This is a genomic window from Micromonospora aurantiaca ATCC 27029 (assembly GCF_000145235.1).
GTDB classification, from domain to species: domain Bacteria; phylum Actinomycetota; class Actinomycetes; order Mycobacteriales; family Micromonosporaceae; genus Micromonospora; species Micromonospora aurantiaca.
Map to the genome: position 1 here is coordinate 5,537,501 of NC_014391.1, position 56,252 is coordinate 5,593,752.

At 72.9% G+C, this 56,252-nt stretch carries 54 protein-coding genes and 2 tRNA genes (2 of these 56 running past the window's edge); 17 read left to right on the forward strand and 39 right to left on the reverse strand.

Annotated features, from left to right (window positions below; all coding sequences use genetic code 11):
* Positions 1-381: the start of an EamA family transporter gene (locus tag MICAU_RS24470; RefSeq protein ID WP_013288031.1), read on the reverse strand. The gene continues 453 nt to the left of window position 1, outside the view; 381 of the gene's 834 nt are visible here — the first part of the coding sequence; the start codon lies at positions 379-381; its stop codon lies off the left edge, out of view.
* A 41-nt stretch (positions 382-422) separates the two neighbouring features.
* On the opposite strand from MICAU_RS24470, the gene MICAU_RS24475 reads away from it, so the two are divergent.
* The gene (locus MICAU_RS24475; protein WP_013288032.1) at positions 423-1,046 is read left to right on the forward strand and encodes a helix-turn-helix domain-containing protein; all 624 of its coding nucleotides are present in this window, start codon (positions 423-425) and stop codon (positions 1,044-1,046) included.
* Between the two features lie 26 nt (positions 1,047-1,072).
* On the opposite strand, the gene clpX is transcribed toward MICAU_RS24475, so the two are convergent.
* The 5 genes from clpX to MICAU_RS24500 form a co-directional block, all read right to left on the reverse strand.
* Entirely contained in the window at positions 1,073-2,365 is a 1,293-nt protein-coding gene (gene clpX, locus MICAU_RS24480; protein ID WP_013288033.1) for an ATP-dependent Clp protease ATP-binding subunit ClpX, read from the reverse strand.
* 227 nt (positions 2,366-2,592) lie between these two features.
* Entirely contained in the window at positions 2,593-3,255 is a 663-nt protein-coding gene (locus tag MICAU_RS24485; protein WP_013288034.1) for an ATP-dependent Clp protease proteolytic subunit, read from the reverse strand.
* 14 nt (positions 3,256-3,269) lie between these two features.
* A complete protein-coding gene (locus tag MICAU_RS24490; RefSeq protein WP_013288035.1) occupies positions 3,270-3,911 on the reverse strand; it encodes an ATP-dependent Clp protease proteolytic subunit in 642 nt (213 codons plus the stop codon).
* A 175-nt stretch (positions 3,912-4,086) separates the two neighbouring features.
* Complete coding sequence (gene tig, locus MICAU_RS24495) at positions 4,087-5,433, reverse strand: trigger factor (protein ID WP_013288036.1); 1,347 nt, start codon at positions 5,431-5,433, stop codon at positions 4,087-4,089.
* A gap of 149 nt (positions 5,434-5,582) precedes the next feature.
* A tRNA-Pro gene (locus tag MICAU_RS24500) sits at positions 5,583-5,656 on the reverse strand.
* 282 nt (positions 5,657-5,938) lie between these two features.
* Between MICAU_RS24500 and MICAU_RS24505 the strand changes: the two genes are divergently transcribed.
* A tRNA-Gly gene (locus MICAU_RS24505) sits at positions 5,939-6,012 on the forward strand.
* A gap of 121 nt (positions 6,013-6,133) precedes the next feature.
* Here MICAU_RS24505 and MICAU_RS24510 read toward each other — a convergent pair.
* The 5 genes from MICAU_RS24510 to MICAU_RS24530 all read right to left on the reverse strand — a co-directional run bounded on the left by MICAU_RS24510 (position 6,134) and on the right by MICAU_RS24530 (position 8,493).
* A complete protein-coding gene (locus MICAU_RS24510) occupies positions 6,134-6,646 on the reverse strand; it encodes an O-acetyl-ADP-ribose deacetylase (RefSeq protein WP_085985947.1) in 513 nt (170 codons plus the stop codon).
* Between the two features lie 204 nt (positions 6,647-6,850).
* Complete coding sequence (locus MICAU_RS24515; protein WP_013288038.1) at positions 6,851-7,276, reverse strand: nucleoside deaminase; 426 nt, start codon at positions 7,274-7,276, stop codon at positions 6,851-6,853.
* A 15-nt stretch (positions 7,277-7,291) separates the two neighbouring features.
* Complete coding sequence (locus tag MICAU_RS33245) at positions 7,292-7,429, reverse strand: hypothetical protein (RefSeq protein ID WP_013288039.1); 138 nt, start codon at positions 7,427-7,429, stop codon at positions 7,292-7,294.
* A gap of 171 nt (positions 7,430-7,600) precedes the next feature.
* Complete coding sequence (locus MICAU_RS32765) at positions 7,601-7,816, reverse strand: hypothetical protein (RefSeq protein ID WP_041799095.1); 216 nt, start codon at positions 7,814-7,816, stop codon at positions 7,601-7,603.
* 29 nt (positions 7,817-7,845) lie between these two features.
* Positions 7,846-8,493 carry an MOSC domain-containing protein gene (locus MICAU_RS24530; RefSeq protein WP_013288040.1) on the reverse strand — a complete coding sequence of 216 codons (648 nt, stop codon included), beginning with the start codon at positions 8,491-8,493 and terminating at the stop codon, positions 7,846-7,848.
* A gap of 130 nt (positions 8,494-8,623) precedes the next feature.
* Between MICAU_RS24530 and MICAU_RS24535 the strand changes: the two genes are divergently transcribed.
* Both MICAU_RS24535 and MICAU_RS24540 read left to right on the forward strand, forming a co-directional pair.
* Entirely contained in the window at positions 8,624-11,560 is a 2,937-nt protein-coding gene (locus MICAU_RS24535; protein ID WP_013288041.1) for an Hsp70 family protein, read from the forward strand.
* Positions 11,561-11,637: 77 nt separating this feature from the next.
* Positions 11,638-13,758, forward strand: coding sequence for a M14 family zinc carboxypeptidase (locus MICAU_RS24540; RefSeq protein ID WP_013288042.1), 2,121 nt, complete (start codon positions 11,638-11,640; stop codon positions 13,756-13,758).
* Between the two features lie 77 nt (positions 13,759-13,835).
* Here the strand turns inward: MICAU_RS24540 and MICAU_RS24545 are convergent, their stop codons facing one another.
* Complete coding sequence (locus tag MICAU_RS24545) at positions 13,836-15,716, reverse strand: propionyl-CoA synthetase (protein ID WP_013288043.1); 1,881 nt, start codon at positions 15,714-15,716, stop codon at positions 13,836-13,838.
* Positions 15,717-16,110: 394 nt separating this feature from the next.
* Here MICAU_RS24545 and MICAU_RS24550 point away from each other — a divergent pair, with 394 nt between their 5' ends.
* Positions 16,111-16,590 (forward strand): hypothetical protein, encoded by a 480-nt coding sequence (locus MICAU_RS24550; RefSeq protein ID WP_013288044.1) that lies wholly within the window; start codon positions 16,111-16,113, stop codon positions 16,588-16,590.
* Between the two features lie 54 nt (positions 16,591-16,644).
* On the opposite strand, the gene MICAU_RS24555 is transcribed toward MICAU_RS24550, so the two are convergent.
* Complete coding sequence (locus MICAU_RS24555; RefSeq protein ID WP_013288045.1) at positions 16,645-17,184, reverse strand: hypothetical protein; 540 nt, start codon at positions 17,182-17,184, stop codon at positions 16,645-16,647.
* 98 nt (positions 17,185-17,282) lie between these two features.
* Here MICAU_RS24555 and MICAU_RS24560 point away from each other — a divergent pair, with 98 nt between their 5' ends.
* On the forward strand, positions 17,283-18,503 hold the full coding sequence (locus MICAU_RS24560; RefSeq protein ID WP_030273319.1) for a GNAT family N-acetyltransferase: 1,221 nt from the start codon (positions 17,283-17,285) through the stop codon (positions 18,501-18,503).
* Positions 18,504-18,893: 390 nt separating this feature from the next.
* Complete coding sequence (locus MICAU_RS24565) at positions 18,894-19,307, forward strand: hypothetical protein (protein WP_013288047.1); 414 nt, start codon at positions 18,894-18,896, stop codon at positions 19,305-19,307.
* A gap of 15 nt (positions 19,308-19,322) precedes the next feature.
* On the opposite strand, the gene MICAU_RS24570 is transcribed toward MICAU_RS24565, so the two are convergent.
* The 4 genes from MICAU_RS24570 to MICAU_RS24585 form a co-directional block, all read right to left on the reverse strand.
* Positions 19,323-19,793, reverse strand: coding sequence for a ribose-5-phosphate isomerase (locus MICAU_RS24570; protein WP_013288048.1), 471 nt, complete (start codon positions 19,791-19,793; stop codon positions 19,323-19,325).
* A 72-nt stretch (positions 19,794-19,865) separates the two neighbouring features.
* Positions 19,866-21,065 (reverse strand): DUF1015 family protein, encoded by a 1,200-nt coding sequence (locus tag MICAU_RS24575; RefSeq protein ID WP_013288049.1) that lies wholly within the window; start codon positions 21,063-21,065, stop codon positions 19,866-19,868.
* Positions 21,066-21,198: 133 nt separating this feature from the next.
* Positions 21,199-21,543, reverse strand: a complete 345-nt coding sequence (locus MICAU_RS24580; protein WP_013288050.1) for a hypothetical protein — start codon at positions 21,541-21,543, stop codon at positions 21,199-21,201.
* Between the two features lie 179 nt (positions 21,544-21,722).
* Entirely contained in the window at positions 21,723-22,346 is a 624-nt protein-coding gene (locus MICAU_RS24585; RefSeq protein WP_013288051.1) for a mycothiol-dependent nitroreductase Rv2466c family protein, read from the reverse strand.
* Positions 22,347-22,573: 227 nt separating this feature from the next.
* On the opposite strand from MICAU_RS24585, the gene pepN reads away from it, so the two are divergent.
* Entirely contained in the window at positions 22,574-25,120 is a 2,547-nt protein-coding gene (gene pepN / locus MICAU_RS24590) for an aminopeptidase N (protein ID WP_030273313.1), read from the forward strand.
* A gap of 139 nt (positions 25,121-25,259) precedes the next feature.
* On the opposite strand, the gene MICAU_RS24595 is transcribed toward pepN, so the two are convergent.
* The 3 genes from MICAU_RS24595 to MICAU_RS24605 are packed head-to-tail and all read right to left on the reverse strand — an operon-like array spanning position 25,260 to position 27,487.
* The gene (locus MICAU_RS24595) at positions 25,260-25,673 is read right to left on the reverse strand and encodes a DUF5130 family protein (RefSeq protein ID WP_013475476.1); all 414 of its coding nucleotides are present in this window, start codon (positions 25,671-25,673) and stop codon (positions 25,260-25,262) included.
* Complete coding sequence (gene ctaJ / locus MICAU_RS24600; protein WP_013288054.1) at positions 25,660-25,968, reverse strand: aa3-type cytochrome oxidase subunit CtaJ; 309 nt, start codon at positions 25,966-25,968, stop codon at positions 25,660-25,662. Before ctaJ ends, MICAU_RS24595 begins: the two co-directional genes overlap by 14 nt.
* A 46-nt stretch (positions 25,969-26,014) precedes the next feature.
* Positions 26,015-27,487: an amidase gene (locus MICAU_RS24605; protein WP_013288055.1), complete on the reverse strand. Its 1,473-nt coding sequence runs from the start codon at positions 27,485-27,487 to the stop codon at positions 26,015-26,017.
* A 209-nt stretch (positions 27,488-27,696) separates the two neighbouring features.
* Here MICAU_RS24605 and MICAU_RS24610 point away from each other — a divergent pair, with 209 nt between their 5' ends.
* Positions 27,697-28,629, forward strand: a complete 933-nt coding sequence (locus MICAU_RS24610; RefSeq protein WP_013288056.1) for a poly(ethylene terephthalate) hydrolase family protein — start codon at positions 27,697-27,699, stop codon at positions 28,627-28,629.
* A gap of 45 nt (positions 28,630-28,674) precedes the next feature.
* Here the strand turns inward: MICAU_RS24610 and MICAU_RS24615 are convergent, their stop codons facing one another.
* From MICAU_RS24615 to MICAU_RS24665, 11 genes are all read right to left on the reverse strand, one after another.
* Entirely contained in the window at positions 28,675-29,670 is a 996-nt protein-coding gene (locus tag MICAU_RS24615; RefSeq protein ID WP_013288057.1) for an amidohydrolase family protein, read from the reverse strand.
* Positions 29,671-29,673: 3 nt separating this feature from the next.
* Entirely contained in the window at positions 29,674-30,198 is a 525-nt protein-coding gene (locus tag MICAU_RS24620) for a 3-hydroxyanthranilate 3,4-dioxygenase (RefSeq protein WP_013288058.1), read from the reverse strand.
* Entirely contained in the window at positions 30,191-30,616 is a 426-nt protein-coding gene (locus tag MICAU_RS24625) for a RidA family protein (RefSeq protein WP_013288059.1), read from the reverse strand. The genes MICAU_RS24620 and MICAU_RS24625 overlap by 8 nt, the downstream gene beginning before the upstream one ends.
* A 119-nt stretch (positions 30,617-30,735) precedes the next feature.
* A complete protein-coding gene (locus MICAU_RS24630) occupies positions 30,736-31,509 on the reverse strand; it encodes a 2-keto-4-pentenoate hydratase (RefSeq protein WP_013288060.1) in 774 nt (257 codons plus the stop codon).
* A complete protein-coding gene (gene dmpG / locus MICAU_RS24635; RefSeq protein ID WP_013288061.1) occupies positions 31,506-32,561 on the reverse strand; it encodes a 4-hydroxy-2-oxovalerate aldolase in 1,056 nt (351 codons plus the stop codon). The genes MICAU_RS24630 and dmpG overlap by 4 nt, the downstream gene beginning before the upstream one ends.
* Entirely contained in the window at positions 32,558-33,493 is a 936-nt protein-coding gene (locus MICAU_RS24640; RefSeq protein WP_013288062.1) for an acetaldehyde dehydrogenase (acetylating), read from the reverse strand. Before MICAU_RS24640 ends, dmpG begins: the two co-directional genes overlap by 4 nt.
* Positions 33,490-34,287, reverse strand: coding sequence for a 2-keto-4-pentenoate hydratase (locus MICAU_RS24645; protein ID WP_013288063.1), 798 nt, complete (start codon positions 34,285-34,287; stop codon positions 33,490-33,492). Before MICAU_RS24645 ends, MICAU_RS24640 begins: the two co-directional genes overlap by 4 nt.
* Before the next feature lie 56 nt (positions 34,288-34,343).
* Entirely contained in the window at positions 34,344-35,825 is a 1,482-nt protein-coding gene (locus tag MICAU_RS24650) for a 2-hydroxymuconic semialdehyde dehydrogenase (protein ID WP_041799333.1), read from the reverse strand.
* A 20-nt stretch (positions 35,826-35,845) separates the two neighbouring features.
* Positions 35,846-37,174: an FAD-dependent oxidoreductase gene (locus MICAU_RS24655; protein WP_013288065.1), complete on the reverse strand. Its 1,329-nt coding sequence runs from the start codon at positions 37,172-37,174 to the stop codon at positions 35,846-35,848.
* Positions 37,171-38,451 (reverse strand): kynureninase, encoded by a 1,281-nt coding sequence (gene kynU / locus MICAU_RS24660; RefSeq protein ID WP_013288066.1) that lies wholly within the window; start codon positions 38,449-38,451, stop codon positions 37,171-37,173. Before kynU ends, MICAU_RS24655 begins: the two co-directional genes overlap by 4 nt.
* A 14-nt stretch (positions 38,452-38,465) precedes the next feature.
* Entirely contained in the window at positions 38,466-39,350 is an 885-nt protein-coding gene (locus tag MICAU_RS24665) for a tryptophan 2,3-dioxygenase (RefSeq protein ID WP_013288067.1), read from the reverse strand.
* A gap of 142 nt (positions 39,351-39,492) precedes the next feature.
* Here MICAU_RS24665 and MICAU_RS24670 point away from each other — a divergent pair, with 142 nt between their 5' ends.
* The 3 genes from MICAU_RS24670 (at position 39,493) to MICAU_RS24680 (ending at position 41,405) form a co-directional block, all read left to right on the forward strand.
* The gene (locus MICAU_RS24670) at positions 39,493-39,933 is read left to right on the forward strand and encodes an Lrp/AsnC family transcriptional regulator (protein WP_013288068.1); all 441 of its coding nucleotides are present in this window, start codon (positions 39,493-39,495) and stop codon (positions 39,931-39,933) included.
* A 78-nt stretch (positions 39,934-40,011) separates the two neighbouring features.
* Positions 40,012-40,521: a hypothetical protein gene (locus MICAU_RS24675; RefSeq protein ID WP_013288069.1), complete on the forward strand. Its 510-nt coding sequence runs from the start codon at positions 40,012-40,014 to the stop codon at positions 40,519-40,521.
* A gap of 14 nt (positions 40,522-40,535) precedes the next feature.
* Positions 40,536-41,405, forward strand: a complete 870-nt coding sequence (locus MICAU_RS24680) for a class F sortase (protein ID WP_013288070.1) — start codon at positions 40,536-40,538, stop codon at positions 41,403-41,405.
* A gap of 9 nt (positions 41,406-41,414) precedes the next feature.
* Here MICAU_RS24680 and MICAU_RS24685 read toward each other — a convergent pair whose 3' ends face one another.
* The gene (locus MICAU_RS24685; RefSeq protein WP_013288071.1) at positions 41,415-41,954 is read right to left on the reverse strand and encodes an HNH endonuclease; all 540 of its coding nucleotides are present in this window, start codon (positions 41,952-41,954) and stop codon (positions 41,415-41,417) included.
* 228 nt (positions 41,955-42,182) lie between these two features.
* Between MICAU_RS24685 and MICAU_RS24690 the strand changes: the two genes are divergently transcribed.
* The 3 genes from MICAU_RS24690 to MICAU_RS24700 all read left to right on the forward strand — a co-directional run bounded on the left by MICAU_RS24690 (position 42,183) and on the right by MICAU_RS24700 (position 45,310).
* The gene (locus MICAU_RS24690) at positions 42,183-43,238 is read left to right on the forward strand and encodes a mechanosensitive ion channel family protein (protein WP_030273292.1); all 1,056 of its coding nucleotides are present in this window, start codon (positions 42,183-42,185) and stop codon (positions 43,236-43,238) included.
* 233 nt (positions 43,239-43,471) lie between these two features.
* A complete protein-coding gene (locus MICAU_RS24695; protein WP_030273289.1) occupies positions 43,472-44,845 on the forward strand; it encodes an MFS transporter in 1,374 nt (457 codons plus the stop codon).
* Positions 44,846-44,923: 78 nt separating this feature from the next.
* The gene (locus tag MICAU_RS24700) at positions 44,924-45,310 is read left to right on the forward strand and encodes a globin (RefSeq protein ID WP_174361815.1); all 387 of its coding nucleotides are present in this window, start codon (positions 44,924-44,926) and stop codon (positions 45,308-45,310) included.
* Between the two features lie 7 nt (positions 45,311-45,317).
* Here the strand turns inward: MICAU_RS24700 and MICAU_RS24705 are convergent, their stop codons facing one another.
* The 4 genes from MICAU_RS24705 to ettA form a co-directional block, all read right to left on the reverse strand.
* Positions 45,318-45,902: a type III secretion system chaperone family protein gene (locus MICAU_RS24705; protein ID WP_013288075.1), complete on the reverse strand. Its 585-nt coding sequence runs from the start codon at positions 45,900-45,902 to the stop codon at positions 45,318-45,320.
* A 131-nt stretch (positions 45,903-46,033) separates the two neighbouring features.
* Complete coding sequence (locus MICAU_RS24710; RefSeq protein ID WP_013288076.1) at positions 46,034-46,696, reverse strand: DUF8185 domain-containing protein; 663 nt, start codon at positions 46,694-46,696, stop codon at positions 46,034-46,036.
* Positions 46,693-47,136, reverse strand: coding sequence for an acyl-CoA thioesterase (locus MICAU_RS24715; protein WP_013288077.1), 444 nt, complete (start codon positions 47,134-47,136; stop codon positions 46,693-46,695). Before MICAU_RS24715 ends, MICAU_RS24710 begins: the two co-directional genes overlap by 4 nt.
* A 13-nt stretch (positions 47,137-47,149) precedes the next feature.
* Positions 47,150-48,826, reverse strand: coding sequence for an energy-dependent translational throttle protein EttA (gene ettA, locus MICAU_RS24720; RefSeq protein ID WP_013288078.1), 1,677 nt, complete (start codon positions 48,824-48,826; stop codon positions 47,150-47,152).
* A 379-nt stretch (positions 48,827-49,205) separates the two neighbouring features.
* Here ettA and MICAU_RS24725 point away from each other — a divergent pair, with 379 nt between their 5' ends.
* A complete protein-coding gene (locus MICAU_RS24725; RefSeq protein ID WP_013288079.1) occupies positions 49,206-50,606 on the forward strand; it encodes an alpha,alpha-trehalose-phosphate synthase (UDP-forming) in 1,401 nt (466 codons plus the stop codon).
* Positions 50,603-53,203, forward strand: coding sequence for a trehalose-phosphatase (otsB, locus tag MICAU_RS24730; protein ID WP_013288080.1), 2,601 nt, complete (start codon positions 50,603-50,605; stop codon positions 53,201-53,203). The genes MICAU_RS24725 and otsB overlap by 4 nt, the downstream gene beginning before the upstream one ends.
* A gap of 148 nt (positions 53,204-53,351) precedes the next feature.
* Here otsB and cobA read toward each other — a convergent pair whose 3' ends face one another.
* The 3 genes in view from cobA to cobC are tightly spaced (each overlapping or abutting the next) and all read right to left on the reverse strand, a layout consistent with a single transcriptional unit that may run on beyond the window.
* Positions 53,352-54,602, reverse strand: a complete 1,251-nt coding sequence (gene cobA / locus MICAU_RS24735; protein WP_013288081.1) for a uroporphyrinogen-III C-methyltransferase — start codon at positions 54,600-54,602, stop codon at positions 53,352-53,354.
* Positions 54,599-55,672, reverse strand: a complete 1,074-nt coding sequence (gene cobT, locus MICAU_RS24740) for a nicotinate-nucleotide--dimethylbenzimidazole phosphoribosyltransferase (RefSeq protein ID WP_013288082.1) — start codon at positions 55,670-55,672, stop codon at positions 54,599-54,601. Before cobT ends, cobA begins: the two co-directional genes overlap by 4 nt.
* Positions 55,672-56,252, reverse strand: the 3' portion of a protein-coding gene (gene cobC, locus MICAU_RS24745; RefSeq protein WP_013288083.1) for an Rv2231c family histidinol phosphate aminotransferase CobC. The gene runs 502 nt beyond the window's last position; only the last 581 of its 1,083 coding nucleotides appear in the window; the start codon falls outside the window, past its right edge; the stop codon is at positions 55,672-55,674. The genes cobT and cobC overlap by 1 nt, the downstream gene beginning before the upstream one ends.

Below are 56,252 nucleotides of genomic sequence, written 5' to 3' on the forward strand. Positions count from 1 at the left end.
GGCGACCACGGCGAGCCCGGCGCCGCCGAGCGCAACAGCACCCGGCGAGTGCGCGAGGACCAGGCCGGCGACGATCGGCACGATCGCCGCGGTGATCGCGGTGACGGGCGCGACGACAGCCATCACGCCGGTGGCGAGCGAGCGGTAGAGCAGCATGACGCCGCCCGCGCCCGCCACGCCGGCGAGCAGTCCCCACCCCAGGTCGAGCGGGCTCGGCGTGCCGGGCACCACGAGGACGAGGACGAGCAGCAGCGGAACGCTGAGGATCTGCGACACGACAGTCACGGCGATCGGGTCGGCGCGCCGGGACGCCTTGCCGCCGGCGAAGTCGGCCGTGCCGAAGGCCAGCGCGGACACGGCGGCGAGGACAATGGGGAGCATCCCGCAGTCGTACCACAATAGTGACCGTGAAGGACAGTGTGATGACCGATACCGGTGGACGGGTCGGCGCGGTGACCTCAGCGGTCGCCCGCCAGGTACGTGACCTGCGAGCAGCACGCGGCTGGTCGTTCGAGGAACTGGCCGGCCGGTCCGGAGTCAGCAAGGGCATGCTGGTGCAGATCGAGGGGGCGCGCACCAACCCGAGCATCGGCACGCTCTGCCGGGTCGCCGACGCGTTCGGCGTCAGCATCGCCCGGCTGCTGGAGCCGGCCGAACAGAGCACGGTGCGGGTCAGCGCGGCCGACGAGGCGCCGGTGCTGTGGCGCGGCCCCAACGGCGGCCTGGCGCGTCTGCTCAGCGGCCTCGGCGAACCCGACCTGGTCGAGCTGTGGGACTGGCGGATGGAACCCGGGGAGGCGTTGCGGTCCCCCGACCACGCCCACGGCACCCGGGAGATCCTGCACGTGCTCGACGGCGTCGCCACTGTCACAGTGGACGGCGTCGACCACGACGTACGCGCCGGCGAGACGGTCGAGTTCCACGCCGACCGGGAGCACGGCTATCGCACGGCCGGTGACGGGCCGGTGCGCCTGATGATGGTGGTGGTCACCCCGTCGGGCGAGTGGGACCGGCGGACCCGCTCACGCGGACCGCGCCCGAGCTGACCCGGGCGCGGTCGCGAACGGCGGTATCAGGCCGACTTCTCCTCGCGGTCCCGCCGGCGTCGGCCGGTGAACTCGCGGGGCACGATCGTCGGGTTGACGTTCTCCAGGACGACCTCGCGGGTGATCAGCACCCGGGCGGCGTCGGGGTTGCTCGGCACCTCGTACATCACGGAGAGGAGCACCTCTTCCATGATCGCCCGCAGGCCGCGGGCGCCGGTGCCGCGGAGCATGGCCTGGTCGGCGATGGCCTCCAGCGCGGGCTGCTCGAACTCCAGCTCGACGCCGTCCAGCTCGAACAGGCGCTGGTACTGCCGGACCAGCGCGTTGCGCGGCTCGGTCAGGATCCGCACCAGGGCGCTGCGGTCGAGGCTGCGCACGTTGGTGATCACCGGAAGCCGGCCGATGAACTCGGGGATGAGCCCGAACTTCAGCATGTCCTCCGGCATGACCTGGCTGAAGATGTCGTCGGTCGACCGCTCGGACACCGACCGGAGCCGGGCGCCGAAGCCGGTGCCGCCGGAGCCGGTGCGGGCCTCGATGATCTGGTCGAGCCCGGCGAACGCGCCACCGCAGATGAACAGCACGTTCGTGGTGTCGATCTGGATGAACTCCTGGTGCGGGTGCTTGCGCCCGCCCTGCGGCGGCACGTTGGCGACGGTGCCTTCGAGCATCTTCAGCAGCGCCTGCTGCACGCCCTCGCCGGAGACGTCACGGGTGATCGACGGGTTCTCCGACTTGCGGGCGATCTTGTCGACCTCGTCGATGTAGATGATGCCCGTCTCGGCGCGCTTGATGTCGTAGTCGGCGGCCTGGATCAGCTTCAGCAGGATGTTCTCGACGTCCTCACCGACGTAGCCCGCCTCGGTGAGCGCGGTGGCGTCGGCGATGGCGAACGGGACGTTGAGCATCCGCGCGAGCGTCTGCGCCAGGTGCGTCTTGCCGCAACCCGTCGGGCCGAGCAGCAGGATGTTGGACTTGGCCAGCTCGACGCCGTCGGTGCCGGAGCCCGGCGCGCCTGCGGCCTCGGCCTGGATCCGCTTGTAGTGGTTGTAGACCGCGACGGCGAGCGCCTTCTTGGCCTGCTCCTGACCGACGACGTAGTTGTCGAGGAACTGGCAGATCTCCATCGGCTTGGGAAGCTCTTCCCACTTCACCTCGCCGGACTCGGCCAGCTCCTCTTCGATGATCTCGTTGCAGAGGTCGATGCACTCGTCGCAGATGTAGACACCAGGGCCTGCGATGAGCTTCTTGACCTGCTTCTGCGACTTGCCGCAGAACGAGCATTTCAGTAGGTCGCCGCCGTCACCGATCCGTGCCACCTACGTTCTCCCTGCACTCGTCGGCCGGAACGCCGGCCCTGACCTGCGAGCGCCGGAGCGCCCGTCCGTCCTGTCGTCCCACCATGCTGTCGGCTCCACCTGATCCGACCGGCGGAGCGGTACAGACCCGACGTTACCCGGTGGCCGGGTTTTCTCCGACCCCCAAAACGGGTGTGTCAGAGGTCGACCGGGAACGATACCCCGACCGACCTCCGACCACACGTTGCTCAGCCCGCGGCGTGCGACGCCAGCAGACCCTTCTTGCGGCTGGTCAGGATCGTGTCGACCAGCCCGTACTCCTTGGACTCCTCGGCCGTCATGATCTTGTCACGGTCGATGTCCTTGCGAACCTGCTCGATCGGGCGGTTGCAGTGCCGGGAGAGCATGTCCTCCAGCTGCGTCCGCATCCGCAGGATCTCCCGCGCCTGGATCTCGATGTCCGAGCCCTGGCCGTAGCCGCCCTCGGTGGCCGGCTGGTGGATGATGATCCGGGAGTTGGGCAGCGCCATCCGCTTACCCGGCGTGCCCGCGGAGAGCAGCACCGCCGCCGCGCTCGCCGCCTGCCCGAGGCAGACGGTCTGGATGTCCGGGCGGACGTACTGCATGGTGTCGTAGATCGCCGTCATGGCGGTGAAGGAGCCACCGGGCGAGTTGATGTACATGATGATGTCGCGGTCCGGGTCGGTGCCCTCCAGCGTCAGCAGCTGGGCCATCACGTCGTTGGCCGACGCGTCGTCCACCTGCACGCCGAGGAAGATGATCCGGTCCTCGAAGAGCTTGTTGTACGGGTTGGACTCCTTCATCCCGTACGACGTGCGCTCGACGAACGACGGCAGAACGTAGCGGTTGTGCACGGCCGCGAACTGGGGCGGCAGGCTCAGGTCGGTCATCGTCAGCTCCTCGGTCAGCTCAGGGTCCCGGCGCCATCCGGAACCTGCGCGGCCCCGATGATCACCTTGTCGATGAAGCCGTAGTCCATGGCCTCCTGGGCGGTGAACCAGCGGTCACGGTCCGAGTCCGCCTCGATCTGCGCCTGGGACTGGCCGGTGTGGAACGCGACCCGCTCCTGGAACATCCGCTTGGTGTAGAGCATCTGCTCGGCCTGGATCGCGATGTCCGACGCGGTGCCGCCGAGGCCACCCGAGGGCTGGTGCATCATGATCCGCGCGTGCGGCAGGGCGTAGCGCTTGCCCTTGGTGCCCGCGCAGAGCAGCAGCTGGCCCATGGAGGCGGCCATGCCCATCGCCACGGTCGAGACGTCGTTGTCGATGTACTGCATGGTGTCGTAGATCGCCATGCCGGAGTAGACCGAGCCACCCGGCGAGTTGATCCAGAGGAAGATGTCGCGGTCCGGGTCCTCCGCCGCGAGCAGCAGGAGCTGCGCGCAGATGCGGTTGGCCACCTGGTCGTTCACCTCACTGCCCAGGAAGATGATCCGTTCCTTGAGCAACCGGTTGTAGACCGAGTCGTCGAGGTTGCCAATGGAGTCGCCACCGCGGGCCTCGTTCACCCGGAGCGACTTCTTGGGGATGTGCATGTCGGTCATGGCAGCCCTTCGCTCTCCGTACCGTCCTACCCGACACTAACCGCTCAGCCGGGAGGCGTACTCCCGGTCGGGGCACTGTTCGCTCTCAGCGCAGTCACCCGCACGGCGTACCCCGGAAAGGGTTTCGGCCGCCTCCCGGCGCGCAGCGCGGGACGGCGGCCGACACCCCCGATGGTCAGTGCTGGTGGTCGTGCTCGGCCTCGTTCTGGGCCCGCAGCGCGTCGAGGGAGACCTCGTTGCCCGCCGAGTCCTTGATCTTGATCTTCTCCATCACCGCGGCGAGCGCCTTGCCCCGGCGGACGTCGCCGAAGACGGCCGCGGCGGCGCCGGAGCGGACCAGCTGGTCGTAGTACTGCTGCGGGGCCATGCCGGCACGCTGCGCCCGGTGCACGATCTCGTGACCGAACTCGTCGTCGGAGACCTGCACGTCCTCGGCGTCGGCCAGGGTGTCCAGCAGGAGCTGGATCTTGACGCCGTCGGTCGCCGCCTCGGTCAGCTCGGTGTCGATCTGCTCCTCGGTCTTCTCCTCCGCCGCGAGGTATTCCTCCAGGGAGGCGCCGATGCGCTCGAGCTGGTCGACCATCGCGGCCTTGCGGCTCTCGACCTCCTCCTTGACGACGCCCTCGGGCGCCGGCACCTCGGCGGCGGCCACCATCTGCTCCAGGGCCTTGTCACGGGCGGCGTAGATCTGCTCGACCTGCTTGCCCCGGGTGACCCGCTCCCGCAGGTCGGCGCGCAGCTCGTCGATGGTGTCGAACTCGCTGGCCATCTGCGCGAAGTCGTCGTTGAGCTCGGGGAGCTCCTTCTCCTTGACCGTGCGGACGGTCACCGCCACGTCGGCGTCACGGCCGGCGTAGTCGCCGCCGACGAGCTGCGTGGTGAAGGTGGTGCTGTCGCCGGCGGCCAGACCGACCAGCGCCTCGTCCAGACCCGGCAGGAGCTGCTTGCTGCCCACCTCGTGCGAGATGTTGCTCGCCGAACCGCCCGGGACCTCCTCGCCGTCAACAGTGGCGTTCAGGTCGATCTGCACGAAGTCGCCCTCCTGGGCGGCCCGCTCGACGGTCTTCAGCGTGGCGAACCGCTCGCGCAGGCTGTTGATCTGCTCGTCGATCTCGCTGTCGGCGATCTGGATCTCGTCGACGGTCACCTCGATGGTGGCCGGGTCCGGCAGGGTGATCTCCGGCCGGACGTCCACCTCGGCGGTGAAATTGAGCGAGTCGCCGTCGTTGAACTCCGTGATGTCGACCTCGGGACGGCCGAGCGTCTTCAGGTCGTGCTCCCGGACCGCGGCGAGGATGTTCTGCGGGATGGCCTCCTGGATCGCCTCGTTGAGGACGGTCCCCCGGCCCACCCGCTGGTCGATCACCGCGCTGGGGACCTTGCCCCGGCGGAAGCCGGGAACCTGGACCTGCTGGCCGATCTCCCGGTACGCCTTCTTGAGGCTCGGCTCGAGCTCGACGAACGGCACCTCGATGGCGAGCCGCACGCGCGTCGGGCTCAGAGTCTCGACGGTGCTCTTCACAGGCGTACTCCTTGACGGATCTGGGTGTTGAGTCTGGGGCGTGATTGCGCGCATCGAGTGTAGGCGAGCCGGCCGACGGCATCGGCAGGGCCCGGGTACCGCGCGGAAAAAACCGGCGGTTCCCGGGACGATCCGGTCGCGAACGACAGTCGGGGTGGCGGGATTTGAACCCACGGCCCCTCGCTCCCAAAGCGAGTGCGCTACCAAGCTGCGCCACACCCCGGTGGCGACGAAGAGTGTATGCCGTCCGGCCCCTCGCGCGGGTGACCGGGGCACGGCGCGCGGTGTGGCGGGTGGCGTCGGGTGGCGTCGGGTGGCGTCGGGTGGCGTCGGGTGGCGTCGGGCGCCAGTTCGGGGAAGTGGCTGGGTCCGGGGGCGCAGGAAGGCGCCACCTCGCCGAAATTGTGTGGATCTTGACGGTCGGCGGCGTGCGCGGGGTACGCGCTGCACGGCGGCGGGGGTGATTCGGTACGCTGTCGGCGCGCCCTGCTGTGGTGGGGCGCTCGCGGGCGTAGCTCAATGGCAGAGCTTCAGTCTTCCAAACTGACGGTGCGGGTTCGATTCCCGTCGCCCGCTCCACGGCCTCCGGCCCCGGTCAGAGGACGCATCCCCCGAGCCTGGGCCGGTCGGCGACTCCCCCGCTCGGGCCAGCCGTGGCCATCACCTGCTCCGGCCGCCTGCGAGGATCCGCCTCACGAACTCAACGGCCGGGCCCCTGGAGCGCCGAAGCCAGCAGTTCGTACGTGGCCTGGTCGAAGGCGACCAGGCGGACGTGCTCGACGTTCGTCGGTGTCGCTCTGATGGTCGAGATCGCGATCTTCGCTGCCTGGTCGGTCGGGAACCCGTACACACCAGTAGCGATGGCGGGGAAGGCGACGCGGCGAGCGGCGATCTCATCGGCAACCTCAAGGCTGCGCCGGTAGCACGACGCCAGGACATCGGCCTCACCGTAGCCGCCGCCTTCCCACACCGGGCCGACGGTGTGAATGACATGGCGTACCGGTGGGTCAAGATCGAACGCCGGCGTGGCGACCGCGTCGCCCGGATCGCACGGTGCCAGGGCAGCACCCGCCTGGGCCAGCCGCGGTCCGGCTGCACGATGAATCGCCCCGTCCACACCGCCGCCACCCAACAGCGACTCATTCGCCGCGGTGACGACGGCATCGACGTCCTCTCGGGTGATGTCACCGAGGACAACTTCGATCACAGGCACGGATCGATGATGCCACCAGAGCACCTCGCTGGCAGATGACCCCCGCCGCTCTCATCGACCGAGGAACCCCACGACGGCGTCGCGCAGATGCCGGTCCGGCTCGCGAGGTTCAAGGTCCGGGCCGGAGAATGTAGCGACGCCGGAGGCCCACCGCACCGCTCGACCCGGTGCTCCGCCGTGGCGCGTCCACCGTCGCCCGGGTGCCTAGTAGTGGTCCTCGATCGGCCGGCGTGCCTCGTCGAACAGCGCCGGCCCGTCGTACCGCACCGGGCGCGGCGCGGGCGTCGCAGGCTTGACCTGCTCGAACTGCTCGGTGGACAGCGCGTACACGACCCGGCCGAGGCCTGATGCGTTGATCGCGACTGTGCACATCGGGCAGGGCTGGCAACTGGTGAACATGGTGGTGGCGACGGCCGCCTCGGGGGCGAGCTGCCGGGCGGCCCAGCGGGCCAGCTTCAGCTCCGGGTGGGCGGTGACGTCCTTGTCGGAGACCACAGTGTTGTGGTCCTCGATCAGGACGGTGCCGTCCGCGCCGACGAGCAGCGACGCGAACGGCCGCTCGCCGGACGCGCCGGCCCGGTCGGCGAGTTCCACGGCGCGGCGCAGGAACGCCTCGTCGTCGGGTGTCATCAGCCCTCCACGTGTTCAGTCTGCGGCGATCTGCTCGACGGATCGGGCGGCCACGGCGAGCAGGGCCGGGTCGCCGCTGCGGGCGTACGCGTCGCTCAGGGTGTCGATGAATTTGATCGCGTGCGCGTCCCCGGTGTCCAGCGCCCGCGCCATGACCTCGTCGAGTTCCGGCCCGGCGGCCGGCGGGAGGGCACGGGCCCCGGCCGGGGCGTAGGCGGCGGTGACGGCGGCGGTCGCCGCCCAGGCTCGGCTGCCACAGCGCCGGCGGCAGGGCCGGCAGCGTACGCAGGACGGCGTTCGGCGCGGTGGCGGCGTGCACGAGCATCACGGGACCGGCGTACCCGTGTGTGCCGTGCCGGACCACGGCGGCGTCGACGACAGCGGCGAGCCGGGCAGGCACGTCGTGCCACGGGTCGCCGGCCAGCTCGCGGTCGAAGAGGTCGAGCCAGTCACCGGCACGTGGTTGGACAGCCACCCGTCGCGCTCGGGACCGGTGTGGCGTACGCGCTCGTACGCCTCGTCGAGTACGGAGTTCAGCACACCGGGAAGCGTCCGGCCTGAAGTGTGGTTCAGGTCAAGCGGCGGCGGATCCGCGCCATGTCCTCCTCGGGGAGCGCGTCGGCGACCAGCAGCCGGGGCAGCAGCTCCGTCTCCAGCGTCGTGGCCCGGAACACCAACGCCACAGTCACGTCGTGGTCCGGCCGGTGCACGACCTCGACCGGGTCTCCGGCGCCGACGCTGCCCGGCGTGACCACCCGCAGGTACGCCCCGGGCCGTACCTCCTCGGTGAACCGCTTGATCCAGCCGCGTTCGCCCAGCCACCCCTGGAACGTGCCGCAGGGGATGCGCGGGCAGGAGACCTCCAGCACCAGGTCCGGCCCGATCCGCCACCGCTCGCCGATCAGCGCGCCGTTGACGTCCAGCCCGGTGGTGGTCAGGTTCTCGCCGAAGCTGCCGTCGGCGAGCGGACGGCCCAGCTCGGCCTCCCAGTGGTCCAGGTCCTCCCGGGCGTACGCGTAGACCGCCTGGTCGGTGCCGCCGTGGTGGGCCACGTCGTAGACCCGGTCACCGGCGAGCCCGACATCGCCGTTGCCCTTGGGGCCGGGCGCGGTGACGGCGACCCGGCCGTCCACGGGCCGCTTGTCGATGCCGGTGGCGCCGATCCCCTTCCACGGGTTCGGTTGCGGTCGGCCCACGTTGACGGAGATCACCCTCATGACGGCGACGGTATGCGGCCGGGCGCCGGACCGGCCAGTCCATTCCCCCGGGCCGGGTGCGCGGCGAGGCGGCGCGGCCTGCGTACGATGCGGGCCGGACATCCTCGTCGGGTGGTGGAGGTAGCCGCGGATGGCAGGCCAGCAGGACGGTTTCGCCCTCGGCGTGGACCTCGGCACCTCGAACACGGTGGCGGTGCTGCGCTGGCCGGACGGGCGGACCCGGCCGGTGCTCGTCGACGGCCACCCGATCCTGCCGTCCGGCGTGTACGCCGACGCGGACGGTCACCTGCACGTCGGGCGGGACGCGCAGCGCCTCGCCCAGGCCGACCCGGCCGGCTACGAGCCGAACCCGAAGCGCCGGGTCGACGAGGAGACGGTGGAGCTGGGCGGGCGGGCGTACCGGCCGGCGGAGCTGCTGGCCGCGACGCTGCGCGCGGTTGCGGACGCAGCGGTGGCGGCGGTCGGGATGCTGCCCCCGGCGGTGGTCACCCACCCGGCGGCCTGGACGCCGGCCCGCCGTCAGGTGCTGCACGACGCGCTGGAACTCGCCGGCTGGCCGGCGGCGGCCGAGCACACGCTGGCCGGGCCGATCGCGCCCGGCACCCGTCTGCTGCGTGAGCCGGTGGCCGCGGCGCGCTACTTCACGCAGGTGCTGCGCCGGCCGGTGCCGGTGGGCGGTGCGGTGGCGGTGTTCGACTTCGGCGGCGGCACGCTCGACGTGGCGGTGCTGCGCAACGAGGGCGCCGATCCGTGGGGAGACTCCGGCTTCCAGCTGGTCGCCACCGGCGGGATCCCCGACCTCGGCGGTCTCGACCTGGACGCGGCCCTGCTCGGGCGGCTCGGCGAGCTGGTCGGCCCGGCCCATCCGGGCGAGTGGGCCCGGCTGACCGACGCGACGACCACCGCCGAGCGGCGGGACCGCCAGCAGTTGTGGGACAACGTGCGCGGCGCGAAGGAGATGCTGTCCCGGGCCATGGTGGCGCCGGTCGCCGTACCGGGGGTCGAGGCGGCGGTGCCGCTGTCCCGGGAGGACTTCGAACGCCTGGCCGCGCCGCTGCTGGCCCGGGCCGTGACGGAGACTCGCGAGGTGACCGCCGCCGCCGGGCTGCGTCCGGAGCAGCTATCCGGTCTGTTCCTGGTCGGCGGGTCGACCCGGGTGCCGCTGGTGGCCCGGCTGCTGCACGCCGAGCTGGGCATCGCGCCGACGGTGCTGGAGCAGCCGGAGATGCCTGTCGCCGAGGGCGCGCTCACCGACCTGCCGCTGCCCCGGCGGTCCGGCCGTCCCGGCGTGCCGGTCCAGGCCGCGCCGGCACCACCCGCGCCGGCCCAGCCCGAATCGACACGGCCCGCGCCGCCCGCGGGCGGGACCGACGCCGGCACGGCGAGCGCCGCCACGGTCCCGGCCGGTGCGACGAGGCCGAACCCGACCGCGCCGCTCGGCGGTCCGGACGCGGCGTCCGCCGGACCGCACGGCACGCTGGTCGCCGACGGCCCCGTCCCGCAGACGGCCGCCACGAGGTACGACGGCACACCGGGCCCGGTTCCGCCACAGCCCACGAGGTACGACGGCATGCCGGCCGCCCACGGTCCGGTTCCGCCGCACCCGGCCGCGGGCTACGGCGTACCCGGACCGTCCGCTCCCCCGCCCGGCGGCTGGCAGCCCGGCGTACCCGGAGCGCCCTTCTCCCCCGCGCCGGGCGGTGTCCGGCCCGGCGGCGGCCGGCCACGGCGCGGCCGGTGGATCGCGCTCGGCGCCGGCCTCGTGGTCGTCGCCGTGGCGGCGTCGGTGCTGCTCTGGGTGTTCCGGGACCGGCACCCGGCGCTGGACTTCCACACCGCGGAGCTGGTGAAGACTGTGTCCGCCGGTGACGCGCGGCCGGACCAGATGTTCACCGCGACGCTCGGGGAACGCGCCTACCTGGCCCGTTCGCTGCCCGACGACCACCTCCACGTGACTGCCGTCGAGGCGGCCACCGGCAAGACGGTCTGGGAGAGGCGGACCGACGCGACAGCGCAGCGGTGGGCGGGGATCCGGGCGCTGCCCGACGGGCTGCTCGTCCTCGGCGATGCCACCGGAAGTGACACCCCCCGCGTGCTCGCGGTGCTCGACGAGGACTCCGGCGACCAGCGCTGGCGGACCGACGTCGGTCGCGACGACACCCTGTACCTCGGGCCCGACACGATCGTCCGGCTGGACCGCGCCGGTGAACGCCTGGTCGGGCTGCGGCTGGACGACGGCCGGCAGCGGTGGGAGCGGCCCAACCCGCGCACCGAGTACGGCGACGCGCGCACGAAGGTGGTACCGGTCGGCACCGGCGCGGCGCTGGACGGGCCCGGCAACGCCGAGGGCTCGCCGCTCGCCCCGTGGGCGGGGAAGGCGGACCGGCTCGTGCAGGTCGGCGCGGACCGGTCGCTCCGGGTCGTCGACATGCGCAGCGGGAAGATCCTCAAGGACCGGGGCAACGTCGCCGGGCTCGACGATCCGGTGGCCGCCCGCGACGACCGGCTGTACGTGGCGGAGAACGAGCGCGGCCTGCGGCTGCTCGCCTACGACCTGGGCGGTCTCGGCACGCCGGGCGTGCTGTACGAGGCGCCGGAACAGGGCGGCCGGGTGAAGGATCTCGTCACCTGCGGGGAGCGCCGCGTGTGCCTGCTGGAGACGCCCGGCAGCGGCGCCGACGACACCCGGGTGGTGGCGGCGACCGAGGGTGAGGGCACCCGGCAGTGGCCGGCGCCGCGCGCCGAGTCGCTGGTGCCGGTCGGTGAGCACGTGCTGGCCGGGCGGGACTCGCCGGACGCGGTGACGCTGTTCGCGCCGGACGGCACGGCGGTGCTGCGTGACCGGGACGGGACGGCGGTCCGGTTGGACGCCGGCAACCTGCTGATCTTCTCCGAGGCGCCGAGCGCGTACGAGGACGACCGGGTCCTCGCCGGGACGGCGGTGGACGGCAAGCCGGTCGAGATGGGGCAGCTCAAGCAGATCCGCAGCGAGTCCTGCTCGTGGAACACCGAGATGCTCGTGTGCGGCGCGGAGAAGGAGTTCCGGTTGTACCGGTTCGCCGGCTGACCGGAACTGAGCTTGACAGCGATCGATGCCTCGGCTGGTGTGAACGGCAGAGAGATCGACGTTCGTCAGGAGGCCCCGTGATCGTCCGACGACGGTGGACCGCACTCGCCACCACCAGCATCCTGATCGCCGCGGCGCTGGCCCATCCCGGGCCGGGCGCCGCCGCACCGCCCTCCCCCGCGATCACGCTCGCCCCCACCGAGACCGCGCTGGTCCGCGTGCGGCTCGCCGACCGGGCGCAGCTCGACCGCCTGGTGGCCGGCGGCGCCGACCTGGCCAACCGTCCCCGCTCGCGCGACGGCGAGTGGACCGCCGACCTGGTCCTCACCGGACGGCAGCTCGCCGACCTCACCCGGCAGGGGGCCACGGCCGTGCAGGTGGTGCAGCGCGCCGACGACGGGGCCCGGCACCTGGCCGAGAGCCGCCGCGCCGCGCGGGAGCGCACCCGCGCCGGGCTGCATACGAGCGGCGCCGCCGCTGTCGACACGCTCCAGTTCCTCCAGGCGTACTGGTGGACCACCGGCGGCCGGACGTTCCTCCAGGCCCAGGTCGCCACCACCGCCACCGACGACCCGGACGTGGAGATCACTGTGAGCTGGCGGACGGCCGACGGTGCCACCGGCTCGTTCCCGCTGTACCGCTTCGAGGACTCGGGCGAGTACCAGTACCACTACGCGCTGCCGCAGCCGGTGCCGAGCCGTCCGGTGCAGCTCACTGCCACCTCCACGCTGGGCGGCACGAGCCGGCCGGTGACGCCGTCGCTCTGGCCGAACGCGACCCCGCCGCCGCAGCCGACCGGCTATCAGAAGGACTTCATCGACGCCTACCTGACGCCCGTCGACATCAAGGCGCGCATCGCCCGGCTCGGCCGCCAGTACCGCGACCTGGTCGACGTGATCGACCTGCCGAACAAGACCCAGGGATACCGCCGGACCGCCGCCGCCTACCTGGGCGACCCGGCGGCCGCCGCCGTGGTGGTGGAGTCGATCCGCTTCGGCGACCAGGGCATGAACGGCGTGCAGGTACGCACCGTCGACCCGGGCCGGCCGAACCGGCCGCTGAACATGCGCTACCGGGACCGGGTGCTGACCATCTCGCTGGCCACCGACGGCGCGGGCAAGGTCACGAGCACCACCGACGACGTCGCCGCCCTGATCAACGCCCCGCGGGGCGCCCGCTTCCGGGCCACTGTGGAGGACGGCTCGGCGGGGCTGCCGATGCCGGTCACCGGGCCGGTACGCCTCGACGACGGCTTGCAGGGCACCGAGGTGCCGTCCCGGCCCTGGACGGTGCAGGCGCTGCGCATCGGCAAGCACCGCGACGGCTCCCGGATCGGCGTGCTGGCGTACTCGCAGGAGCACGCCCGCGAGTGGGCGACCCCGCTCGTCACGCTGGAGTTCGCCGAGCGGCTGCTGGCGAACGCGCGTACCGACGCGGCGACCCGCAAGCTGCTGGAGCAGGTGGACGTGTTCGTCATCCCGACTGTGAACCCGGACGGCGCGAACTACTCGTTCCACGACTACAACTTCCAGCGCAAGAACCTGGTCAACCACTGCACCGGCGCCTCCCGTGACCCGAAGAACCGCACCATGTGGGGCGTCGACGTCAACCGCAACTACACGGTCGGATCCCTGTTCGACGGGTACGTGGGCGCCAGCGCCAACTGCCTGTCCGGCAACTACGCGGGCACGGCGGAGCTGTCCGAGCCGGAGAGCCGCAACGTGATCGACCTGGCCAAGGCCCACCCGAACATCAAGTTCGCGATGAACGTGCACTCGTACGGCGGCTACTTCATGTGGCCGCCCGGGGCGTACAAGGCCGACGGGCGGGTGACGCTGCCGCGCCCGTCGATCGACGAGTCGACGCTGTTCCTGGGCAGCGCCCGGCGCATCGTGGGCGCGATCGCGGCCGAGCGCGGCACCGTCACCTGGCCGTCGCAGACCGGCCCGGTCGCCGACGTGCTCTACTCGGCGGCCGGCAACTCGGCCGACCAGCTCTACTACGAGCTGGGCATCTTCGCCTGGGACTTCGAGGTCGGGAACGACAGGTGGAACGAGACCACCGGTCAGTGGGACGGCGTCGGCTTCCAGCCGCCGTTCGACGAGGCGCACGCCGAGGCGCAGGAGTACGCCGGCGGCCTGGTGGAACTGGTCCGCGTCGCCCGCGACTACGCCGCCGACAACCCGGTCCGGCGCTGACCGCAAGCGGTCCCCGGCCGGTGGAGTCCGGCCGGGGACCGCTTCAGCTCGTCCGGGGCGGGTCGGCCCTGCCTGGCTCAGTCCGCGGTGCCGAGGTCGCGGAACACGGCGAGCGCGCCCGGGTCGTCGATGGTCGCCGGGACCGGTTCGTCGCGCCCCTCCACCAGGCCCCGCATGGTGCGGCGCAGGATCTTCCCGGAGCGGGTCTTCGGCAGCGCCGGGACCACTGTCACCCGGCGGAACGCAGCCACCGGGCCGATCCGCTGCCGGACCAGCGCGACCAACTCGGCGGCGAGCGCGTCCGGGTCCACGTCGGCGCCGGCCTTGAGCACCACGTACCCGCTGGGCACCTGCCCCTTCAGCGCGTCGGCGACGCCGATCACCGCGCACTCGGCCACCGCCGGGTGCGTCGCCAGAACCTCCTCCATCGCGCCTGTGGACAGGCGGTGCCCGGCCACGTTGATGACGTCGTCGGTGCGGCCCATCACGTACAGGTAGCCGTCCTCGTCGAACCGGCCGCCGTCGCCGGTCAGGTAGTGACCCGGGAACGTGGACAGGTAGGAGCGGACGAACCGCTCGTCGTCACCCCAGAGCGTGGGCAGACAGCCGGGCGGCAGCGGCAGCCGGATCACGATCGAGCCGTCCGTGCCGGGCGGCACGTCCCGGCCCGCACCATCGACCACGCGCACGTCGTAGCCGGGCACCGGCACCGACGGCGACCCCGGCTTGATCGGCAGCGGCTCCAGGCCGCGCGGGTTGGCCGCCACCGGCCAGCCGGTCTCCGTCTGCCACCAGTTGTCGACCACCGGTACGCCGAGCCGCTCCCCCGCCCAGGCCCAGGTGTCCGGGTCCAGCCGCTCACCGGCGAGGAAGAGGGTACGCAGCGCACTCAGGTCGTACCGGGAGATGTGGCTGCCGTCCGGGTCCTGCCGGCGGATCGCCCGGATCGCGGTGGGCGCGGTGAACAGGGCGGCCACCCGGTGCTCGGCGGCGACCCGCCAGAACGCCCCGGCGTCGGGAGTGCCGACCGGCTTGCCCTCGTAGAGCACGGTGGTCGCGCCGGTGAGCAGCGGCGCGTACACGATGTAGGAGTGGCCGACCACCCAGCCCACGTCCGAGGCGGCCCAGAAGACCTCGCCCGGCTCGATGCCGTAGACGTTGCGCATCGACCACCGCAGCGCCACCGCGTGCCCGCCGTTGTCCCGCACCACGCCCTTGGGACGGCCCGTGGTGCCGGAGGTGTAGAGGACGTAGAGCGGGTCGGTGGCGGCCACCGGCTCGCACGGCGCCGGTTCCGCGTCCGCCATCACCTCGGCCCAGGTCAGGTCGCGGCCGGGCACCAGCGGGGCCGGCTCCTGCGGGCGCTGCACCACCACGCAGCGCTCCGGCGCGTGCGCGGCCTCGTCGAGCGCGGCGGCGAGGATCGGGTGGTACGGCACCACCCGGTCGGCCTCGATGCCGCAGGAGGTCGCCACCACCACCTTCGGCCGCGCGTCGTCGATCCGGACGGCCAGCTCGTGCGCGGCGAAGCCGCCGAAGACCACCGAGTGCACCGCGCCGATCCGGGCGCAGGCCAGCATGGCGATCACCGCCTCCGGGACCATCGCCAGGTAGAGCAGCACCCGGTCGCCCCGGCCGACGCCGAGACGGCGCAGCGCACCGGCGAACCGGGCCGTCTCGGCGAGCAGTTCGGCGTAGGTGAGGGTACGTACCGTGCCGGTCACCGGGCTGTCGTGGATCACCGCGGGCTGGTCGCCACGCCCGGCGGCGACGTGCCGGTCCAGCGCGTTGTGGCAGGTGTTCAGCACCCCGTCGGGGAACCAGCGGTACAGCGGCGCCGCCGAGTCGTCGAGGATGCGCTCCGGCGGGATGACCCAGTCGATGTCGGCCGCCGCGTCCCGCCAGAAGCCGGCCGGGTCGGCGATGCTCCGCTCGTACGCTGATCGATACGCGCCCATGCCGTCATGCTGCGCCGCCGCGCCACGCCGGCACGACGGCCGGACGGGTCCGGTGCGCCGGAAGCACGCCCCGGCTCGCTGAACGGCCGCTCACGGCGGTGGGCGGTACCCGTCGCCTGTCGTTCCGGCGGCCCGGGCGTCGAGGACCCGGCGGCCCGGGTCGCGTCGCCGAAGGCCGACGAGCAGCGGCGACGGCTCAGCCCAACGGGCGACGGATGAAGCCCGCGGGGCGGGGTAAGGCAGCACGGTCCTGGTGGAGCGACGACCGGTGTCGCGGCGTACCGCGGCCGGGCACGCGGGCGGGCGGCGCGAATGCCGCCCGCCCGCGCATCCCGGGGCCGACCCGGGCAAACCGAGTTTGATCAATGACGGGCATCGACTAGCGTGCCCAGACGTGAAAACGAACCGGATCTTCCCGATCCTCCTGACCTGTGCCGTGCTGGGCCTCGCCGCGTGCGGCGACGAGAAGCCCTCGACCACGGCCGGGCCGGCAGCCACCTCGGCCTCCGCCGCACCCTCCTCGGCGGCCCCCTCGCCGTCGGCGGCCGCGATGAGCGACAAGGAACTCTGCACCGCCGCAGAGAAGATCAACAAGGACATGCGGGCGAAGCTCATGACCGTGGTGCAGGCGGGCGGCGACCTGACGAAGAAGACCGGCGCGATCCTGACCGAACTCGGTGACCGGGTGACCGAGCTCGCCGCGACCGCCGGCGACGGCAAGGCGGCCACCGCCCTGAAGGAGTTCGGCGCGGAGGCCGGCAAGGCGGGCGCGGCCGCCGACCCGGGCACCGCCGCCGACAACCCCGCCATGGAGAAGGCCAGCAAGGACATCAACGCCGCCTGCCAGACGGCCGGCGCGCCGACCACCTTCTGACACCGACGCCCCGGGTCGTCCGTCCGGCGCGTACCGGACGGACGACCTGTCGGCTCAGTTGCCGGTCACCCAGTTCCAGGCGGAGACCACCCACTCGGTCTGCTGGAGATACGCCACACCGACGCCGACCAGGAACAACGCGGTGACCAGGTGGGCGCCCCGGGCGCTGCGGCGCACCCGGCCGAACTGCCGCTCCAGGATCAGCCGGCCGAGCAGCCGGGCCAGCGCGAACAGGCCGACCGCGGTGAGCAGGCTGAGCACGAACGTCAGCAGCGGGGCGACCAGGTTGCCCCGGCCGGAGATCGCCCAGATGCCCCAGCACACGAACGCGAACAGCGCGCCCGCAGCGCTCAGCTCCCCGCCCTTGCGCGCCTGGGCCAGGTGCCAGCTCATCGGCCGGCGGGGCGCCGGCTCCGCCGCCCAGTCGCCGTGCTCGACGGTGGGGAACTGCTCGGTACGGGGCGTACGCGACGGGCGCGGCTGACCGACCGCCGCCACCCCGCGCTGGAACGCGTCCCGCTGCGGGGGCACCACCCCCGGCTGGGGCGGCACCTCCACGGTGCGCTCGGCCCACGGCTGTGTCTGGTCCGCCATCTTCGTCCTCCCCCTCGACCGATTCCGGCCTCGGTTCCGAGGGTAGCCAGCCCGCAAATAGGGTGCCGACCCCCATCGCGGTGCGATACACACGTGCCGTGACTGACGTGGTGGTATCCCGGGCCGAGGACTTCGACGACATCGCGGCGCTGCTGGCGCTGGCCTTCCACGGCGATCTCGACCCCGAGGTGCAGGCGCTCGAACGCCCGATCTTCGAGCCGGACCGGTCGCTGCTGGTCCGCGACGGCGGCACGGCGGTGGCGCACGCCGCCGCGTTCAGCCGCGACCTCGCGGTGCCCGGCGCGGACCTGCCGGCCGCGCACGTGACGATGGTCGCGGTCGCGCCGACGCACCGGCGGCGCGGCCTGCTCACCACACTGATGCGGCGCCAGCTGCGGGACGTCCGCGACGCCGGCCGCGAGCCGATCGCGGTGCTCTGGGCCAGCGAGGGCCGCATCTACCCCCGCTTCGGCTACGGGTCCGCGGCCCCGCGCTACGTGCTGTCGGTGGACACCACCGGCCTGCGGTTGCCCGCACCGGCGCCCGCCGAGGGCAGGCTGCGACTGGACCGTCCGGACGCGCACCGCGACGAGCTGGCCCGGCTGTACGAGCGGGTCCGCACCGAGCGTCCCGGCTGGTCCCGGCGCGACGACCGCTGGTGGTCGTACGTCCTGGCGGACCTCAAGGCGCACCGGGGCGGCGCCACCGAGCGCCGGGTGCTGCTGCACGAGGGCGCCGAGGGCCTCGACGGGTACGCGCTCTACCGGACGAAGGACAGCTCGTCGGCCACCGGGCCGCAGGCCGAGGTGCAGGTCGGCGAGGTGGTGGCGGCGACGCCCGAGGCGTACACGGCGCTGTGGCGGCTGCTGCTCTCGGTCGACCTGACCCGCCGGCTGTCGTTCCCGATCGCGGCCCTGGACGAGCCGTTGCTGCGGCTGGTGGACGAGCCCCGCCAGCTCTCCCCGCAGCTCGCCGACGCGCTCTGGGTACGGGTGGTGGACGTGCCGGCCGCGCTCGCCGCCCGGCGCTACGCCACGGACGTCGACGTGGTGATCGAGGTCACCGACGAGCTGCTGAAGGAGAACACCGGCCGCTGGCGGCTGGTCGGCGGACGCGACGGCGCGCAGTGCACGCCCACCACCGCCCCGGCCCGACTGGCGTGTGACGTACGCGCTCTCGGCGAGCTGTACCTCGGCGGCGCGAACCCGTACGCGCTGGCCGCCGCCGGCCGCGTCCGGGAGCTGATCCCGCACACGCTGGCCGCGCTGACACCCGCCTTCACCTGGCACCGCACCCCCTCCCCCATGGAGGTCTTCTAGCCCTCACCCCCGCCCCCCGCCCCACTCCGCGCGGCCCGACCCCGGCCCGGCCCGACCCCGGCCCGGCCCGGCCCGGCGATCATGAAGCTAGCGGCGCAAACCGTCCGGTTTGTCCCGGCTAACTTCATGATCGTGCGGCGGGCGGGAGCAGGGAGCGCTGGCAGCAGCGGGCCCCGCACACCCGTCGGGGAAACCGTTTGTGATCGTCGGCGCCCGCCTCGTCGACCTTGGAGTTGTGGCACCTCGCATACCTCGCTCACGGGGCACTCCGGGCACCACAACTCCATGATCGGCGGAGGCTGGCTGGATCGGGCACGCCGGGGAGCGTGTGCGGGGAAGCGCGGGGTACGAGCGGCGCGCGGGTGGCCATGGGGACGGTACGGTCGGGGGATGGGTGAGGCGGAGCGACGGCGACGGCGGCTGCGGCATCACGGCGAGGCCGCCCCGCCGACGGAGACCGCCGGAACCGGTGCCGGTACCGGTGCCGACGGCACGGGCACCGGCGGCACCACTGCCAGTACGACACCGGTACACGACGACGTGGCACCGCGTCCCGTGCGCGGCGGCCGACCGGGCGAGCCGGAGCCCCGGGGACGCCGCGCCGCCGCGCCCGCCGAGGAGGGCGAGCGCGGGCTGCGCGGGCTGGTCGGCTCCGGTTCGTCGCAGGTGAGCGTGACCGCCGCGCTGCGGGCACGGGACGCCGCCCGCCCCACCGAGGACGACCTCGCCGAGGCCGAACAGCGCGTGGTGCTCATCCGCCGCAACTGGGTGCCGCGCGAGGAACTGCCCCGCAACGGGCGGTGAGCCGGAGGCGTCCGCTCAGGCGGGCAGCTCGGGCAGGCGGCGGCTCTGCTCGTAGGCGGCCACCTGCTCGATGCGCCGGCTGTGCCGGGGGTTGCCGGAGAACGGCGTGGTGAGGAACGCCTCGACGAGCGCTGTGGCCTCGTCCAGCGTGTGCTGCCGGGCGCCGATGGCGACGACGTTCGCGTCGTTGTGCTCGCGGGCCAGCTGGGCGGTGTCGACGTTCCAGGCGAGCGCCGCCCGGACGCCCGCGACCTTGTTCGAGGCGATCTGCTCGCCGTTGCCGGAGCCACCGATCACCACGCCGAGGCTGCCCGGGTCGCCGACCACCCGGTCACCGGTGTGCAGGCAGAACGCCGGGTAGTCGTCGTCCGGGTCGAAGACGTGCGGTCCCACGTCGACCACCTCGTAGCCCTGCTTGGCCAGGTGGTTGGCGAGGTGCACCTTCAACTCGAAACCAGCGTGGTCGGATCCCAGGTAGACGCGCATACCGCGCAGTCTGACAGGCCCGCCTCCGGGCCGGCGCGCGGGCGGCGACCCGGAGGCGGATTCGTCACACGGTCAGTGCGGCAGCTCGGCCACGACCAGGCCGGCCCGCGCCTTCGGGGTGAACCAGGTGCTCTTGCGCGGCATCTTCTCCCGGGCCAGGTTCACCGCGACGAAGTCGTCGACAGTCACCGGCGCGACGAGCACCGCCAGCTCGGCCCGGCCGGCGTCGACCTCACCGACGAGCCAGCTCGCCGGGTAGTCGCCGCCCACGTACGTGATCCGCTTGTCGCCCGGGTCGAGGCCCAGCGCGTCGCGCAGCAGCAGGCGCTCGACGAGCGCGTGGTCGAGGTTCTCCAGCCGGGCGGCGCCGACGTGCGGCAGCGTCACCGCGTACCCCCGGCCGCCGAGGTAGAGGTGCACGACGCCGCCGGTGGCCGGCACGTCGACCGGCCCGTCCACCGGGGTGACCTCCGCGCCCGCCGCGCGCAGCCGGTCGAGCAGCTCGTCCGGCGTGGTGGTCAGCTCGCTGACCAGCCGGTTGTAGGGCTGGATGGCGACCGACGCGGGCGTGGTGATCACCGACAGGAAGCGCGGGAAACCGCCGGTCTGCGCGGCCAGGCTGCGGTGGTTGCCGTCCGCGACCACCAACTCCCCGCCGCCGGCCAGCGCGGTCAGCTCGTCCTGCGCCGGACCCGGGCCGAGCAGCCAGATCGCGTGCGTCCGGCCGGACTGGTCGACGTCCGTCGCGGCGGGCGCGCCGGCCGCGTCGGTCGCCGCCGCGAGCGCGGCGTGCAGCTCGTCGCCCCTACCGGTCTGGAGCAGGAGTACGGGCGAGAGCAGGTGACTGAGCGCCTCGGCCAGCGCGACGCGCTCGCGCACCTTGGCGATGAACACGTCCTCGTTGCGGATCACCAGGCCAGGCTCGTCGGCGCGGGTGGAGATCTGGTCGGTGTCGACCATGGCCCACAGCCCGTACGCGCTCTCCTCGCCCGGCGCGCTGATCCGGTAGAGCACCACCACCTGCTCGGCGGGCGTATAGCTGCCGTCCGCCTTCGCCTCGGCCAGGCGCGCCACCGCGTCCGGCAGCGCGTCGAGGAAGGACTTCCCGAGGCTGCCGGGCGCCCGGTGGGGCATCTCGATGCCCAGGGCGCTGTGCGGATTCGCCTCGACGATGGAGGTGATCTCCGCGTCGTCGGCGAACTCGTCGTAGTTCTGCGCGCCGGTGCCGCCAGTGGTGATCCAGGCCCGGGTGATCGGATGCACGACCGTCATGTCCGCTGACGCTACCCGGGCCCCGATCGGCGCCGCCGCCGGACTCACCCGCTTACCACCAGGTGAAAGGAAGGGCCCCCTCTTAACGCCTCCGGTAGAGGAAGGGCCCCTTCTTAACGCCGGGAAGGGCAGCTCAGGCGGTGGAGTTGCGGTGCCGGCCCGGCGTCGGGCGGCGGGTCGCCGGGGCGGGGCGGGAGCCGGCGTTGAGGCGTACCGTCGTCGCCCCCGCGGCGGCCGGGTGGGCGGCGGCGCCGGGCCGCGACGGCGCGCGGCCGGGGCGGCCGGTCTCGCCCGGCGGTGTCATCCGCGAGGTGGCCACCACCCGGGCCACGCCGACCACGATCGGCGGGGCCAGCAGGTCGGCCACCTCGGCCGGGCCGGCCGGCCAGTGGCTCTCGGTCACCGACCAGTACGTCGCACCGGAGTCCTCGGTCGCCTGCCGCGGCGCGTCGTCGGACATGTGGCGGTGCTTGGCCATGGGAACGCCTCCAGGAGCTGCCGTGTTGCGGCCCCGCGGGCCGTCGGCTGGGACACCCGGTGAAACGAGCCCCGCACCGGCCCGGTGACGGGCGGGTGCGGGGCTCGGGGCGTGCTGCCGGTGTTAAGAAGGGGCCCTTCCTCTACCGGAGGCGTTAAGAAGGGGCCCTTCCTTACCCCTCAGTCGAAGATGGGGCCCTGCTCCCGGGTGCGCTTCAGCTCGTAGAAGCCGGGGGTGCCGGCGACGAGCAGCACGCCGTCCCAGAGGCGGCCGGCCGCCTCGCCCTTCGGCGCCGGGGTGATCACCGGGCCGAAGAAGGCGACCTGCCCGCCGTCCGGACCCGGGGCGTGGATCACCGGGGTGCCCACGTCGGTGCCGACCGGCCGCATGCCCGCCTCGTGGCTGGCCCGCAGCGCCTCGTCGTACTGGGTGGACTCGGCCGCGTCGGCGAGCGCCGGGTCCAGGCCCACCTCGGTGAGCGCGCCCACCAGCATGTCCCGGCCCAGGCCCTCCTTGCCGAGGTGGATCCGGTTGCCCATCGCGGTGTAGAGCTTCGCCAGCGCCTCGGCGCCGTGCGCCTGCTCGACGGCGATGCACACCCGCACCGGGCCCCAGCCGTCGCGCATCAGGTCCCGGTACTCCTCCGGCAGCTCCCGGCCGTCGTTGAGCACGGACAGGCTCATCACGTGGAACCGGATGTCCACATCCCGGACCTGCTCGACCTCCAGCAGCCAACGGGAGGTGATCCACGCCCACGGGCACAGCGGGTCGAACCACATGTCCGCGGTGACACGTTCGGTCACGGTGTTTTCCCTTCACGGCATCGTCGCGCCGGGGACCCGGCGCGGTCACCTCCGATCCTCACCCCGTACCCCGTCGACCGGTACCGGAATGAGAGCGTGACCTCGACCACCGGGAGCGGTCCGTGCATGGAAGACTCGGTTCTCGACGGGCCGTCACGAGCGGCCGGGCAGAACCGGCGCCGCGGGGCGCGGCGAGACGAGTGGGATGGAGACGAACAGTGCCGGGAGTGCGCAACCTGACCCAGGTCGAGGCGACGGAGCGGGCCCGCCTGCTCGAGGTGACCGGGTACGACATCAGCCTTGACCTGTCGACCGCGGTGCAGCCCACCGGTCGCACGTTCCGCTCGGTGACCGAGGTCCGGTTCCGCTGCGCCGAACCGGGGGCGACCACGTTCATCGAGACAGCCGCCGAATCGGTGCGGTCGGCCACACTCAACGGCGAGCCGGTGGACCTGTCCGGCTGGTCCGCCGAGAAGGGACTCACGCTCAGCGGCCTGGCCGCCGAGAACGTGCTGGTGGTCGACGCCGACTTCGGCTACTCCAACAGCGGGCAGGGTCTGCACCGGACCGTCGACCCGGTGGACGGCGAGACCTACCTCTACAGCCAGTTCGAGACCGCCGACGCGCAGAAGGTCTACGCCTGCTTCGACCAGCCCGACCTGAAGAGCGTCTACACCTGGCACGCCACCGTCCCGGACCACTGGCGGGTCGTGTCGAACATGCCGGTGGCCCGCGAGGAGGCCGCCGGTGAGGGCCTGAAGACGGTGCACTTCACCGTGTCGGAGCGGATGAGCACCTACATCACCGCGCTCTGCGCCGGGCCGTACCACGAGGTGCGGCGCACCCACGACGGCATCGACATGGGCTACTTCTGCCGGGCCAGCATGGCCCCGCACATGGACGCCGATGACCTGCACCTGATCACCACGCAGGGCTTCGACTTCTTCCAGGAGAAGTTCGGGGTGCGCTACCCGCTGCCCAAGTACGACCAGCTCTGGGTGCCGGACTTCAACGCCGGCGCGATGGAGAACTTCGGCTGCGTCACGCACGCCGAGTCGCACTACATCTTCCGCTCGCAGGTCACCGACTTCGAGTACGAGCAGCGCGCCAACACGATCCTGCACGAGCTGGCGCACATGTGGTTCGGTGACCTGGTCACCATGCGCTGGTGGAACGACCTGTGGCTCAACGAGTCGTTCGCCGAGTGGGCCAGCCACTGGTGCAACACGCACGCCACCCGCTTCACCGACGCCTGGACCACGTTCCTGTCGATCCGCAAGAACTGGGGTTACCGGCAGGACCAGCTCTCCTCCACCCACCCGGTCTACTGCGAGATGCCGGACCTGGAAGCCGTCGAGGTCAACTTCGACGGCATCACGTACGCCAAGGGCGCGAGCGTGCTCAAGCAGCTCGTCGCGTACGTGGGCGAGGAGCCGTTCCTGGCCGGCCTGCGCGCCTACTTCGGCAAGTACGCCTGGGGCAACGCCACCTTCGACGACCTGCTGTCCGAACTGGAGGCGGCCTCCGGCCGGGAGCTGCGCAAGTTCGCCGCCCAGTGGCTGGAGACCGCGCAGGTCAACACGTTGCGCCCGGAGGTGACCATCGGCGCCGACGGCACGTACGAGCGGGTGGTGGTCCGGCAGGAGGCGCCGTCGGCCTACCCGACGCTGCGTACCCACCGCATCGGCGTCGGCCTGTACGACCTGACCGACGGCCGGCTGGTGCGCCGCGAGCTGATCGAGACGGACGTGACCGGCGAGCTGACCGAGCTGTCCGAGCTGCACGGCAAGCCGGCCGCCGACGTGCTGCTGCTCAACGACGAGGACCTCACGTACGCCAAGCTGCGGCTGGACGAGCGGTCGATGGCCACTGTGGTGCAGCACATCGCCGGCTTCGACTCGTCGCTGGCCCGGGCGCTGTGCTGGACCGCCGCCTGGGACATGACCCGCGACGCCGAGCTGTCGGCCCGCGACTACGTGGCGCTGGTGCTGGCCGGGCTGACCGCCGAGACCGACATCAACCTGGTGACGGCCACGCTGCGGCAGGCGACCACGGCGCTCACCTTCTACGCCGACCCGGCGTGGGCGCCGACCGGCTGGGCCGACCTGGCCCGTACCGCGCGGACCGCGCTCGCGGCGGCCGAGCCGGGGAGCGGCTTCCAGCTCGCCTGGGCCCGGTCGTACGCCTCGTCGGCCCGCTCCGGTGAGGACCTGGCCACGCTGCGCGGCTGGCTGGACGGCAACGGGGTGCCGGAGGGGCTGACCGTCGACACGGAGCTGCGCTGGACGGTGCTCCAGTCGCTGGTCGCCAACGGCGCGGCCGGTGCCGCCGACGTGGACGCGGAGCTGGCCGGCGACCGTACCGCCAGCGGCGAGCGGGAGGCCGCGTACGCGCACGCGCTGGTGCCGACTGTCGAGAACAAGGCCGCGGTGTGGGCGCTGCTCACCGGCCCGGACGCGCTGCCCAACTGGCGCAACCGGGCGCTGTTGCAGGGCTTCACCCACGCGGCGCAGGTCGAGCTGACCGCGCCCTACCGGGAGCGGTACTTCGCCACGGTGGACCAGGTGTGGGCGCAGCGCGACAGCGAGCCGGCGCAGGAGTTCGTGCAGCTCGCCTACCCGGCGCACCTGGTCGAGGAGGACACCGTCGCGGCCACCGACGCGTGGCTGGCCCAGGACGGCCGGCCGGCGTCGCTGCGGCGGCTGGTCGCCGAGGGCCGCGACGGCGTGGTCCGCGCGCTGAAGGCCCGGGAGCGGGACGCGCGCAGCGCCTGAGTGAGGCACGTCGGCCGGGGCCGGCGCGGGTGGCAGTCCGCGCCGGCCCCGGCCGTTGTCGTGGGCCAGCCCCGCTGACACGAGAAAGCCCGGCCCACGCGTACGCGGGGCCGGGCTTCGTCGTGTGTGCGGGCGGGGATCAGCCCTTGCCGGCGTGGCTGGCGAGCTGGTCGAGGCCCTGGATGATGCCGCCGGCCAGGTCGCCGCCGCCGAAGGAGGCCACCATGGAGAGCGCGGCCAGCTTGGCGTACGTGTCCGGGATGCGCTTGCGCGCGTACTTGCCGGTGACGATCTCCAGCTGCCGCTGGTTGGGCGACACCGCGATCAGCACCGAGCGGTCCGGGTCGGCGAGCTGGCGGTGCAGCCGCTCGGCGTGCTCCCGGATCGGCTCGTCGAGGCCGCCGACGTAGACCGAGAAGACCAGACCGGTGCCCTGGTCGGCGAGGCGCAGGGCCTCGTCGATGCGGAGCAGCTGACGGGTCGAGAACGGTCCGTCCAGCACCTCGGGCGGGGTGCCCGTCCCCGTCGTGGGCCGCGCTTCACCAACGGTCACTTGCGCCTCCGGTTCCACCGGCCGGCGCCTCCCGGCCGGCCTGCTCCTGCTTGCGGCTGGTCAACGCCGGCGCCTGCGCCCCGGCGGCCAGCGCCGTGCCGGCCGAGTCGGCCAGCTGCTCCGGACGGCCCAGGAACCAGACCGGAGTGAAGTCGAAGGGCCGGCCCGGCCGGTAGCGCTTGGCGCCGCCACCGTTGCCGCGGCTGCCGACGGCCGCCAGGGCGGCGATCAGCAGCACCGCGGCGGCCGGGATGCCGACGAAGACCACCAACGTCTCGGTAACAGACAATCCCAACGCCCCCAGGCGGAAAGAGAGACCAGGAATGGTGCGGGTCGGCCGGTCAGGACCGGTCGCGCCCCACGTCACTTGTGATGTTCACGTTAGCGGAGTCGGCGGCCCGCCAGATTGCGGGGTGCTGATCCCATCCGTCACTCCGGTACTCCAGTTGCGCGGCAGTGGCGAGCAGTGTCGCGTCGTCGCCGTACCGGCCGGTGAGGAGCACCCCGACCGGAAGCCCGTCGGTGGTCCGCCCGAGAGGTAACGAAACGGACGGATCGCCCGTGACGTTGAAGACCGCGCAGTACGGCGAGAAGCGCCGCTGCCGGTCGAAGTCCTCTGCCGGTTCGAGGGCGGCGAACGCGCCCACCGGCGCCTGCGGGGCCGCGAGCGTCGGGCAGAGCAGCAGGTCACACCCGGCGGTACGGCGTACGCCACGGCGTACCTGCGCCTGGAGTTCGCCGAGCGCGGCCATCAGCCGGGCCGCGCCGAGCGCCTCGCCGCGCTCGCGCAGGTAACGGGTCAGTGGCAGCAGGTCGCCCTCCCGCCCGGCCGGGACGGGGGCGACAGCCAGCGCGTACCAGACGGTCTCGAACAGCGGCCACGCCTCGGGGCCGAGCGGCGCGGGGACGTCGACCACCTCGTGGCCGGCGTCGGTGAGCAGCGCGGCGGCCCGGTCGACGGCGGCCACGCAGTCCGGGTGGACCGGTTCGTCGGCGAGCATCGGCGTGGTGAAGCGGCCGACGCGCAGCCGGCCGGGGCCGGTGACGCGGGCGGCGCGGGTGACGCCGAGGTAGCCGCCGGCGGGCGCGGCCGGCGGCAGGTACGGCTCGCCGGGCACCGGGCGGGCGAGCACGCCGAGCAGCGCGGCCACGTCGGCGACGGTGCGGCCGATCGGCCCGTTCACCGGCAGCCCGAAGTCGCCGAAGCCGAGCGGCCCGCCGGAGACCATGCCCCGGCTGGGTTTGTAGCCGACCAGGCCGCAGAGCGCGGCCGGGATGCGCAGCGAGCCGCCGCCGTCGGAGCCCTGAGCCACCGGCACCAGCCCGGCGGCGACCGCGGCTGCCGCGCCGCCGCTGGACCCGCCCGCGGTGTACGCGAGGTCCCACGGGTTTCGGGCCGGCGGCGCCACCAGCCCTTCCGAGTAGAGCGAGCAGCCGAGTTCGGAGGTGGTGGTCTTGCCGAGGCTGACCAGGCCGGCGTCGGCCAGGAGGCGGACCACGTCGGCGTCGACGGGTGGGACGAAGTCGGCGAAGGCCGCGGAGCCGAAGGTGGTGCGGACCCCGGCGGTGAGCGTGAGGTCCTTGATCGCGGTCGGCACCCCGTGCAGCGGGCCGCGCCCCTCGGCCGAGAGCGCGTCGGCGGCACGGGCGGCGCTCCGGGCCTGCTCGGCGGTGACTGTGACGAACGCGCCGACGGTGTCGCCGAGCCCTTCGACCCGGCGCAGGTGGTGCTCGACCAGTTCCAGGCTGGACAGCTCGCCCCGGCGGATCGCGGCGGCCTGCTCCAGCGCGGTCAGGTCGTGCGGCTCGGCCATGCCGTCCATCCTGCCGGTCCGGCGGCCGGGAGGCCGGGCGACACGTCCGGCGGCAGGTCCATATGCGGGTGATCCGGCCGGCGGCGGCCGGTCCATATGCGGGTGACATGACCGGTTCGGGATGGTCCGCCGGGCGGGCGTGACGCGCAGGATGTGTAGATCGACGCGAGTCGATCGAAGGCCGCCCCCACCACCCCGAGGAGCACGCCGTGCACCACGCACCCGGCACACCGGACCGCCCGTCCCGGCTTCCGCGCGCCCTGCGCCCCCTGCTCGCCCTCGCCCTGACCGCCGCCGGCCTCGCCGCCCTGCCGGTGACCCCGGCCGGCGCCGGTGACGGCGGGCCGGCGGCAGCGCTGGCCGCGAACCCCTACGAGCGCGGCCCCGCGCCCACCACCGCCTCCATCGAGGCCACCCGGGGCCCGTTCGCGACCGCCCAGACCACCGTCTCCGCATCGAGCGTCAGCGGCTTCCGCGGTGGCACGATCTACTACCCGACCAGCACCGCCGAGGGCACGTTCGGCGCGGTCGCGATCTCCCCCGGCTTCACCGCCGGCCAGTCGGCAGTCTCCTGGCTCGGGCCGCGGCTGGCCTCGCAGGGCTTCGTGGTCATCACCATCGACACCCTCTCCGTCTACGACCAGCCGGCCAGCCGCGGCACCCAGCTCCTGGCCGCCCTGGACTACCTGACCAACACCAGCGCGGTACGTACCCGCATCGACCGCAACCGGCTCGCCGTGATGGGGCACTCGATGGGCGGCGGCGGCAGCCTGTCGGCGGCGAACGCCCGGCCCGCGCTCCAGGCGGCGATCCCGCTGACCGGCTGGCACACGACGAAGAACTGGTCGTCGGTACGCGTGCCGACGCTCGTCATCGGCGCCGAGAACGACTCGGTGGCACCGGTGTCGTCGCACTCGGAGCCGTTCTACACCAGCCTGCCGGCCACGCTGGACAAGGCGTACCTGGAGTTGAACGCGGCCAGCCACTCGGCGCCGACCTCGCCGAACGTGACAGTCGCGAAATACAGCATCTCGTGGCTCAAGCGGTTCGTCGACGACGACACCCGCTACGAGCAGTTCCTCTGCCCGGCGCCTCGCGGCACCGCGATCGAGGAGTACCGGGACACCTGCCCGCACTCCTGAGCCGTTCCGGGTGCGTCTGCCCTCGGCAGACGCACCCGGAGTTCGTCAGCGGCCGAGGAACCGCAGCGCGTTGCCACCGAGCAACGCGTCCCGCTGCGCGTCGGTGAGGAAGTCCGCCCGGTGCACCACCTGGCCGACCGGCCGCTCCCCCAGCGGGTACGGGTAGTCGCTGCCGAGCAGCACCCGCTCGGCGCCCATGGTGTCCACGAGCAGCCGCAGCGCGGCCGGCTCGAAGACCACCGAGTCGACGTGGAACCTGTCGACGTACGAGCTGGGCGGCGCGCTGGACGCGCCGCGCACCAGGTCTCCGCGGCGGTGCCAGGCGTTGTCGGCGCGGCCCAGCCAGAACGGGAAGCTGCCGCCGCCGTGCGCGAAGCAGATCCGCAGCGTGTCCGGCACCCGGTCGAACACGCCGCCGAGGATCAGCGCGAGCACCGACAGGTGCGTCTCGGCCGGCATCCCGGTCAGCCAGCGGGCCATCCAGCGGTCCAGCCGGGGGCCGCCGGGCATGTCCCACGGGTGCACGAACACCGGCGCGCCGACCTCGGCGCAGTGGGTCAGGAACTGCACGATGCCCTCGTCGTCCAGGTCCCGGTCGCCGACGTGGTTGCCGATCTCCACGCCGGCGTGCCCCGCCGACAGGCAGCGGTCCAGCTCGGCGCAGGCCGCGTCCGGGTCCTGCAACGGCACCTGGCAGAACGGCACCAGCCGGCCGTTGCCGGCCGCTGTGACCTCCAGCGTGAGGTCGTTGAAGATCCGGGCCACCTTGACCGCCTGGTCAGCCGGTCGGTCGTAGCTGAAGAACACCGGGGTGGGCGAGACGACCTGCACGTCCACGCCGTCGGCCTCCATGTCGGCCAGCCGGGTCGGCGCGTCCCAGCACTGCGCGCCGATCGGGCGGAACTCCGTCTCCCCCACCATGATCATGGCGGCGCGCTCGGAGTCCACCCGCAGCCAGGGCCAGCCGGACCCGCCGCACGCCGCGGCGAGGTCCGGCCACCCCTTCGGTACGACGTGCGTGTGCACGTCCACGACCGGCACGCGTCAGCCCTTGCCCGGGTGCAGCGCGCCGCAGTTGTCGCAGGTACGGGCCTTCTCGTCGGCGTAGAAGGCGGCGAAGACCGGGGGCAGGTCGGCGGCGATGTCGCGGACCTGCAACTCCACCTCGTGCACCTTGTGGTGGCACTCGCCGCAGTACCACTGGAACTTCTCCAGCGTGCCCTCCTCGCGGACCCGCTCGATCACCATGCCGATCGAGCCGGCCTCGGGACGCTGCGGCGAGTGCGGCGTGTTGCGCGGCAGCATCCACATCTGCCCCTCGCGCACGTGCACCGTACGCGGGCCCTCGGGCAGCATCAGGTTGATGTGCATGTTGCCCTTGACCTGGTAGAAGAACTCCTCGTACGGGTCGACGTGGAAGTCCGTGCGCTGGTTCGGGCCGCCCACCACCATGACGATGAAGTCGTCGCTGCCGGGCAGCATCTCCTTGTTGCCCACCGGGGGCTTGAGCAGGTGCTGGTTCTCGCCGATCCAGCCGGAGAAGCTGAACGGCTCGGCGATCTCACTCATGGGAACCTCCCGACGGAAGTAGGGCGACGGCCTGCATCTCGATCAGCAGATGCGGATGCGGAAGCTGGTGCACGGCGACTGTGGTCCGGGTCGGCCCGGTGACGTCGAAGAACTCCGCCCACACCTCGTTGTAGCCGCCGAAGTCGTTCATGTTGACCAGGTAGCTGGTGACCTGCACCAGGTCGTTCAGGTCGGCGCCGACCGAGCGGAGCAGGTCGCGGATGTTCTCGACCACGGCCCGGGTCTGCTCCCGGATGTCCAGGTCGGTGGTGCCGAACTCGTCCACCGACACCCCGGCGAACGTGTTGTCCGGCCGGCGCGACGACGTACCGGAGACGTAGACGAACCCGCCGGCCACCTTGACGTGCGGGAACGCGCCCCGCGGCACGGCCTTCCCGGCCACCACCCGGGCGGTCACGGCAGAACCGCTTTCCGTTCGCGACTGCGGGGCTCGCAGACCCGGCTCACTCCTCGCGCTCACCGGGCCGCTTTCCGTTCGCGACTGCGGGGCTCGCAGACCCGGCTCACTCCTCGCGCTCACGAGAGGGCCTTCAGAGAGGCGGAACCCAGCTTCTCGACAGTGGCGCGGACGTGCGCACCGGGGCGCAGCGGCACCGCGGCGGTGGCCGCGCCGGCCAGGAACACCCAGCCCTTGCGCAGTCGTACGCCGTGCCGGCCGGCCAGCCGCAGCCCCTCGTCCAGCGCGCGGCGCGGGTCGCCGAGGATGGCAGCGGTCGAGCCGACCTGCGCCACCCGCCCGTCGATCTCCAGCAGCACGCCGAGGTTGTCCAGCCCGTCCGGCACCGGCGACCACGGCCCCACCACGAACGCGGCGGCCGAGGTGTTGTCGGCGATCACGTCCGGCAGCGAGAAGGTGAAGTTCGCGTACCGGGAGTCGATCAGCTCGATCGCCGGGGCGACCGCGCGGACGGCACGGGTGAACGAGCCGACCGGTTCGCCCGGGTCGGGCAGCCGGTCCAGCAGGAACGCCACCTCCGGCTCGACCCGGGGGTGGATGAAATCGCCGACGTCGACGCCGCCGCCGTCGGGCACCCGCATCACGTCGGTCAGCCGGCCCCAGATCACCTCGTCCACGCCGACCTGCGCCATCTTGGCCTTGCTGGTGAGCCCCATCTTGAGGCCGACCAGCCGCTCACCCCGGTCGAGGCGGCGCTTGACCAGCGCGGTCTGCACCGCGTACGCGGCGTCGACGTCGAGGCCGGTCTCGGCGGCCAGCTGCGGGATCGCGGTGGCGTCGTCGGCCGCCGCACCCAGCTTCTCCGCGATGCCGGCGATGTCCGGCCCGATCATGAGTTCTCCCTACCCGCCAGGTCCAATGCCACGTCCACGATCATGTCCTCCTGGCCGCCGACCATCCGGCGACGGCCCAGCTCGACCAGGATCGAGCGGACGTCCACGCCGTACTTGGCCGAGGCCCGCTCGGCGTGCCGCAGGAAGCTGGAGTAGACGCCCGCGTACCCCAGGGAGAGCGTCTCCCGGTCGACCTGGACCGGCCGGTCCTGCAACGGGCGGACGAGGTCGTCGGCGGCGTCCATCAGCGCGAACACGTCGCAGCCGTGCTTCCAGCCGTGCAGCTCGGCGACCGCGACGAAGACCTCCAGCGGCGCGTTGCCCGCACCGGCGCCCATGCCGGCGAGCGACGCGTCCACCCGGACGGTCCGCCCGGACGGCGAACCGAGCGGGCCGTCGCCGAGGATCCGGCCGTGCTCGACCGCCAGCACGCTGTTCGCCACACCCAGCGACAGGTTGTGGTGCGCGTGGATGCCGATCTGCGTCTCGGGTTCCAGCACCTGCCGGTACGCGTCGACGCGCTGCGCCACGTCCGACATCAGCAGCCGGCCGCCGGAGTCGGTGACGTAGACGCAGTGCGCGCCGTACGACTCCATCAGCTTGGCCTGCGCGGCCAGCCCGGCCGGGTCGTTGAGGTGCGACATCATGAGGAACCCGGAGACGTCCATGTCGTTCTCCCGGGCCCAGGCGATGTGCTGGGCGGAGATGTCCGCCTCGGTGCAGTGGGTGGCGATCCGGACGCTGGTCACGCCGAGCGCCTTCGCCGCCTTCAGGTCGGCGATGGTGCCGATGCCCGGCAGCAGCAGCGTGGTGAGCCGCGCGGTGGTCAGCACCTCGGCGGCGGCGGCGATCCAGTCCGCGTCGGCGGCGGCGCCGTGCCCGTAGTTGACGCTGGAACCGGCCAGGCCGTCGCCGTGCGCCACCTCGACCGCCGCCACACCGGCCGCGTCGAGCGCGGCGGCGATGGTACGCACCTGGTCGACCGTGTAGCGGTGGGCGACGGCGTGCATGCCGTCGCGCAGCGTCACGTCCTGGATGTAGAGGTCGGTCATCGGGCACTCACCTCCGGGGAACGCAGCGCCACCAGCCGCTCCGCGGTACGCAGCGCGGCCGACGTCATGATGTCCAGGTTGCCGGCGTACGCGGGCAGGTAGTGCCCGGCGCCGGAGACCTCCAGGAACACCGACACCTGGAGGCCGGTGAAGTGCCGGCCCAGCACCGGCGCGTACGTGTCCACGGCGTCGAACTGCACGTCCTGCTTGAGCCGGTAGCCGGGCACGTACTCCTGCACGGCCTTCACCATGTCGGCCACCGAGGCGGCGATCGCGCCCCGGTCGGCGTCGGCGTCCGGGCACAGGCAGTAGACCGTGTCACGCATGAGCAGCGGCGGGTCGGCCGGGTTCAGCACGATGATGGCCTTGCCGCGCTCGGCGCCGCCGACCACCTCGATGGCGCGGGCGGTGGTCTCGGTGAACTCGTCGATGTTGGCCCGGGTGCCGGGCCCGGCCGACTTCGAGGCGATCGAGGCGACGATCTCGCCGTACGCGACGGGGGTGACCCGGCCGACCGCGTGCACGATCGGCACTGTGGCCTGGCCGCCGCAGGTCACCATGTTGACGTTCGGCTCGCCCAGGTGCTCGTCGAGGTTCACCGGCGGCACCACGTACGGGCCGATGGCCGCGGGCGTCAGGTCGACGACGGTACGGCCGTGCGCCCGCAGCACCTCGTCGTGACGCTTGTGCGCGCCGGCCGAGGTGGCGTCGAAGACGAGCTGGACGTCCGCGAACTCGGGCAGCGCCACGAGGCCGTCGACGCCCTCGGCGGTGGTGGTCACGCCGAGCCGGCGGGCCCGGGCCAGACCGTCCGAGGCCGGGTCGATGCCGGCCATCGCCACCATGCGCAGGCTCTCACTGAGCCGCAACACCTTGATCATCAGGTCGGTGCCGATGTTGCCCGACCCGAGCACTGCCACTCCGACAGTCATGACGTTCCCTCCGAGGAGAAACAGGTACGCACCGAGCCGAGCCCGGAGATGCGCGCCTCGTACGCGGCGCCGGGCGTGACCGGCACCATCGGGCCGAGCGCGCCGGAGAGCACCACGTCACCGGCCTTGAGCGGGTCGCCCGCCCGGGCCATGGTCGCGGCCAGCCACTGCAACGCGTGCAGCGGATTGCCGAGGCAGGCCGCGCCCGCGCCGACCGAAACCGGCTCACCGGCGTGCTCCAGCACCATGCCGCACAGCCGCAGGTCCACGTCGGCGAGCCGCCGGGGCGCGGTGCCGAGCACGAACAGCCCACTGGAGGCGTTGTCAGCGACCGTGTCCACGATGGAGATGTCCCAGTCGGCGATCCGCGAGTCGACGATCTCGATGGCCGGCAGCACGTGGTCCACCGCCCGAATCAGGTCGACTGTGGTGACCCGCTCGTCCGGCAGGTCCGCGCCGAGCACGAAGGCGATCTCCGCCTCCACCCGCGGCTGGAGCAGCCGGCCGATCGGCACCTCGACGCCGTCGCCGACGGCCATGTCGTCGAACAGCACCCCGAAGTCGGGCTGGAAGACGCCGAAGCTCTCCTGCACGGTCCGCGACGTCAGCCCGATCTTCGCGCCGACGCGGCGGTGTCCCTTGCCCAGCCGTTGCCGGGTGTAGACCTGCTGCACCTGGTACGCGGCCTCGATGTCGCCCTCGGGCAGCAGCCGGCCGCGCAGCGGCGGGCAGGGCTTCCCCTCCTGCCGGGCCACTGCGAGTTCCCGGTTGGCGGCCTCGATGTCCACGGTCATGGCGGCTCCTCGCTTACGTCGCTGGGGATTCCGGCCATTCTGCCCACCGCGCGCGCTCATGACAGGTCCACGCAGACGTTGGTGAGTTCGGAGTAGAAGTCGAGCGAGTGCACGCCGCCCTCGCGGCCCACGCCGGACGCCTTCACGCCGCCGAACGGGGTGCGCAGGTCGCGCAGGAACCAGGTGTTCACCCAGACGATGCCGGCGTCGAGCCGGGCGCCGGCCCGGTGCGCCCGGCCCACGTCCCGCGTCCACACCGTCGCCGCCAGGCCGTAGGCGGTGCCGTTGGCCAGCGCGAACGCCTCGTCCTCGTCGTCGAACGGCGCGACGTGCACCACCGGGCCGAAGATCTCCTCCTGGTTGGTGCGGGCGTCCGGGCCGAGTCCGGTGAGCACCGTCGGCTGCACGTACGCCCCGCCGTCGCGGGCGTCACCGAAGCGCGGCGTGCCCCCACCGGCGCGCACCTCGGCGCCCTCGGTACGGGCCAGCGCGTAGTGGCCGAGCACCTTGTCCCGGTGCCCGTGCGAGATGAGCGGCATGTTCGCGGTGGCCTCGTCGTCCGGCCAGCCGTACGCCAGCTCGTCGGCGCGCTTGGCCAGCCGCGCGGTGAACTCCTCGAACACCGGCCGCTGCACGTAGATGCGCTCGGTGCACAGGCACACCTGGCCGCCGTTGGTGAAGCTGGACCGCACCGAACCGGCGACCGCCGCGTCCAGGTCGGCGTCGGCGAACACCAGGCCGGCGTTCTTGCCGCCCAGCTCGAAGCTGACCGCCTTCACGCCGTCGGCGGCGGCGCGCATGATCGCACTTCCGGTCGCCGACTCGCCGGTGAACGTGATCGCGTCCACGCCCGGGTGCCGGGTCAGGTGCTCGCCGGCCGAGCCGGGGCCGAAGCCGTGCACCAGGTTGAACACGCCGTCGGGCACGCCCGCCGCGGCCATCACCTCGGCCAGCAGCGTGGCCGAGGCGGGGGTCTCCTCGCTGGGCTTGACCACCACGGCGTTGCCGCAGGCCAGCGCCGGGGCGACCTTCCAGGTGAGCAGCAGCAGCGGCAGGTTCCACGGCACGATGACCGCGACCACGCCGACCGGCTTGCGGACCGCGTAGTTCAGCGCCCGGCCCCCGGCCGGGGTGACAGTGGTGAACGACTCGGTGGGCGCGGTGGCCACGATCTCGGCGAACGCCCGGAAGTTCGCAGCGCCGCGCGGGATGTCGAGCGTACGGGCCTGCGAGATGGCCTTGCCGGTGTCGGCGACCTCGGCGGCGACCAGGTCGTCGAAGCGCCGCTCCAGCTCGTCGGCGACCCGGCGCAGCACCTCGGCGCGTTCCCGCTCCCCCATCCGGCCCCACGGGCCGCGCAGCGCCGACCGGGCCGCGGCGACCGCGTCGTCCACTGTCGACTGCGACGCCTCGACCACCTCGAACACCGGCTCGCCGGTGACCGGGCTGCGCTTGGTGAACCGGCTGCCGACGTCGACGAACTCGCCGCCGACGAAGTTGCGCAGCAGGCCGGGACCGTCCGGCGCGTGGCCGGTCATCAGGCGGGGATCCCAGAGCGTCATCGCCGCCTCCCCAGCGCCGCGCGGACACCGCCGGCCAGCAGCGCGACCGCGCCGGCCGCTACCGCGCCGACCACCGCGTACTGCGCGCGCACCCGGCGGCGCACCTGCGCGTACGGGGTGGTGGAGAACGAGACCAGCTCGTACTGGGAGACGTAGCGGCCGGGCAGCGCGCGCTCCAGCGCGTGCTCGACCTGCTTGCGGGTGCGGAACACCGGCGAGGCGACCTTGTCCCGCATCTCCACGAAGTTCGCCAGCGCCATCCGGGCGATCGCCTCGGCGTTGTCCTGGCGGCGGTGCTGGAACAGCGGCAGCGCGGCGGCCCACTCGTCGTCGCACTCGTCGAGGCAGCGGTCCAGCTCGACCACGTCCTCGAACGCGCAGTTCGCGCCCTGGCCGTAGAACGGGACGATGGCGTGCGCGGCGTCGCCGATCAGGCCGACCCTGCCTGCCACCTGCCACGGCGTGCAGCGCACGGTGCCGAGCACACCGACCGGGTTGTGCTGGTAGTCGTCGACCAGGTTCGGCGCGAGCGGGACCAGGTCCGGGTAGTGGGTGGCGAAGAACTGCTCGATCGCCGCCGGGCTGCTCAGCGAGGCGAAGCTGCGGGTGCCGTGGGTGGGCCAGAACAGCGTGCAGGTGAAGGAGCGGTCCGGGTTCGGCAGCGCGATCATCATCGAGGTGCCGCGCGGCCAGATGTGCAGCGCGCCCGGGTCGAGCGCGAACTCCCCGCCCAGCGGCGGGATGGTCAGCTCCTTGTAGCCGTAGTCGAGGAAGTCCAGGCTCTCGGTCAGGCCGCCGTACGCGAGCAGTTGCCCACGCACCGCGGAGCCGGCGCCGTCGGCGCCGAGGACGACCGAGGCGGTGGCGGTGACCTTGCCCTGCGGGGTCTCGAACGTCATCTCGCCGCCGAGCGGGTCGAGCCCGACCAGCCGGTGGTCGAACGCGACGCGCACATTCGGCAGCGCGGCGGCGGCGTCGAGCAGCGCGTTGTTCAGCGCGCCCCGGCTGATCGAGTTGATCGCCCGGTCCCCGGAGCCGCTGTAGGACTGGAACTCCGGCTCGCCCTCGACCGGGTGGATCATGCGGCCGCGCATCGGCAGCGCGTCCGCCATGACCTCGTCCTCCAGGCCGATGCGGCGCAGCGCGTCCAGGCCACGCTCGGACAGCGCCAGGTTGATCGACCGGCCCCGCTCGGCGGTGCCGGTACGCGGGTCGGGCCGCCGCTCGTAGAGGGCCACCGGGTAGCCGCGCCGGGCCAGGTAGCAGGCCAGCAGGCAGCCGGCCAGCCCGGCGCCGACCACGGCGATCTCGTCGCGCTCGCTCACGAGTCCTCCTTCTCGAACGTTGCCGCCAGCGCCTCGGCGACCCGCCAGCAGTCGTGGTACGAGGAGTACAGCGGCACCGGCGCGAACCGGACGATGTCCGGCTCCCGGGCGTCGGCGACCACGCCGTGCTCGTGCCGCAGCCGCTTGGTCAGCTCGTTCGCGCTGCCCACCCCGATCCGCACCGAGAGCTGGCAACCGCGGCGGGCCGGGTCGCGCGGGGTGACGACTGTCAGCGGGCGGCCCGGCGTCACCTCGTCGAGCAACTGCTCCAGCCAGGCGGTGAGCCGCAGGCTGCGCTCGCGCAGCGCGGGCATGCCGACGGAGTCGAACAGCTCCAGCGAGGTACGCACCGGGCCCATCGCGAAGATCGGCGGGTTGGAGATCTGCCACGCCTCCACTGTGGCGGGCGGCCGGGACACCGGGGTCATCTCGAACCGGGTGGCCGCCTCGGTGCTCCACCAGCCCTCGAACCGCGGGATCGACGGGTCGCCGAGGTGCCGCTCGTGGACGAAGACGCCGCCCAGCGCGCCAGGGCCGGAGTTGAGGTACTTGTACGAGCACCAGGCGGCGAAGTCCACGTCCCAGTCGTGCAGCGCCAGCGGCACGTTGCCGGCGGCGTGCGCCAGGTCCCAGCCGACCACCGCGCCCGCGGCCCGGCCGGCAGCGGTGATGGCCGGGATGTCCATCAGCTCGCCGGTCAGGTAGTTCACGCCGCCGAGCATCAGCAGCGCCACCGTGTGGCCCTCGCGGGCCAGGAAGTCCAGCACGTCCTCGGTGCCGAGCGTGTCCGAGCCGGGGCGCGGCTTGAGGCGTACCACAGTGGTGTCCGGGTCCAGGCCGTGGAAGCGGGCCTGGCTGCGCACGGCGTAGCTGTCCGAGGGGAACGCGCTGTCCTCGATGACGATGCGGGTGCGCTCGCCGGCCGGCCGGTAGAAGCTGACCATCAGCAGGTGCAGGTTCACCGTGAGGGAGTTCATCACCACGGTCTCCGCGGGCAGCGCGCCGACCAGGCGGGCGGCCGGTGCGGTCAGCAGCTCGTGGTACGGCAGCCAGGGGCGCTCCGACTCCAGGTGCCCCTCGACGCCGAGGCGACTCCAGGCGTCCAGGTCGGCGAGGAGTTCGTCCCGGGTGGCCCGGGGCTGCAGGCCGAGCGAGTTGCCCGCCAGGTACGCCGTGTCGGGGTAGCGCCCGCCGTCGGCGGGTGGGATGTGGAACAGGTGCCGGTGGCCGGGGTCGGCGGCGTCGCGGCGGAGGGCTTCGTTCTCGGGGGTGTGCATGCTGTTCTCTCTCGTCACATCGCGGTGCGGGCCGACCACAGCTCCGGGAAGACCACCCGGGCCATGCTGCGCTGCAACCATGCCAGTCCGGCGGAACCACCGCTGCCGACCTTGGCGCCCATCGTGCGCTGGACGGCTTTGACGTGGTTCCAGCGCCAGTCGCCGAACTCCTCCGCGATCTCGGTCAGCGCGTCGCCGAGCAGGCGCAGGTGGTTGTCCGGGCCGTTGTCGCCGTAGATCCGGACCCAGGCCGCCTCGATCGCCGGGTGTCCCTCGTGCTCGGCGTTCACGTCCCGCGACAGCAGTTCGGCCGGCACGTCGAAGCCCTTGCGGGCCAGCAGCGCCACCACCTCGTCCCAGAGGCTCGGCGTGGCGAGCGCGGCGGTCAGCTCGTCGTACACCTCGGTCTGCCGGCGGAACGGGCGGATCAGCGCCCGGTCGCGCAGGCCGAGCAGGAACTCCAACTGCCGGTACATGGCGGACTGGAAGCCGGAGCCCTCGCCGAGCCGGTCGCGGAAGCGGTTGAAGTCGGCCGGGCTCATCCAGCGCAGGCCGTGCCAGGCGGCGTTGAGGCCCTCCAGGTGCAGGGCGGCGCGGCGCAGCGGAGGCAGGGCCTCCCAGATCCGGTCCTCGCGCAGCTCGCGCTTGGCGTGCCGCAGCTCGTGGCAGGTCAGGCCGAAGTACAGCTCCATGATCTGGCTGACCATCAGGAAGGACATCTCGCCCGGGTCGTCGCTGAGCGGCTCCTGGAGCCGGTGCAGCGTGCTGGCCCGTACGTACGCGTCGTACGGCACGCGGTCGGCGAACTCCAGCGTCGGCTCGCCGCCGTTGCGCGCCGCCCGAGCCGCCCGTTCCTGGGGGGTTACCGGGCGCACCGCCGTCGTCTGTTCCACAGTCATTCTCCGTCCGTGCGCGGGGTAGAAGTCATGATCCCGCTGGTGGACGGCCGAATGGAATGCCTGTTCAACGGCGGTATGGTGGTCTCACTTCGCGAACCGAAACCATCTCGCGTCGCTGTCTTTACGGAAGGAAGGTCCGCGCGTGGACGACATGGACTGGGCGCTGCTGCGCGAGCTCCAGGCCGACGCCCGGCTCTCGTACAGCGAGTTGTCCCGCCGGGTCCACCTGTCGCCGCCCGCTGTGGCCGAGCGGGTACGGCGGCTGGAGGAAGCCGGTGTGATCACCGGCTACCACGCCCACGTCGACCTCACCCGGGCCGGGCGCACAGTGCTCGCGCTGATCCGGATGTCCTGCTACGGCGCGCGCTGCATCCTCAACGACCCCGACGTCGCGGGCTGGCCGGAGATCATGGAGATCCACCGGATCACCGGGGACGCGTGCAGCATGCTCAAGGTCGCCGCCACGAACATGGGCGAGTTCGAGGAGGTCATCGACCGTCTCGCGCCGTACGGGCAGCCGTCCAGCACGATGGTGCTGTCCACCCCGCTGGCCTGGCACCCCGTGGTCAAGGCGCCCCGTTAGCTACCCCCGCCCTCCGGGAAAGCAGGCGCCGCTGCCCGTCAGTGGTCCGGCGCATCGTCGCGCCGGGAGGGGGGAACCATGCGAGGGCTCGTGTCACATCGTGCGTTGTCGTCCCTGTTGGGCCTGCTCGGCCTGGTCGCGGCGTTCGTCCTGACCACCGCGCCGCCGGCCCGGGCCGGGGAGAGCGTGTTCATCGAGGTGACGCCGAACAGCGTCCAGGCCGGTTCCCGGGTCAACCTGCGGGCCGGCTGCGACAACAGCAACAACCGCCAGGCGCAGGTCACCTCGGACGCCTTCGGGCGGGTGACGCTGCGGTCCGACAACGGCTTCCTCACCGGCTCGGTCACCGTGCCCGGCAACAAGGCGCCCGGCGACTACCCGGTGAACCTGGACTGCTCCAACGGCAACACCGCCTCGACCATGCTCACAGTGCTCAACATGGCGCAGCCGAGCAAGGGGCCGGCGACCGGCGGCGGTGGCACCGCGGGTAGCCGGGGCACGGGCTCGCTTCTGCTGGTCGGCGGCCTGGTCGCGGTGGCAGTGGTGGCCGGTGTGAGCGCCCGCCGCAAGCCCGGCGGCCGCGGCTGACGAGAGGTGCCGCAATGGCCCGCTCATCGCGCCGCCGGGACCGTACCGGCCCGGCGGCGGACCGCACCCGCCGCGCCGCCGCCCGTCCCGGCCGCCGGTCGCCGGAGCGCGCCGGCCGGCTCCGGGCCGCGCTGCGGCTGACGTCCCGGGCCGCGCGCCGGTTCGCCCACGTCGCCGGGCACGCGTTCTCGGCCAGCGTCGCCACCGCCGACCCGCAGTCCCGGCCGGTCGAGGCCCGCGCCGGACGGACCACCACCCGCCGGTACGCCCCGAGCCGCAGCCCCGGCGTCCCGGTGCTCGTGGTGGCGAGCGTGATGGCGCTGATCGTGGCCATGCTCGGCGTGGAACGGGTGACCGGGGTCAGCGTGCTGCCGGACCGGATCGTCGCCGGCCTGCGCCCGCCGCCGAAGAAGTTCCCGGTGCTGCCGGCCAGCCCGCCGACGGACCTGAGCATCGGCAAGCTGAACCTGCGCGCGCCGGTGCACCGGGTCGGCATCGCGCCGGACGGCAGCATCGCGGTGCCGGACGTGGAGCGCGCAGGCGAGGTCGGCTGGTACGACCAGGGCCCCACCCCCGGCCAGTACGGACCGGCCGTGCTCGTCGGGCACGTCGACACCACCACCGGTCCGGCCGTCTTCCACGGGCTGAAGGAGCTGGACGACGGCGACCGGATCGAGGTGACCCGCGAGGACCGGTCGGTGGCGGTGTTCGAGGTGACCTCGATCGAGCGGTACGGCAAGGAGAAGCTGCCGGTGGAGGACGTCTACGGCGACTTCAGCCGGCCCAACCTGCGGCTGATCACGTGCGGCGGGCGCTGGGTGGGCGGCGAGACCGGGTACGCGGACAACCTGGTCGTCTACGCCGCGCTGGTCAAGGCGCGCTGAGCGGGCCGGTCAGGCCGCCTCGGGCTCGGGTTCGCGCAGGTCGAGCCAGTCCGCCCAGCGCGGGTCGGGGGCGCGGTGCCCGAGCACCCGCCACGCGGCTCCTTTGGGCGCGGCCGGCAGGTGGTGCAGCCGCCAGCCCAGCTCGGCGGGCGTCTTGTCGCCTTTGGTGTGGTTGCACCGCGCGCACGCGGCGACCACGTTCTCCCAGGCGTGCCGGCCGCCCCGGCTGCGCGGGAAGACGTGGTCGATGGTCTCGGCCGGCCCCCGGCAGTAGGCGCACCGCCATCCGTCGCGGGCGAACACGGCCCGCCGGGACAACCCGACGTGGGTGCGGTACGGCACCCGGACGTAGCGGGTCAGGCGCACCACCGAGGGCACCGGTAACGCGTTGCGCGCGCTGTGCAGGATGCCCTCGCCGTCGGCGACGCAGACCGCCTTGGCGGAGAGGACGAGGATCGCGGCACGACGCACCGACACGACGCACAGGGGCTCGTAGGTGGCGTTGAGAACGAGTGCACCGGAGCCCGCCGTGGGTCGTATGTCAGGCATCGCGCTCACCCTCCCGGTCCAGTCGCTCCCGCCTCGTCTGCGCCGGAACCGCCCCGCGGACAGCGCGGGACGGCTCCGACGCCGGCCGGATCACCGACGTCCGTTGCGCCAATAGTCCCTGATCGCGCCCCGGATTGCACGTACTAATCCGGGGCTACCCCCCGGGTAGCGACACTTCGCCGAGGTGGCGGTGTCCGCCGCCCGCCAGGCGTGCGGTACGAAAGCAGAGTGAACGTCTCCGACCTGATCTCCGCCGTGCTGGCCGCCGTCTCCGACCGGAAGCCGGACTGCCAGGGCAGCAGCTCATGCGAGTGGGTGTACCGAGTGACGAACTCCGCCTGGTTCGCCGAGAGCAGCTACTGGATCCTGTTCAAGCCGCTGCGGGTGGCGCTGATCCTGCTGCTCGCGGTGGCCGCCCGGTGGGCGCTGCACCGGACCATCAACCGGCTGGTGCGGACCACCACCGACGGCGCGGTGCCGACCATGCTCCGCCCGCTGCGCGAGCGGATCCCCAGCGCCTCGCTCGACCCGGACCAGTTCGTGCCGGAGCGGCGGCGGCAGCGGGCCGAGGCGATCGGGTCGGTGCTGCGCAGCATGGTCACCGCGTTCGTCTTCGGCATCGCGCTGCTGATGGTGCTCAAGGAGTTCAGCTTCGACCTGGCCCCGCTGCTGGCGAGCGCGGGCATCGCCGGCGTGGCGCTCGGCTTCGGCGCGCAGAGCCTGGTCAAGGACCTGATCGCCGGCCTGTTCATGCTGATCGAGGACCAGTACGGCGTCGGCGACACGGTCGACCTGGGCGAGGCCACAGGCGTGGTCGAGGCGGTGGGGCTGCGGGTCACCACGGTCCGGGACGGCCGCGGCGTGCTCTGGTACATCCGCAACGGCGAGATCGTCCGCGTCGGCAACAAGAGCCAGGGCTGGGCGCTCGTCGTGGTCGACCTGCCGATCGGGTTCGCCGGCACCGAGGAGGCCACCGCCGTGCTGCGTACCGCGGCGGCGTCGGTGGCGCTGGACCCGGAGCTGGCGCCGAGCATCGTGGAGGAGCCGGAGGTCCTCGGCGTCGAGCAGATGACAGTCGACGGCGCGGTGATCCGTACCGTCGTCAAGACCACCGCGGACGGGCAGTTCGCGGTCGGCCGCGAGCTGCGCCGCCGCCTCGCGGAGGCGCTGGAGAACTCCGGCATCGTCGCGCAGATCGCGGCCGCACGGCTGTTCCCGGGCCTGCCGGTCCAGCCACCGGCGCCGCCCGCCGCCGAGGGTACGGGCACCGGCGGACCCACCTGAGTCGCCGGACGAGCCGGACGATTTCCGGGGTTCCGCACCGCGCGGCCCCTCGGGTATCGTCCGTTCGTTCAGTCGGAGATGCGACGATCAATCCGTTCGCCCTAGCCAGTTGTCAGACGATCGGGCAGAATCCGGTGCACACGCTCCACCGGGGGGCGTGCTCGTGTCCTCGCTGATCGGTTGATCTGACGACGGTTCCCGGTCGGGCCATCACAAGTGGTCGACCAGGAACGATGGAGGCGACGGTGTCCGACGCGCGACCCGCCCGGGAGGCCCCGGCCACCTTCCGGGACGTCTTCGGTCAGTCGGAGTTCCGCGCCATCTTCGCCGCCAACACCCTCTCCTGGGTGGGCGACTACCTGGCCCGCGCCGCGGTCACGGTGCTCGTGCTGCGCGAGACCGATTCGGTCGCGCTCTCCGCCGCCGCGTTCGCCGCCAGCTACCTTCCCTGGCTGGTCGGCGGCCCGCTGCTCTCCGCGCTCGCCGAGCGGCACAACTACCGCCGGGTCATGGTCGTCTGCGACCTCCTCCGGATGGCGCTGATGGCGCTGGTCGCGATGCCCTGGATGCCGACCTGGTCGATCTTCGCGCTGATCTTCCTGGCCACGCTCGCGAACCCGCCGAGCCAGGCGGCGCGGTCGGCGCTGATGCCGCACCTCCTGACCGGCGACCGGCTGGTCGTGGGCCTGGCCGCGTTCACCAGCGCCGGCCAGGCCGCCCAGGTCGTCGGTTACCTGATCGGCGCCACGGTGGCGGCGCTCAACCCGAACACCGCGCTGCTCGTCAACGCCGTGACCTTCGCCGTGTCGGCCGCGCTGGTCCGCTTCGGCGTGCGCGAGCGGCCACCGGCGATGGCCGAGGTGCACCGCAGCCACCTGCTGCGGGAGACCGTCCAGGGCTTCCGGATCGTCTTCGAGCGGCCGGTGCTGCGCGCCATCGCGGTGCTGGTGTTCAGCGCGATGCTCTTCTCGATCGTCCCCGAGGGACTGGCAGCGGGCTGGGCCGCCGACCGGACCGACGGCCGGATGGACGCCGGCACCGCGCAGGGGCTGATCATGGCCGCCGTCCCGGTCGGCTACATCCTCGGCGGGCTGACCATCAGCCGGCTCGTCGGCCCGGAGCGGCGGCTGACGCTGATGCGACCGTTGATGATCATCGCGCCGGCGACACTCGTACCCGCGTTGTTCAACCCGCCGCCGACGGTGGTGGCGCTGCTGGCCGGGGGGTGCGGTTTCGCCGTCGCCGGGCTCGTCCCGGTCGCCAACGGCCTGTTCGTACAGGCGCTGCCGGACGGCTTCCGGGCCCGGGCGTTCGGCGTCATGGCCAGCGGCACGCAGATCATCCAGGGTGCCGCGGTGCTGGTCACGGGCGCGCTCGCGGAGCGGTTCTCGGTCCCGTCGGTGGTCGGCGTCTGGAGCGCCGCCGGTGTGCTGATCATGACGGTCGCGGCGCTCGCCTGGCCCCGGCCACAGGTGATCCACGAGGCCGTCGCGGCCGCCCGCGCCGAGTCGGCGGCCGGCGGCGGGCCGGCGCACGCGCACGCGCCCGGCCCCGCGTCCGGTGACCGGAACCGCGAGCACGGGCGACACCGGCACGCGGTGACGTGATCCGCGCCGCCCGGCGGGCGGGCGCGGGTGCCGGGCCGCACCTGGCAGGATGGAAGCGTGACTTCCCCAGGCGAGTCGATGACCCTCTTCGAGGCGATCGGCGGTGAACCGGCCTTCCGCAAGCTGGTGGACGAGTTCTACGCCGGTGTGGCCGACGACCCGCTGCTGCGGCCGATGTACCCGGAGGAGGACCTGGGCCCGGCGGCGGACCGGCTGACCCTGTTCCTCATCCAGTACTGGGGCGGACCGCACACCTACTCCGAGCAGCGCGGCCACCCGCGGCTGCGGATGCGGCACGCCCCGTTCCGGATCGGCGCGGCCGAGCGGGACGCCTGGCTGCACCACATGCGCCGGGCGGTGGACACGCTCGACCTGCCGCCGCAGCTCGCCGCCGCGCTCTGGGACTACCTGGAGCGGGCCGCGTACTTCATGGTGAACGTGATGGAGGACCCGGCCGCGGGCTGAGCCCGGCTCAGAGCAGGGCGCCCTCGTCGTGCAGCCAGTCGACGAACGTCACGGCGACCGCGGCGCCGCAGTCGAGCATCTCGACGAGCAGCGCGTCGTGGGCGCCGGCGCCGAGCGGGACCTGCAACTCGGCGTAGATCGGAAGCTGACCGCGCTCGGTCGGGTCGCCGATGTACGCCTTGCAGAAGCGCCGGGTGTGGTTCCACTCGTTCACGACGCGGTAGGCCCGGTCGGCCCAGTCCGGCGGGACCGTCGCGTGCGGGCGGGCCCGCATCACCAGGATCTCGTCGTCCGGGCCCTCCAGCGCGACGAGCACGGCGTGCCGCTCCCACATGGCCAGCAGGTTGCCGTCGCCGTCGGCCAGATAGCGGACGTCGAGCAGGTCGAGCGCGTCGCAGACCCGGCTCAGGGTGACCGGCGCGACGGTGGCCGGCATGTCCGCGAGGACCGGCCGCTCAGGTGGCGCCACGTCGTCCCCCGGCTGGCGAGGGGTCGGTGGGCCGACCCGGATGGTGTCATCCACTGTGGTCCCGCTTCGAGTCTCCGGCTCCCCGCCAGCGGCGGGACCAGGGCGCCATGACCACCACGGCATCGCTCGCGCACCTCACTCCCCAGCGGATCCGGACGCCTACGGTGCGTTGGATCCGAGGATGGACGGTACCCGGACAGACGGCGTGAGGCATCCCCCCAACGACCGCCCCAAACCGGAAGGACGAAGCTGGGTCATCCGTTCGGATGACCTACCGTCGGCCTGAGTGCAAGATCGGCGACGGTACGCGACCAGGCCGCCCCGAACGGTCCGACGAGTCCGACCCATCGACCAGCCGTACGCACCTGAACGTCGTCCGCGCCCGCGCCGAGGAAGCCCATCCGGACCAGGGCCTGCACCAGCCGCTGCGACACCTCGACGGGTGTGCGAGGCGCCTCGTCCGGGGTCACCACCACGGCGACGTGGTCCAGCAGCGCGTCCCGCAGCACCCGCTGCCCGACCGCGCGGCCCGCCACGCCGTGCGTGGCCGCCTCGCGCAGCGTCCCGGCCGCCGCCTCCGCGATCCGGAGCAGTTCGGCGCCGGGCAGCGCCTCCACCGCCCGGCTCGCGGCCGGTGGGAGCTGCCACCGCCAGCCGTCGTCCCGGCGTACCGGAAGCGCGGCGCCCCCGGCGGAGAGTTCGGCCAGCAGTTCCCCCGCGGCGACCGTGACGTCCCCGGGAGCGGCGCCGGGCACGGTTCGGACCACGAGCACCCCCCACGGCAGACGCGCCCAGAGGGCGGTACGGCCCGCCCCGGGCACCGGCCGCAGCCGGACCAGCGTGGCCGGGTCGAACCGGACCAGCCGGGCCAGGAAGGCCCCGGCGTCGGCCGTCCCGGTCAACCCGTGCCCGGTCATCCGCTCAGCCCCGGCGCGTAGCGGAGCAGGAACGCCCGCTCCTCCGGCGAGATCCGGCGCGGGCGCTGCGCCGTCAGGTCGAACGGCACCAGCAGCGACCGGGCGGTGCCGGCCAGCGTGTCGCCGTCGTACAGCTCGTACGCGACCGAGAAGGAGGCGGCCCTGATCTGGTCCACCCACAGCTCGATCCGTACCGTCGGGGCGGCCTCCGCGCTGGCCCGGCCGAGCGCGTAGTCGACCGGGCGCAGGTAGTCGACCTCGTGCCGCCGGATGACCACACCGTCGGCGAACGAGCCCACTCCCCACGCCCGGCCGCCGGCGAACATCATCGCCACCCGGGCCTCCTCGTAGAGCGTGAGGAAGCGGGCGTTGTTGACGTGGCCGTACGCGTCCAGGTCGGACCAGCGCAGCGCGCAGTGGTAGACGAACCGGTCAGACAAGGGTCGGCCCCGGTCAGTCGCGGGTGAGCTTGCGGTAGGTCACCCGGTGCGGACGGGCCGCCTCGGCGCCGAGCCGGTCGACCTTGTTCTTCTCGTACGCCTCGAAGTTGCCCTCGAACCAGAACCACTTGGCGGGGTTCTGGTCGTCGCCCTCCCAGGCCAGGATGTGCGTGGCGACCCGGTCCAGGAACATCCGGTCGTGGGAGATGACCACGGCGCAGCCGGGGAACTCCAACAGCGCGTTCTCCAGGCTGGACAGCGTCTCCACGTCCAGGTCGTTCGTCGGCTCGTCGAGCAGGATCACGTTGCCGCCGATCTTGAGCGTCAGCGCCAGGTTGAGCCGGTTGCGCTCGCCGCCGGAGAGCACCTTGGTCGGCTTCTGCTGGTCCGGCCCCTTGAAGCCGAACGCGGCGATGTACGCCCGGGACGGCATCTCGACCTTGCCCACCATGAGGTGGTCCAGCCCGTCGGAGACGACCTCCCAGACGGTCTTGTCGCCGTCCAGGCCCTGCCGGTTCTGGTCGACGTACGACAGCGAGACGGTCTCGCCGACCCGGACCGAGCCGCCGGTCGGCTGCTCCAGCCCGACGATGGTCTTGAACAGCGTGGTCTTGCCGACGCCGTTCGGGCCGATGATGCCGACGATGCCGTTGCGGGGCAGCGAGAACGACAGGTCGTCGATCAGCACCCGGTCACCGAACGCCTTGGTGAGGTTCTGCGCCTCGATGACCGTGTTGCCCAGACGCGGGCCCGGCGGGATCTGGATCTCCTCGAAGTCCAGCTTCCGGGTCTTCTCCGCCTCGGCGGCCATCTCGTCGTAGCGGTCCAGGCGGGCCTTGGACTTGGTCTGCCGCGCCTTGGCGTTCGAGCGGACCCACTCCAGTTCCTCGGACAGCCGCTTCTTCATCTTGGCGTCGCGGCGTCCCTCGACGGAGAGCCGGGCGGCCTTCTTCTCCAGGTAGGTGGAGTAGTTGCCCTCGTACGGGTAGGCCCGGCCGCGGTCCAGCTCCAGGATCCAGTTGGCCACGTTGTCCAGGAAGTACCGGTCGTGGGTGATCGCCAGGACGGTGCCGGCGTACTTCGCCAGGTGCTGCTCCAGCCACTGCACGCTCTCCGCGTCCAGGTGGTTGGTGGGCTCGTCGAGCAGCAGCAGGTCCGGCGCCTCCAGCAGCAGCTTGCACAGCGCCACCCGGCGGCGCTCACCACCGGAGAGCTGGGTGACGTCGGCGTCCGGCGGCGGGCAGCGCAGCGCGTCCATGGCCAGTTCGAGCTTGGAGTCGATGTCCCACGCGTCGGCGGCGTCCAGCTCCTCCTGGAGCTTGCCCATCTCCTCCATCAGCTCGTCGGAGTAGTCGGTGGCCATCTGCTCGGCGATGGCGTTGAACCGCTCCAGTTTGGCCTTGGTCTCGGCGACCGCCTCCTCGACGTTGCCGAGGACCGTCTTCTCCTCGTTGAGCGGCGGCTCCTGCGCGAGCATGCCGACGGAGTAGCCGGGCATGAGCCGGGCCTCGCCGTTGCTCGGCCGGTCGAGCCCTGCCATGATCTTGAGGAGGCTGGACTTACCGGCGCCGTTCGGACCGACCACCCCGATCTTGACACCCGGCAGGAAGTTCAGCGTCACGTTGTCGAGCACGACCTTGTCGCCGTGCGCCTTGCGCGCCTTGTCCAGGACGTAGATGAACTGGGCCACGGTGCGGGCTACCTCCGTCGGTTGCGATCGCGGGCTTGTCGGGTGCGGGGCGCGGGCGTCGATCTCCGCCTGCCGCCGCCGGCCGGGAGCCGGCCGCGCGCACGCCGCCGTCAATCCTGACAGGTACGGACCGCCACGCCCACATCACCCCACCCCAGGGGTACGGCGGCGAGCCTCGTCGCCGACACCGGTAGCACTCGTGGACGTCTCCGGTACGACCGGGAAGAGCCGAACTACGGGCCCGGGTGTCGACAAGATCACGCGTTGGGTTCGGCGGTTCTGGGACGGGTAGGTAACTCCGGCACGGGGGATCAGACGCCGCAGCTACGCTCAGTACGCTCATCGCGGTGGACCCGTCAGTACCCGGAGGTGGCCGATCGTGACCGTCCGTAGCTCCTTTGTCGTAGTGGCCAACCGTCTGCCGGTCGACGAGGTGAGCACACCCGAGGGGCGGCAGTGGCGGCGCAGCCCCGGCGGGCTGGTGACCGCGCTGCACCCGGTGCTGGCCGAGCACCAGGGCACCTGGGTGGGGTGGGCCGGCGGCACCGGCGCCGCGCCCGAGCCGTTCGACCTGGAGGGCATCCGGCTGCACCCGGTGCCGTTGAGCGCCGAGGAGTTGGAGCGCTACTACGAGGGCCAGTCGAACGCGACGATCTGGCCGCTCTACCACGACGCGGTGGAGACGCCCGCCTACAAGCGGCGCTGGCGCGAGGCGTACCGGCTGGTCAACGCCCGGTTCGCGGAGGCCGCGGCGGACGTGGCCGCCGAGGGCGCGACGGTCTGGGTCCAGGACTACCAGCTCCAGCTCGTGCCGGCGATGCTCCGCGAGCTGCGGCCGGACCTGCGGATCGGCTTCTTCCTGCACATCCCGTTCCCGCCGATCGAGCTGTTCATGCAGATGCCGTTCCGCACCGAGATCCTCCGTGGACTGCTCGGCGCGGACCTGGTCGGCTTCCAGCAGCGCCTGGCGGCGCAGAACTTCGTCCGGCTGGCCCGGCACCTGCTCGGCCTGCGCTACGAGGGCCAGATGATCCAGGTCGACGGCAGGCAGGTGAAGGCCGGCGCGTTCCCCATCTCGATCGACACCAAGGAGATGGAGCGGCTGGCCGAGGACCCCGCGATCCAGGCCCGGGCCAAGCAGATCCGCGAGGAGCTGGGCAACCCGAAGACGATCATCCTGGGCGTCGACCGGCTCGACTACACCAAGGGCATCGAACTCCGGCTGAAGGCCTTCCGAGAACTCCTCGCTGACGGAAAGTTGACAGTTCCGGACGCGGTTATGGTGCAGGTCGCCACGCCCAGCCGCGAGCGCGTGGAGCACTACCAGGCACTTCGGGTGAAGGTGGAACGCGAGGTTGGCCGGATCAATGGTGAATTCGGCCGGGTCGGCGTGCCTGCAGTGCATTATCTGCATCAGTCGTACAGTCGCTCCGAACTGGCCGCGATGTACGTCGCGGCCGACGTGATGATGGTGACCCCGCTGCGAGACGGAATGAATCTGGTGGCCAAGGAGTACGTCGCATCGCGCGCCGACCAGGGCGGCGCGCTCGTGCTCAGTGAGTTCGCCGGCGCCGCGACAGAGCTGCGCCAGGCGTTCCTGTGTAATCCGCACGACCCGGACGCGGTGAAGGACGCGTTGCTGCGGGCCGTGCATGTCGAAAAGCCCGAAGCCCGCCGCCGGATGCGCGTCATGCAGCGCCATCTGCGCAGCCACGACGTGGGCCACTGGGCCAAGTCGTTCCTCAGCGAGCTCGGCGTCCCCGATACGGAGGCTGCGTGACCTCGCCCGCCCCCGCCGCCGCCCACGGCGGCGTGCTGGATCCCGAACTGCGTGCCGCCATCGGCCGTATCGCCCGGGTTCCGCAACTCCTGGTCGCCTGCGACTACGACGGCACGCTGGCGCCGATCGTCGAGGACCCCAGCAAGGCAGTGCCGCTGCCCGAGTCGGTGGCGGCCGTACGCGCGCTCGCCGCGCTGCCGCAGACGAGCGTCGCCGTCGTCTCCGGCCGGGCGCTGCGCGACCTGGCCACGCTCTCCCGGCTGCCCAGCGAGGTGCACCTCGTCGGCAGCCACGGCTCGGAGTTCGACATCGGCTTCGTCGAGCGGCTCACCCCCGAGCTGATCGCGGTCCGGCACCGGCTCCGCGAGGCGCTGCGCGAGATCGCCGCCGAGCACCCGGGCATCCGCCTGGAACGCAAGCCGGCCAGCGTCGCAGTGCACACCCGCGGTGTCGACCCGCACGTCGCCGCCCGGGCCGTCGAGGCGGTCCGCAACGGCCCCGCGACCTGGGAGGGCGTGACAGTCACCCAGGGCAAGGAGGTCATCGAGCTGTCGGTGGTCGTCACCAACAAGGGCACCGCCGTCGACCAGCTCCGCACCCAGCTCGCCGCGAGCGCGGTGCTGTTCATCGGCGACGACGTCACCGACGAGAACGCCTTCGGCAACCTGACCGGGCCGGACGTCGGCATCAAGATCGGTCCCGGGGAGACCCGGGCCGACTACCGGGTGGCCGAGCCGATCGAGGCGGCCCGGGCGCTCGGGCTGCTGCTGGAGACGCGGCGGCACTGGCTGTTCGGCGAGCGGGCGGTGCCGATCGAGCGGCACTCGATGCTCGCCAACGGCCGTACCGTCGCGCTCGTCACACCGGAAGCCAAGATCACCTGGCTGTGCCACCCGAAGCCGGACTCGGCGGCGATCTTCGCCGACCTGGTCGGCGGCAGCCCGGCCGGGCATTTCACGGTCGGCCCGGAGCGGGGCGGCATCCCGCTGGGCCAGCGCTACCGCAGCAACACGATGACGGTCGAGACCCGCTGGTCCGGCCTGACCGTGACCGACTGGCTCGACCTGCCGGTACGGGAGACCACGCCGGACGACCCCGCAGTGGTCAGCGGCGACTCGACACTGGTCCGGGTGCTCAGCGGCACCGGGCGGGCCCGGGTCGAGTTCGCGCCGCGCCCCGAGTTCGGTCAGGTGGCGGTGCAGCTCCAGCCGCTCGACGACGGCCTGCTGGTGCTCGGCTCCAACGAGCCGGTCGCGCTGCACTCCCCCGGCGTCGAGTGGGAGGTCACCAACGACGCCGGCTACGAGACCGCGAAGGCGGTGGTCGACCTGTCCGCCGCCGGTGGCCAGGTGGTGCTGGAGCTGCGCTTCGGCACGCAGAGCCTGGAACCGCACCGGCTGCCGCTGCACGAGCGGCAGGCCGCCGCGGAGCAGCCCTGGAAGGACTGGGTGGCCTCGCTGCGGCTGCCCGCGACCGCCCGGGACCTGGTCGCCCGCAGCGCGCTGACGCTGCGCGGCCTCTGCCACGAACCGACCGGCTCGATCCTCGCCGCGGCCACCACGTCGCTGCCGGAGGAACTGGGCGGTGTCCGCAACTGGGACTACCGCTACTGCTGGCTGCGGGACGCCGCGATGACCGCCCGCGCGCTTGTCGACCTCGGCTCGACCGAGGAGGCCGAAGGGCTGCTGCGCTGGATCGACGGCGTGGTCGAGCGCACCGGCGGGCACCCGGAGCGGCTGCACCCGCTCTACACGGTGGACGGCTTCGAACTGGGCGCCGAGGCGGTCATCGACACGCTGCCCGGCTACGCCGGCTCCCGGCCGGTACGCGTCGGCAACCTCGCCAACCACCAGCTCCAGCTCGACGTCTTCGGCCCGGTCGCGGACCTGATCGCGGCGGTGGCCGACGCCCGTGGCTCGATCCGCGACGACGAGTGGCGGGTGCTGGAGAACATGGTCGAGGCGGTACGCCGCCGCTGGCACGAGCCCGACCACGGCATCTGGGAGGCCCGCCTCCCCCCGCGGCACCACGTCTTCTCCAAGGTCATGCTCTGGATGACGGTGGACCGCGCGCTGCACGTCGTACGCCGCCACGGCGGCGAGGACCGGCCCGAGTGGGTCGAGCTGCGCGACCGGATCGCCTCGAACGTGCTGGAGCACGGCTGGCACCCGGAGGCCGAGGCGTACAGCGTCGCCTACGGGTACGAGGAGATGGACGCCTCGTCACTGTGGATCGGCATCTCCGGGCTGCTCGCCGGCGACGACCCGCGTTTCCTCTCCACCGTGCTCAAGATCGAGGCGGAGTTGCGCAGCGGTCCGGTCGTCTACCGGTACCACTGGGACGACGGCCTGCCCGGCCGGGAGGGCGGCTTCCACATCTGCACGTCGTGGCTGATCGAGGCGTACCTGCGCACCGGTCGCCGCAGCGATGCCGAGGAGCTGTTCACCCAGATGGTCGACACGGCCGGGCCGACCGGGCTGCTGCCGGAGCAGTACGACCCGCTGGCCGAGCGCGGGCTGGGCAACCACCCGCAGGCGTACAGCCACCTCGGCCTGATCCGCTGCGCCCTGCTGCTGGACAACATGCTCAAGCAGTGACCTGACCGAAGCACCAGACGGCGGCGAGGACCCCAAGGTCCCCGCCGCCGTCCCCGTCCCACCCCAGCCCGGCGATCTTGCACTTGCTGCCCCCGGCGAAGGGGCTATAACGGGCACCGAGCGGGCACCAAGTGCAAGATCGGCGCTATCAGGGGGCGGCGGGCGGGCTCAGGGCGTGGACCACGTCGCCGAGCACCACGATCGCGGGTGGGCGCAGCGCGGCGGCCTCGACGTCGGCGGCAACCCTGCCCAGCGTGGAGCGCAGCGTGCGCTGGGCAGCTGTGGTGCCCTCCTGGATCACCGCGGCGGGTGTGTCAGCCGGTTTGCCGTGCGCGATCAGCGTGGCGCCGATCACGGCGAGGTTCTTCAGGCCCATCAGGATCACCAGCGTGCCCCGCAGCCCGGCCAGGGCGTCCCAGCGCACCAGCGACGCGGGCGCGTCGGGCGCGAGGTGCCCGGAGACCACTGTGAACTCGTGCGCCACGCCCCGGTGGGTCACCGGCACCCCGGCCACCTCCGGCACCGCGATCGCGCTCGTCACGCCGGGCACCACAGTCACCGGCACGCCCGCCTCGGCGCAGGCCAGCAACTCCTCGCCGCCACGGCCGAAGACGTACGGGTCGCCGCCCTTGAGCCGTACCACCACCTTGCCGGCCCGCGCCCGGTCCACCAGGATCCGGTTGATCTCCTCCTGGGCACGGGACGGCCCGTACGGGATCTTGGAGGCGTCGACCAGCTCGACGTCCGGCCGCAGTTCGTCCAGGAGCAGGCCGGGCACGAGCCGGTCGGCGACGACCACCTCGGCCTCGGTGAGCAGCCGCCACCCCTTCACGGTGATCAGCTCCGGGTCGCCCGGTCCGGATCCGACGAGTGCGACGCGCCCTCCGGTGTTAAGAGGGGGCCCTTCCTCTACCGCAGGCGTTAAGAGGGGGCCCTTCCTTCCGAGCAGGGCGCGGATGGCGTCGCGGGTCGCCATCGCTCGGCGGGGGTCGCCGCCGCCGAGGACCGCCACTGTGACCGGTCCGTGCCGGGTCACCGCCGGGGTCCACGCGCTCGCCGCCGTCCGGTCGTCGGCGCGTACGCAGAAGATCCGCCGCTCGGCCGCGGCGGCACTGACCGCAGCGGCGGCGGCCCGGTCGTCGACCGCCACCTGGACCAGCCATGCACCGTCCAGGTCGCCGGGGACGAACCGGCGCGGCTCCCAGTGCAGCCGCCCGGCGTCGACGTGCGCGCGCAGCGCCGGGGTCAGCTCGGGCGACACCAGCAGCACGTCCGCGCCGGCGTCGAGCAGCGCGGGCACCCGCCGGGTCGCCACCGCTCCCCCGCCGACGACGACCACGCGCCGCCCGCCCAGCCGCAACCCCAGGGGGTACGGGCTAGGCGGCGTCGGCCCGGTCACTTCTCCGCCACCCCGGCGGAGTCGAACGTGGCCACCTCGTGCAGCACCCGGACCGCGCCGGTGACCACCGGCAGGGCGAGCAGCGCTCCGGTGCCCTCGCCGAGCCGCAGCCCCAGGTCGATCAGCGGTTCCAGGCCGAGGTGCCGCAGCGCCGCCGTGGCGCCCGGCTCGGCGCTGCGGTGACCGGCGACCATGGCGCCGACGGCGTCCGGCGCGAACGCGGCGGCGGCGAGCGCGGCGCTCACCGCGATCACGCCGTCGAGCAGCACCGGCACCCGGCGCGCGGCGGCGCCGAGGATCAGGCCGGTCAGCGCGGCGTGCTCCAGCCCGCCGACGGTCGCCAGCACGCCCAGCGGGTCGGCCGGGCCGGGCTCGTGCCGGGCCAGCGCGGTCCGCACCACAGCCACCTTGCGGGCGTACGTCTCGTCGTCGACCCCGGTGCCCCGGCCGGTGGCCGCCTCGGCGTCCACGCCGGAGAACGCGGCGATGAGCGTGGCGGACGGGGTGGTGTTGCCGATGCCCATGTCGCCGGTGAGCAGGATGCCCGCCCCGGCGTCGATCAGCTCGCCGGCGACCCGGATGCCGGTCTCGACGGCCGCGCGGGCCTCGTCCCGGGTCAGCGCCGCGGTGACCGTCATGTCGCGGGTACCGGGCCGTACGTTCGCGGCCACCAGGCGCGGCCCGGCCGGGTCACCGGGCTCGTCGGCACCGGGGATCGGGGTGGCCACGCCGACGTCCACCACCGTGACCGAGGCACCGGCCTGGCGGGCGAACGCGTTGACCACCGCGCCGCCGGCCAGGAAGTTGGCGATCATCTGGGCGGTGACCTCCTGCGGCCACGGGGTCACGCCCTGGGCGTGCACGCCGTGGTCACCGGCGAAGATCGCCACCGCGGCCGGTTCGGGCAGTGGCGGTGGGCAGGCGCCGGCCAGCCCGGCGAGGCGTACCGAGAGCGGCTCCAGGGCGCCGAGCGAGCCGGCGGGCTTGGTCAGCCGCCCCTGCAACTCGCGGGCCGCCGCCATGGCGGCCTCGTCCAGCGGCCGGATCGCCGCGACTGTGGACTCCAGCATCATGCCTCCAGGATCCGTGCCAGCGTCTCGATGAACGCGTCGGTGGTGCGCCGGTCGCGTACGGCGATCCGGAGCCAGTCCGGGCCGAGCCCGGGGAACGTGTCGCCCCGGCGTACCGCCCAGCCGTGGGCGCGCAGCCGCTCGCGTACGCCGGCGGCGCCGGCCACGTGGATCAGGACGAAGGCGGCAGCCGGGCGGCCCGCCACGCGTACCCCCGGCAGGCCGGACAGGCGGGCCACCAGGTGGTCGCGGTCGGCGGCGAGTTCGGCGGCGATGGCGCGTTCGGCGGCGACGGCGGCCGGCGCGGCGCAGGCGGTGGCGGCGGCGAGCGCCGGGGTGGAGACCGCCCAGAGCGGCTGCGCGGTGGCGAACCGGGCCAGCAGCGCGGCGTCGCCGAGCAGGTAGCCGATCCGCAGCCCGGCCAGGCCCCAGGTCTTGGTGAGGCTGCGGACCACCACGAGGCCGGGGAGGTCGCGGCGGGCGGCGAGCGACTCGGGCTCGCCGTCGACGCCGGGCGCGGCTGTGGTGTCGGCGAACGCCTCGTCGACCACGAGCACCCGGCCGGGACGGGCCAGCGCGG

What these genes read in the sequence shown, in the direction of transcription:
- MICAU_RS24475 (WP_013288032.1), top strand. Translation starts at nt 423, where the DNA reads ATGACCGATACCGGTGGACGGGTCGGCGCGGTGACCTCAGCGGTCGCC.
- MICAU_RS24515 (WP_013288038.1), bottom strand. Translation starts at nt 7,276, where the DNA reads ATGACACCCGACGACGAGGCGTTCCTGCGCCGCGCCGTGGAACTCGCC.
- MICAU_RS24710 (WP_013288076.1), bottom strand. Translation starts at nt 46,696, where the DNA reads ATGACCGGGCACGGGTTGACCGGGACGGCCGACGCCGGGGCCTTCCTG.
- MICAU_RS24685 (WP_013288071.1), bottom strand. Translation starts at nt 41,954, where the DNA reads ATGCCTGACATACGACCCACGGCGGGCTCCGGTGCACTCGTTCTCAAC.
- dmpG (WP_013288061.1), bottom strand. Translation starts at nt 32,561, where the DNA reads ATGACCGACCTCTACATCCAGGACGTGACGCTGCGCGACGGCATGCAC.
- MICAU_RS24695 (WP_030273289.1), top strand. Translation starts at nt 43,472, where the DNA reads ATGGAGGCGACGGTGTCCGACGCGCGACCCGCCCGGGAGGCCCCGGCC.
- MICAU_RS24565 (WP_013288047.1), top strand. Translation starts at nt 18,894, where the DNA reads ATGGGTGAGGCGGAGCGACGGCGACGGCGGCTGCGGCATCACGGCGAG.
- MICAU_RS24705 (WP_013288075.1), bottom strand. Translation starts at nt 45,902, where the DNA reads ATGCCGTGGTGGTCATGGCGCCCTGGTCCCGCCGCTGGCGGGGAGCCG.
- MICAU_RS24665 (WP_013288067.1), bottom strand. Translation starts at nt 39,350, where the DNA reads ATGACTGTGGAACAGACGACGGCGGTGCGCCCGGTAACCCCCCAGGAA.
- MICAU_RS24650 (WP_041799333.1), bottom strand. Translation starts at nt 35,825, where the DNA reads ATGACCGGCCACGCGCCGGACGGTCCCGGCCTGCTGCGCAACTTCGTC.
- MICAU_RS24545 (WP_013288043.1), bottom strand. Translation starts at nt 15,716, where the DNA reads ATGGGCGCGTATCGATCAGCGTACGAGCGGAGCATCGCCGACCCGGCC.
- MICAU_RS24490 (WP_013288035.1), bottom strand. Translation starts at nt 3,911, where the DNA reads ATGACCGACATGCACATCCCCAAGAAGTCGCTCCGGGTGAACGAGGCC.
- MICAU_RS24530 (WP_013288040.1), bottom strand. Translation starts at nt 8,493, where the DNA reads ATGAGGGTGATCTCCGTCAACGTGGGCCGACCGCAACCGAACCCGTGG.
- MICAU_RS24485 (WP_013288034.1), bottom strand. Translation starts at nt 3,255, where the DNA reads ATGACCGACCTGAGCCTGCCGCCCCAGTTCGCGGCCGTGCACAACCGC.
- MICAU_RS24700 (WP_174361815.1), top strand. Translation starts at nt 44,924, where the DNA reads ATGACCCTCTTCGAGGCGATCGGCGGTGAACCGGCCTTCCGCAAGCTG.
- MICAU_RS24580 (WP_013288050.1), bottom strand. Translation starts at nt 21,543, where the DNA reads ATGGCCAAGCACCGCCACATGTCCGACGACGCGCCGCGGCAGGCGACC.
- MICAU_RS24645 (WP_013288063.1), bottom strand. Translation starts at nt 34,287, where the DNA reads ATGACCGTGGACATCGAGGCCGCCAACCGGGAACTCGCAGTGGCCCGG.
- MICAU_RS24680 (WP_013288070.1), top strand. Translation starts at nt 40,536, where the DNA reads ATGGCCCGCTCATCGCGCCGCCGGGACCGTACCGGCCCGGCGGCGGAC.
- MICAU_RS24535 (WP_013288041.1), top strand. Translation starts at nt 8,624, where the DNA reads ATGGCAGGCCAGCAGGACGGTTTCGCCCTCGGCGTGGACCTCGGCACC.
- kynU (WP_013288066.1), bottom strand. Translation starts at nt 38,451, where the DNA reads ATGCACACCCCCGAGAACGAAGCCCTCCGCCGCGACGCCGCCGACCCC.
- MICAU_RS24675 (WP_013288069.1), top strand. Translation starts at nt 40,012, where the DNA reads ATGCGAGGGCTCGTGTCACATCGTGCGTTGTCGTCCCTGTTGGGCCTG.
- MICAU_RS33245 (WP_013288039.1), bottom strand. Translation starts at nt 7,429, where the DNA reads ATGGCGCGGGCGCTGGACACCGGGGACGCGCACGCGATCAAATTCATC.
- MICAU_RS24640 (WP_013288062.1), bottom strand. Translation starts at nt 33,493, where the DNA reads ATGACTGTCGGAGTGGCAGTGCTCGGGTCGGGCAACATCGGCACCGAC.
- cobT (WP_013288082.1), bottom strand. Translation starts at nt 55,672, where the DNA reads ATGCTGGAGTCCACAGTCGCGGCGATCCGGCCGCTGGACGAGGCCGCC.
- MICAU_RS24605 (WP_013288055.1), bottom strand. Translation starts at nt 27,487, where the DNA reads ATGGCCGAGCCGCACGACCTGACCGCGCTGGAGCAGGCCGCCGCGATC.
- MICAU_RS24630 (WP_013288060.1), bottom strand. Translation starts at nt 31,509, where the DNA reads ATGATCGGGCCGGACATCGCCGGCATCGCGGAGAAGCTGGGTGCGGCG.
- MICAU_RS24570 (WP_013288048.1), bottom strand. Translation starts at nt 19,793, where the DNA reads ATGCGCGTCTACCTGGGATCCGACCACGCTGGTTTCGAGTTGAAGGTG.
- MICAU_RS24575 (WP_013288049.1), bottom strand. Translation starts at nt 21,065, where the DNA reads ATGACGGTCGTGCATCCGATCACCCGGGCCTGGATCACCACTGGCGGC.
- MICAU_RS24555 (WP_013288045.1), bottom strand. Translation starts at nt 17,184, where the DNA reads ATGGCGGACCAGACACAGCCGTGGGCCGAGCGCACCGTGGAGGTGCCG.
- MICAU_RS24620 (WP_013288058.1), bottom strand. Translation starts at nt 30,198, where the DNA reads ATGAGTGAGATCGCCGAGCCGTTCAGCTTCTCCGGCTGGATCGGCGAG.